Below are 54,858 nucleotides of genomic sequence, written 5' to 3'. Positions count from 1 at the left end.
TCGACTGGGTCGTGGTGCGCAACCGAGTGGGCACCCAGCGCATGGTCAACAAGGAAAAGATGCAGCGCGCCATCGAGATGCTGTCGCAGCGCATCGGCTTTCGCGTTGCCTCGGGCTTTTCTGAGCGTGTGATCTTTCGCGAGCTTTTCCCGCGCGGGCTGACCCTGCTGGATCTCAAGGATATCGGGGTGAAACAGCTCAACATTTCGAACATCGCTGCCCGTCAGGAGTTGCGCGACATGATGCGCGAACTGAACCTGCCCGGGGTCGAGATCGACTTCTAGGCCGTCGGCGCGTAGATCGTGAACAGCTCTTTGGGTTCGGGCACGCCGCGCAGCATATAGCGCCCGACCGAGATCAGGTCCTGTTCGCAGGGCTGAGCGGCGCGGGCCACGTCATCCGAGATCAAGATACGCCGGTCCAGCGACCGGTGCATGCCTGCAATACGCGCGGCCTGGTTCACCGCCGGTCCGATCACGGTGAAATCCAGCCGGCTTTCAGCACCGATATTGCCATAAAGGATCTCGCCCGAATGCAGAGCAAGGGTGAAATTGGCGACCGGCAGGCCGGCGGCGGCCCGTTCCGCGTTGAGCTCGGCCATACGCGTCTGCAGAACACCAACAGCGGCCAGCGCGGCGCGGGCGTCCTCGTCGATCTCGCCCACGTCGAACATGGCCATCAGACCGTCGCCCATGAATTTCAGGATATTGCCGCCACAACCCTGAACGACCTCGACCGCCACGGCCAGATAGTCGTTCAGCATGGCAATGATGTCCGACCCGGGAAGGCGTTCGGCCAGGCCGGTAAAGCCCTCGAGGTCGAAGTTCCAGATCACGGCGTCGATCTGCTGCAACGATCCGCGCCGGATTTCCCCCGACAACACGCGCCGACCCGCATCCCGTCCAAGATAAACGCGCAGCAGATCCTGCGCCATTTTCCGGTTCGAGGCCGATTTCAAGGCCAGCCCCAGATGCGGCAGAGCATATCGGATCAGATCCAGGTGAATGTCGTCGAACCCCTCGGCATGGTCCGTCGTCCACGACATCAGCACCCCCTCGGGCATCTGGTCCAGGGCGATCCGGTTTTCGGGCTCGACTTTCTGCAGAACCAGACCGGATGCAAAGTAGTCGGTGGCACCTTTCTGGTGCAGTTCGTTCAAAAACGGAAATCGGCTGGGTTCGTTCTGGTCTTTCAGCCTTTCACGCAGTTCCTTCGCGCCGGACTGCAGCATCGCGTAGAGCGGGCTCGAAACCCACTGATCGGGCAATTCCTCGCGGTGCTCGTAATTCTCGACGCTGCCCCCTTCGTCCCGGTACCAGTTGAAGCCGGTGCCGCCGTAAGTGGGGTGATAGGCGCTCTGGGCGGCGTGAAACCGCATCAGGGGAACGCCCGCATCCACAAGCCGCAGGCAATAGCCTTCGAGTATTTCCGACTGTTCGGCCCCTTCCAGCCCCCGGTCCAGCAACCATCCAATCAGGTCATCGGCGCGGGATTTGGGGTCGGTGGATGGCATCTTGGGGCTCCGTCTGGTCTGCACCCCACTTGGGGGCTGCGGGGCCAGATTACCAGAGGTCAGTCCATCCCGGCCAGCCGCCGCAGCATCATCCGCAACAGCGCCGCCTCGCCCGTGGTGAACATGCCCGCCAGCCGGGCGTCATAGTCGCGGGCGATGTTGCGCAGTTCCCGGTACACCGCCAGACCGGCGGGGGTCAGGGTTAGCCGCTCCATCCGTCGGTCGTTTTCGTCGCGGGTGCGCCGCAGGTATCGGCGCTGTTCCAGCTTGTGCACCGCGCGGCTGATCTTGGTCTTGTGCATCTTGGCACGTTCCCCGATCTGCTTGGCGGTCATCTCTCCGTAGTTGCCCAGGTGGAACAGAACGCGCCATTCGGTGCGCAGCATCCCATAACGGTTCTTGTAGACCTTCTGGAAATCCAACGAGCTTTCCTCGGCCGCCTGGTTGAGCAGGAAGGGCAGGAAATTTCGCAGGTCGAAGTCATCTTTTTCGGCGGAATCTGGCTGTGTCATGGTTGTTAGTTACAAAATCAACTATTATCCGACAAGCAGCAAACGGAGGAACCCCGATGAATCGTCCGACTGACCCGCACGCTCTGACCCAGGCCAGCACGCCCGTTGGCACCCACGCGGGCTATATGCCCGGCTTTGGCAATGACTTTGAAACCGAGGCGCTGCCCGGCGCGCTGCCGCAGGGCATGAACAGCCCGCAGAAATGCAACTATGGCCTTTATGGCGAACAGCTCAGCGGCACCGCCTTCACCGCCAACCCGCCCGAGCGCACCTGGTGCTATCGCATCCGGCCGTCGGTCAAGCATTCGCACCGCTATGAAAAGATCGACCTGCCCTATTGGAAAAGCGCCCCGAATGTCGATCCGGACGTGATCAGCCTGGGCCAGTACCGCTGGGACGCGGTGCCCCATTCCGACCAGCCGCTGACCTGGCTGACCGGCATGCGCACCATGACCACCGCCGGCGACGTGAACACCCAGGTCGGCATGGCCAGCCACATCTATCTGGTCACCGAATCGATGGTGGACGACTATTTCTTCTCGGCCGATTCCGAGCTGCTGGTGGTGCCACAGGAAGGCCGCCTGCGCTTTGCGACCGAGCTGGGCATCATCGACCTGGAACCCAAGGAAATCGCCATCATCCCGCGCGGGCTGGTCTACCGCGTCGAGGTGCTGGAAGGCCCCTGCCGCGGTTTCGTCTGCGAGAATTACGGCCAGAAATTCGAGCTGCCGGGCCGCGGCCCGATCGGCGCGAACTGCATGGCCAACCCGCGCGACTTCAAGGCGCCCGTGGCGGCCTTCGAAGATCGCGAGGTGCCCTCGACCGTGACGATCAAGTGGTGCGGCCAGTTCCACACCACCAAGATCGGCCACAGCTCGCTGGACGTGGTGGCCTGGCACGGCAACTACGCGCCCTACAAATACGACCTGCGCACCTACTGCCCAGTCGGGGCGATCCTGTTCGACCACCCGGATCCGTCGATCTTCACCGTGCTGACCGCGCCTTCGGGCGTGCCGGGCACGGCCAATATCGATTTCGTGCTGTTCCGCGAACGCTGGATGGTGATGGAGGACACGTTCCGCCCGCCGTGGTACCACAAGAACATCATGTCCGAGCTGATGGGCAATATCTACGGCCAGTATGACGCCAAGCCGCAGGGCTTCGTGCCGGGCGGCATGAGCCTGCACAACATGATGATCCCGCATGGCCCCGACAAAGAAGCCTTTGAAAAGGCGTCCAACGCCAATCTGGGGCCGGACAAGCTGGACAACACCATGTCCTTCATGTTCGAGACCCGCTTTCCGCAGCACCTGACCGCCTTTGCCGCGAACGAGGCGCCGCTGCAGGATGACTACATCGATTGCTGGACGGATCTGGAAAAGAAATTCGACGGCACGCCCGGCAAGAAATGACACCGGTGGCCCCACGGCCACCGCACCGCACAAGGAAACGCAATGCCTTTGATGAAATCCTGGGTGGCCTCGGCCAATGACGCGAACCACCCGTTTCCGCTGAACAACCTGCCCTATGGCGTCTTTTCGACCGCAGGGTCCGAACCGCGCTGCAGCGTGGCCATCGGGGACATGATCCTTGACGTGTCCACCGCCGAGGCCGAAGGGCTGATCACGCTGGGCGACGAGCCGCTGTTCGACCTGCCCTTCTGGAACCCGCTGATGGAACAGGGACCGGCGGTCTGGGCCGCGCTGCGCGAGCGACTGACTGCCCTGCTGGCGAAAGGGTCGAAAGAGCAGAACAAGGTCGAACCGCTGCTGGTTCCGCAGGCCGAGGCCCAACTGCACATGCCCTTTGCCGTCAGCGAATACACAGATTTCTATGCGGGCAAGCACCACGCCACCAATGTGGGCACCATGTTCCGCGGCCCGGAAAACGCGCTGCCGCCCAACTGGCTGCACATCCCCATCGGCTACAACGGACGGGCCTCGTCGGTGGTGGTTTCGGGCACCGATATCCGCCGCCCGTGGGGCCAGTTGAAATCGCCCGACCACGACCGCCCAGCCTTCCTGCCCAGCCGCCGTTTCGACATCGAGCTGGAGATGGGCGCCATCGTTGGCACCCCGTCCGACGGCCCGATCACCGTGCAGGAGGCCGACGACCACATCTTTGGCTATGTCCTGTTGAACGACTGGTCGGCGCGCGACATCCAAGCGTGGGAATACCAGCCGCTGGGCCCGTTCCAAGCCAAGGCCACCGCCACCTCGATTTCGCCCTGGATCGTGACCAAGGCCGCGCTGGACCCGTTCCGCTGCGACGCGCCCCCGCGTGAAGTCGAGTTGCTGGACCACCTCAAGGACTGCCGCCCGATGCTCTATGACATCGAGCTCGAGGTGACGATGGCGCCCGAGGGCAAACCGGCGTCCACCATCGCCCGCACCAACTACAAGGAAATGTATTATTCCTCGGCGCAGCAACTGGCGCATCACACCACCTCGGGCTGCCCGATGAACGTGGGCGACCTGCTGGGCTCGGGCACGATCTCGGGGCCGACGAAAGACAGCCGCGGCTCGCTGCTGGAACTCAGCTGGGGCGGCAAGGAGCCGATCACGCTGGACACCGGCGAAACCCGCAGCTTCATCGAGGACGGCGACACGCTGACCCTCAAAGGCGCGGCCCGGGGCGACGGCTACACGATCGGGTTCGGCGACTGCACCGGCACGGTGCTGCCTGCCCTCGAAGACCCATACGCACGATAAGGAGCGCCAAATGGCCAAGGCATTCGCGTCCCAGGGGGACATGACCGAAAAGAAGATCTCGTTCACCGAGGTGGGCGAAGGGCTTTATGCCTTCACTGCCGAAGGCGACCCGAACTCGGGCGTGATCATCGGCGATGACAGCGTGATGGTGGTCGAGGCCCAGGCCACGCCGCGCCTGGCGCAGAAGGTGATCGACTGCATCCGGTCCGTTACCGACAAGCCGATCACCCATGTGGCGCTGACCCATTACCACGCGGTCCGCGTGCTGGGCGCCAGCGCCTTCGGCGCGCAGCAGATCGTCATGTCGGACATGGCCCGCGCCATGGTCGTCGAACGCGGGAAAGAGGACTGGGACAGCGAGTTCCAGCGCTTCCCGCGCCTGTTCGAAGGGCATGAGAGCATCCCCGGCCTGACCTGGCCCACCACCACCTTCAACGACACGATGACGATCTATCTGGGCAACCGCCGGGTCGATCTGATGCATCTGGGCCGGGCGCATACGGCCGGTGACATCGTCATCCACGTGCCCGACCAGAACGTGATGTTCACCGGCGACATCGTCGAATATCACTCGGCCTGCTATTGCGGCGACGGGCATTTCAGCGACTGGGGCGATACGCTGGATCAGATCCAGTGGTTCGACGTCGACGCCATCGCGCCGGGGCGCGGCGATGCACTTGTCGGCAAGGAAATGGTGAACGCCGCCATCGAGAACACCCGCGATTTCGTCGAAAGCACCTATCGCCCGGCGGCCAAGGTGGCGGCACGCGGCGGCAGCCTGAAAGAGGCCTGGGACGCGGTGCGTGCGGAGTGCGATCCGAAATTCTCGGACTACGCCATCTATGAACACTGCCTGCCCTTCAACGTGGCCCGCGCCTATGACGAGGCGCGCGGCATCGACACCCCGCGCATCTGGACCGCCCAGCGCGACCTGGAGATGTGGGAGGCCCTGCAGGGCTGAGAAATAGCCCGGCAACTTGATCCAGATCGTGTTGCCGGCCTGAAAACGATGCAACCATGGAGGAGAGCCATCGGCGCCCCGCGCCGGTGGGCAGGGAATGTGCGCCCGGCGCACAGAACTTGGGGAGAGAGCCCATGAACAAGATTTTTGAACAGCCGCTCTATGCCTATGCCCGCAGCCCCGATCAGGATGCCCCCGCCCCGGTGCGGCATCAGGTGATCGTGATCGGTGCGGGCCCGGTCGGGCTGGCCGCCGCCATCGACCTGGCCCAGCAAGGCGTCGAAGTGGTGGTGCTGGACGACAACGACAAGGTCAGTTTCGGCAGCCGCGCCATCTGTTTCGCCCAGCGCACGCTGGAAATCGCCGACCGGCTGGGGTGTGCCCGGCCTATGGTGGACAAGGGCGTGCTGTGGAACACCGGCAAGGTGTTTTTTGACGACCGCAAGGTCTATGAATTCAACCTTCAGCCCGATGAGGGCTATGCCCATCCGGCCTTCATCAACCTTCAGCAATACTACTTTGAGCAGTTCATGGTCGAACGGGTCCGCGCGTTGCAGGCCCAGGGCGCGCCGATCGAGATCCGTGGCCGCAACAAAGTCGAGGCGATCGGTACCCATGACGACCACGTCAAACTCGAGGTGGAAACGCCCGAGGGGTCGTACACCGTCGAAGCCGACTGGCTGATCGCCTGCGACGGGGCCAATTCGCCCACCCGCCGGATGCTGGGGCTGGATTTCGTGGGCCGGGTGTTCGAGGACAACTTCCTGATCGCCGACGTGATCATGGAGGCCGATTTCCCGTCCGAGCGCTGGTTCTGGTTCGACCCGCCCTTCAACCGCGGCCAGTCGGCGCTGCTGCACAAACAGCCCGACAATGTCTGGCGCATCGACCTGCAACTGGGCTGGGAAATCGACAAGGAACGGGAAAAGCGCCCCGAAAACGTGATCCCGCGCCTCAAGGCGATGCTGGGCGAGGATGTCCAGTTCGAGCTGGAATGGGTCAGCATCTATACCTTCCAGTGCCGCCGGATGGAGAAATTCCGCCACGGCCGCGTCCTGTTTGCCGGCGACAGCGCCCATCAGGTCAGCCCCTTCGGCGCGCGCGGGGCCAATTCGGGCCTGCAGGACACCGACAACCTGTGTTGGAAGCTGAAGATGGTCCTGGACGGTACCGCGCCCGACAGCCTGCTGGACAGCTATGACGTCGAGCGCATCCATGGTGCGGACGAGAACATCCTGAACTCGACCCGCTCGACCGATTTCATCACGCCGAAATCGGAAATGTCACGCATCCTGCGTGACGCAGTTCTGGACCTGAGTGAGCACTACGAGTTCACCCGCCCGCTGGTGAACTCGGGTCGGCTGAGCGTGCCCTGCACCTATGGCGGCTCGCCGCTGAATTCGGCAGATGCGCTGGGTGGTCCGGCCGAAACGCGCCCCGGCTCGCCCTGCCCCGATGCGCCGCTGGGGGATGAATTCCTGTTGCCCAAGCTGGCGGGCAAGTTCACCCTGCTGACCATCGACGCCGACGCCCCGGAAACGATCGAGGAAGAGGGCGTGACGGTCGAGCGGCTGGCGCTGTCGGTCAAGGACGACCGGACGCTGGCGCTGAAGCGGCGGTATCTGGGCGACGCGGAAGCTGCGGTCTATCTGATCCGGCCCGACCAGCATGTGGCGGCACGGCGCGACAGCTATGAAGACAACGCGTTCCGGCATGCGATCCGCCGGGCCATCGGCAAGGAGTAGGCACAATGGATGGACTGATCCTCACCCCGAATATCGACGGCGCGGATGATTTCTATGCTGATCTGCTGGCCGCGCACGACGGTCTGGACAAGGCCGAAAGCGATGCGCTGAATGCGCGGCTGGTGCTGGTGCTGGCCAACCATATCGGCGACCGGGCCATCCTGAAACAGGCGATCGACGCGGCCAAAGCCCGATGAGCGACGTCGTCCTGTATGACTACTGGCGGTCCTCGGCCAGCTACCGGGTGCGCATCGCGCTGAACCTGGCCGGGATAGACTATCGGGCGCAGACCGTCGATCTGGTCAAGGGCGAGCAGACCGCGCCCGCGCATCTGGCGCGCAACCCGCAGGGCTTTGTGCCCGTGCTCGAGATCGACGGCGTGCAATTGACCCAGTCGCTGGCCATTCTGGACTATCTCGACCGGACGCGGGGTCTGAACCTGCTGCCGGACGAGCCGGTTGCGCGGGCCAGGGCGCAGGTGCTGGCCCATGCCATCGCCGTGGACCTGCACCCGGTCTGCAACCTGAAAGTCGCCCGCCACGCTGCGCAGTTGAGCGGCGGAAAGGGCGACATGCCCGGTGACTGGATGCGCCATTTCATCCGCCCCGGTCTGCTGGCCTTCGAGGCGATGCTGGAAGGGTTCGAACAAGCCCCCTATTGCACGGGATCGGCGCCCGGGCTGGCCGATCTCTGCCTGATCCCGCAGATGTACAACGCCCGACGCTGGCAGGTCGATCTGTCCGACATGCCACGCATTCTGGCGGTCGAGGCGGCCTGTGCCGACCACCCCGCCTTTGCAGCGGCCCACCCGGACGCCCACGCGCCGGGCTGAGCCGCGCACAGGGTCTGTGTGCCGATGCGTCTGTGCACCGGCGCCGATCGGGCCTAGCCTTGTGCCGGAAATCACCGCACGAGGCCCCCGATGCCACAGATCACCGGCTATCACGCCCATGTCTATTTCAACGCTGAAACGCAGGAGACCGCCCGCCGTGTCTGCGAAGAGGCTGCACGCCTGTTCCCCGTCCAGATGGGCCACATGCACAGCCGCAATGTCGGCCCCCACCCGCGCTGGAGTTGCCAGTTGAGTTTTGCCGCCGATGCCTTCGACAAGGTGATTCCGTGGCTGATGCTGAACCGGCAGGGGCTGACCGTGTTCACCCACCCCGAAACCGGCCCGCACCTGCCCGACCACCGCGACCGGGCGATCTGGATGGGCGAGATGCTGGAATTGGACCTGTCGATCTTTGACCGGCTGGGCGCCTAGCCCAGCGCCCGGGCCTGATCTCTGAGCTTGAATTTCTGGATTTTGCCCGTCGAAGTCTTGGGCAATGGCCCGAAAACGACCGTTCTTGGTGCCTTGAAATGGGCCATGTGATCGCGGCAGAACGCGATCAGATCGGCCTCGGTCGCATCTGCGCCCGACTTCAGCTCGACAAAGGCGCAGGGCGTCTCGCCCCATTTCTCGTCCGGCCTGGCGACCACGGCGGCCTCCATCACTGCGGGGTGCTTGTAGAGGATATCCTCGACCTCGACCGAAGAGATGTTCTCGCCCCCCGAGATGATGATGTCCTTTGACCGGTCCTTCAGCGCGATATAACCGTCGGGATGCCTCACCCCCAGATCGCCCGAGGCAAACCAGCCGCCGCGAAAGGCTTTCTGCGTGGCCTCGGGGTTCTTGAGATACCCTTTCATCACGATGTTGCCCTGCATAAAGATCTCGCCCATGGTCTCGCCATCGGCCGGAACCGGTTCGAGCGTTTCGGGATCAGCCACCATCAGCCCCGACAGGGCAACGTATTTCACCCCCTGCCGGACCTTGAGCGCGGCGCGTTCCTCGGCGGGCTTGTCGTTCCATTCGTCTTTCCACGCGCACACGACCGACGGACCGTAGGTTTCGGTCAGGCCATAGACATGAGTGACCTCGATCCCCATCCCCTCCATCGCAGCGATCACCGCGGCAGGCGGCGGGGCGCCTGCGGTCATCACCTTGATTTCATGGTCGAAATCCTTGAGATGATCGGGCGCGTTGGCCAGCATGTTCAGCACGATGGGCGCACCGCAGAAATGGGTGACCTTCTCATCCCGGAACGCCTTGTAGATCGGCTCGTCCCGCACCGCGCGCAGGCAGACCGACGTACCCGCGTTCGCGGCCATGGTCCAGGGGAAACACCAGCCGTTGCAGTGGAACATCGGCAGCGTCCACAGATAGACCGAATGCTGCGGCATGCCCCATGTCAGGATGTTCGACGTGGCGTTCAGCGCCGCACCGCGGTGGTGATAGACCACCCCCTTGGGATTGCCCGTGGTGCCCGAGGTATAGTTCAGCGTGATCGCGTCCCATTCATCGGCGGGCAGAGACCAGTCGAATTCCGGGTCGCCCTCGGCCAGCAGGTCGTCATAGGTCTGCGCGCCCAGCTTCTCGCCACCATCGAAACTCGGGTCCTCGATGTCGATCACCAGAATGTCGTGATCCACCTGCTCCAGCGCCTGCTTCACCACGCCCGAGAATTCGGGATCGACCAGCAGCACCTTGGATTCGGCGTGGTTCAGGATGAAGGCGATGATTGGCGCGTCCAGCCTTGTGTTGATGGTGTTCAACACCGCGCCTGCCATGGGCACGCCGAAATGCGCCTCGTACATTTCGGGGATGTTGGCGGCGACGATCGACACCGTATCGCCCGTGCCCACTCCACACGCAGCCAAAGCGCTGGCCAACCGGCGGCAGCGCGCATAGGTCTGCGCCCAGCTATGGCGCCGGTCGCCATAGACCACGGCCGGATAGTCAGGGTAAACGGCCGCCGTCCGCTCGATATAACTAAGCGGGGACAGGGCCGTGAAATTGGCCAGGCCTTTGTCCAGATCGCGCTGATAAATGCTGTGGGTCGCCATCCGCCTCTCCTCCCCAATTCGTCGGATTTTTCGTATTGAGCACAAAGGTTGCCGCAAAACAAACCCGTAAAAATACGCGAGGCGAATATACTGGAGCTACGCGATCGGGTAATCTGGCCCTACTGCGTACCGGGCTTTCGGGCTGATCTGCGGTATCTGGTTCATCCGCGCCTGCCGGGCATCGTGATTCCCGCGCGTCGCGTCTTACTGAAAGGACATGTCATGGACGGCACGTTCAACGAAAACGATCTTTCCCGCGTGGTCGAGGCCGACCGCGCCCATATCTGGCACCATCTGATCCAGCACAAGCCGTTTGAGACGAACGATCCGCGCATCATCGTCGAAGGCAAGGGCATGCGCGTCTGGGATCAAAAGGGCAAGGAACACCTGGATGCCGTCTCGGGCGGCGTATGGACGGTGAACGTGGGCTATGGCCGCGAATCCATCTGCAAGGCCGTCTACGACCAGCTGATGAAGCTGTGCTATTTTGCGAACTCGGCGGGCTCGATCCCCGGGGCGCTGTTTGCCGAAAAGCTGATCGAGAAGATGCCGGGCATGAGCCGGGTCTACTACACCAACTCGGGGAGCGAGGCGAACGAGAAAGCTTTCAAGATGGTCCGCCAGATCGCCCACAAGAAATACGGCGGCAAGAAGACCAAGATCCTGTATCGCGACCGCGATTATCACGGCTCGACCCTGGCGGCGATGTCGGCGGGCGGTCAGGATGAGCGCAACGCGCAATACGGCCCCTTTGCGCCGGATTTCGTGCGCGTTCCGCACTGCATGGAATACCGCAAGCACGAACTGGACGGCGCGCCCGACGAGAACTTTGGCGAATGGGCCGCCGATCAGATCGAAGCGGTAATCCTGCGCGAAGGTCCCGACACCGTAGGCGCGCTGTGCCTTGAGCCGGTGACCGCCGGCGGCGGCGTGATCGAAGCGCCTGAAGGCTACTGGCAGCGCGTGCAGGAGATCTGCAAAAAGTACAACATCCTGCTACATATCGACGAGGTCGTCTGCGGCGTTGGCCGCACGGGTACCTGGTTCGGGTACCAGCAATACGGCGTGAAACCCGATTTCGTGACCATGGCCAAAGGCGTGGCCTCGGGGTATGCCGCGATTGCCTGCATGGTGACCACCGAGGAAGTCTTTGACATGTTCAAAGACGATGCCGCGGACCCGATGAACTATTTCCGCGACATCTCGACCTTTGGCGGCTGCACCGCCGGGCCGGCGGCGGCGATCGAGAACATGCGCATCATCGAAGACGAGAACCTGCTGGGCAATTGCGCAGCGATGGGGGATCGCATGATGGGCAACCTGCAGGCACTGATGGACAAGCACAAGGTCATCGGCGACGTGCGCGGCAAGGGCCTGTTCCTGGGTGCCGAACTGGTCGCGGATCGGGCGTCCAAAGAACCGGTGGATGAAAAGCTGGCCCAAGCGGTCGTGGCCGATTGCATGGCGCAAGGGGTAATCATCGGTGTCACCAACCGCTCGGTCCCCGGCCGCAACAACACGCTATGCTTCTCTCCGGCTTTGATCGCCACGGCGGACGACATCGACCAAATCACCGATGCGGTTGATGGCGCACTGGGGCGTGTGTTCGGGTAAACCCAGCGCGGGATAAAAGACCAAGTGAAGCCGGCGTTCTTCGCGCCGGTTTCTTTTTTTAGCTCCATTTGCTCAGGCAATAGCCTTTGATTGAGTCAATCAGCGCATCCAGACCAAAGTCTAGGATTTGCGCCCGCTGATGACAAAATGAGTTAGCGAAAAGAAAAACCGGCCCCTCGCGGCCAAGGATCTCTGCTCATCCGCCCATTCCTTGGCTTCCTGATCCGGAACGAGCTTGTTGGACTCGGCAAACCTTTTCATCAGGGTGATCATCATATTGGCCAGCCCATCTGGCCGGAGTTCGTTATCGCAAATCGTGATCGGCGTGATGCTTTCCACAGTGAAACCCGCGTCTCTCAATATCGGTGGCAGTCGTGCGGGCACGTCTCTCCCGACAAAGTGCTCGTCCCAGGCTTTTATCATCTGATCCATTCTTGCCGGATCATCACTGTACCAAACCAGACTGTCGAAATGGATGTCGCCCACGACAAGCAGACCAGCCGTCCTGAGACAGCGATGGGCCTCCGCCACCGCGGCGGCAATGTCGTCTAAATACTCGTAAACCTGAACCGATACCGCCTTGTCGAGTGACGCATCCTCGACCGGAAGTTGGCCTGCCTCACCCTCCATGATCTGGACCCAGTCATATTCATGGCAGCGGTTTTTGGCGGAACTCCGCATCGCCTCACTTGGATCGATCCCCAAAACACGCCCGGTCGGACCAACCGCCCGCGCGAGCTCTGATGTCAAAAGACCGTTGCCGCATCCAACGTCCGCAATGGTATCACCCGGGGCTGGTCGCAACGCGTCAAAAGACCCTCGCCGCCGCCGGGTGACATCGGCACCTTGATACACGCTATCGAGTAGACGCGTTGTTGCTGCATCAAATTCAAGCATGGCACTCGCAAAACCAATGTTGGTCAATTCAGCACGTGCAAGCCTAGCGGTTTTTGGTCTAATTGTCTGCCTGCGCAAAAAAGCAGGCACTCAGGCATCAAAAAAAGCCGCCCCTTGTGGGGCGACATTTCTTTCGGTGTTTAGCGAATGGGGATCAGGAGGCCAGAGAGGCATGCACCCCAGCGACGACACCACCCGCTTTGTTCTGACCAAAGCGAGGATTTCATGGGAAGCCGTGTCGTCGGGATTATTCAACGGGGTCTTTCTGGATGATGTGATCATGGTGACTTATGCCGGACCGGGAAATGGCGTGGCGTTTGCGGCGCAATTGATGAAGAAGGGCCCCAAATAGCACTTCCAGCAATCAACGGATTAACCAGTAGGTTTCGTCGTCGATCTTTTCTGCTATTGGGTACTAAGCAACTTAACTACATCGCCGCATGAAACTGCAACAAACATGTAATTTGTCCCAAGGCCTGCCATGTCTGCCCTATTGTGCATCGGGGATTCACACACTCGTCTCATCGGCTCAAAGCCTGAAAACTCTCGTTTTAAGTATGGCCGCCTTTGTCCCGCCGAAGTACCCGGTTTCAAGGCGACCCACCTATTGAGCATAAAAGGCGCTACCGCTGCTGGATTTCGACAAAAGGATCATCAAAACTCGCCTTTTGTGCAAGCAAGCAAAGCAATAAAGCGCCTGAACCCTGACTTTTTAGTTTTTGGCTTCGGGCAAGTTGACGCTGAACTAAGCTGCTACTTCGTTGCCCTGCGCGATTCTATCAATTTGGAAAGCGCTCTTGAGACGCGGATTGCTAAATTGGGTTCCTATCTTGACGCCTGCAAAGATGTCGCGGATGGTCGGCCGTTTTTAATAAAGGGACTGAACACTTCGACACTGCACGAAACGGCGGCCTTGCACCGAATGGTCGCCAGAAATCTTCATCAGGAACTCGGGCTTATGAAACGGCAGGTGGTGCGGGCCCTGCGTCTGCGTAAGATCACAACCGACGTTCACCGTCAGCTCAACACTCAGCTTACCACGGCTCTGAGCGAGGCAGCTCAGGCAAGAAACTTCCCATACGTCGACTTACGTAAGACAACTGGTCTGAAGGAACGTCCAGGGCTGTCAAAACCATCGTTTTGCGCAGGAGGGACTGATATCCATCTAAGGCTGGCCCCTGAAGTTGAAAGCGGATTCGCACAGGCTATTGCCAATAAGGCCAAAGAACTGTTGGGAACGCGCCTTTCGTAACACAAAAGCCGCCCCGAACGGGACGGCCTTTCTTTCACTGTCTCTCGAAAGAGGATCAGGCAGCCAGAGCGGCCTGTGCCTTGGCGACGATCGCGCCGAACGCTTCCGGTTCGTGCACGGCCAGGTCAGCCAGGACTTTGCGGTCCACTTCGATACCGGCCAGGTTCAGGCCGTTGATGAAGCGGGAATAGGTCAGAGCTTCGTCATGCGAACGAACAGCGGCGTTGATGCGCTGGATCCACAGGGCGCGGAAGTTGCGCTTGCGGTTCTTGCGGTCGCGGGTTGCGTACTGGTTGGCCTTGTCGACGGCCTGACGGGCAACCTTGAAGGTGTTCTTGCGGCGGCCATAGTAACCTTTGGCGGCCTTGATGACCTTCTTGTGACGGGCGTGAGTTACGGTTCCACCTTTAACGCGGGACATATCGGTATCTCCTCTTAGCGGTCGTAGGGCATGTAGCCCTTGACGATCTTGGCGTCGGGGGCGGACAGGGTGGTGGTGCCACGGGCGTCGCGGATGAACTTTTTGGTCCGCTTGATCATGCCGTGCCGCTTGCCGGCCTGAGCTGACATGACCTTACCGGTCGCGGTCACCTTGAAGCGCTTCTTGGCGCTCGATTTTGTCTTCATCTTGGGCATTTCCGTCTCCTTTCAGGGTTCGGTACGAAACGCGACTCGGCATGCCACATCGGCCGGTCGCGCGATCAGATGCGCCGTTTACGCAAGTTCGGTCATGCTGGCAAGGGGTTTTTGACCCGTTCGGATGCTTTTTGCACCGGGGTCGGGAACCGGGGCAGCGGTGCCGCCCCGGTTGGTGTCATCAGTCGGCGAACTTTCGGATTTCGCCGCTTTTCAGTCGCGCGCTGTACGAGGCCAGTTCCTGACGCACCACTTTCATCAGGAAGTAGAGCGCAAAGACGTTGACCACGGCCATGGCAAAGATCGCCGCGTCCGAGAAGTCGATGACCGGACCCAGGTTGGCCGCAGCCCCGATCACCACGAAGACGCAGAAGATGATCTTGAACACCAGCTCCTTGGTGTGACCCTCGCCGAACAGGTAGGTCCAGGCCTTGAGGCCATAGTAGGACCAGCTGATCATGGTCGAGAAGGCGAACAGGATCACCGCGATGGCCAGGATGTAGGGGAACCAGCTGAAGGCGCTGCCGAAGGCGGCCGAAGTCAGGCTGACGCCCGAGTTGCCATCCACGGTTGCGATCGCCGTGCCGGCTTCGTTCAGCACGTACAGGCCGGTTGCCGGGTCGATCACCAGCTGCTGGGTGATGATGATCACCAGCGCGGTCATGGTGCAGATCACCACGGTGTCGATGAACGGCTCAAGCAGCGAAACAAAGCCTTCGGTGATCGGTTCCTTGGTGCGGACAGCCGAGTGTGCAATGGCCGCCGAGCCAACGCCTGCCTCGTTCGAGAATGCGGCGCGCTTGAAGCCCTGGATCAGAGCACCGACCATGCCGCCGGCAACACCCAGACCGGTGAAGGCACCAGCGAAGATCTGACCGAAGGCCCAGCCGATCATGTCGGCGTTCATGATGATGATGACCAGCGCAGTGGCGACATACAGGACGCCCATGAACGGCACGACCTTCTCGGTCACGCGGGCGATCGACTTCAGGCCGCCCACGATGACCATGAACACCACGGCCGCGAAGACCAGGCCGGTGATCCAACCGGGATAGTCACCGACGATACCCGCGATCTGCTGGTGCGCCTGGTTGGCCTGGAACATGTTGCCCCCGCCCAGCGCGCCAAGGATACAGAAGATCGAGAACAGGACCGCCAGGATCTTGCCGCCGGGCAGACCCAGTTCGGCAAAGCCCTTGGACATATAGTACATCGGGCCGCCCGAAACGGTGCCGTCTTCGTACTCGTTGCGGTACTTCACACCCAGCGTACATTCGGTGAATTTCGACGCCATGCCCAGAAGGCCGGCGAGGATCATCCAGAAGGTCGCACCGGGTCCGCCAATGCCGACGGCCACCGCGACGCCCGCGATGTTGCCCAGGCCGACCGTACCGGACAGCGCCGTTGCCAGCGCCTGGAAGTGGCTGACCTCGCCCGCATCGTTGGGGTCGGAATAGTCACCTTTGACCAGGCTGATCGCATGGCTGAAGAACCGCATCTGCACAAAGGCGAAATACAGCGTGAACACCGTCGCGGCCACGACCAGCCACATCACGATCCAGGGAAAGCTCGTCCCCGGAAAAGGTGCGAAGATGAAGCTGACGAAGGGGCCCGTCAGATTCGCGAAGGTCTGGTTGATCTTTTCATCCAGACCGGGGGCCTCCTGCGCAAATGCGGGGTTGGCCAGCAGGGCCGCGGCCGCACCGGACAGGCCCAGGGTTTTGATCGATTTCATGTCTGCTCCTCCCGTCAGTTCACGACTGTGACCGGAACGTCGGCGTGCATGACCAGATTCTGGGTCGAACTGCCGAAGATTCGCTTTTTGATGCCGTCAGCCGAGGATCGTCCCACGACGATCTGCGATCCGCCGTTTTCGACCGTGATCGCGTTCAGCGTTTCGGCCACATCGCCATGGCGGACAATACCGCGGGCGCTGAAGCCTGCGGCCTTCAGGGCCTCGACGGCGGGTTCCACCACGCGGCTGGTGGCAAGCGCGATCTCCTCCTCGCGCCGCTTGTGCCGCAGGGCGTTCTCCTCGGGAGTCTGGAAAGTATAGGGCGACCATTCGATGACATAGGCAACCAGCAGTTCACACGATCCAATCCGACTTGCCAGATCCTTGGCAAAGCCGACCGCGCGATCCCCGGTCTCTGTCCCGTCCAGTCCTATGACAATTTTCGTTGTCATCTCGTTCCTCCGTTTTTGTTGATTTGGCCGGGGCCCGTGCCCCCGGCAGGGCAGCCGGAACCTGGAACTCGTTTTACAAGACTGCCCTTCGGTCAAGTATCAGGAAAAATCACTAGGAAAAGGAGATTTTTTCGGTCTATTTTCAGGAAAATATGCCGCCAGACCTCAAAAACGCAGGGAAATTGCCTGATGGACAGGGATTTGGATAAGATCGATCAACGGATATTGGCCGAGCTTGAGGCCAATGGACGCCTGCCAATAGTCGAACTGGCGGCCCGAGTAAACCTGACCAACACGCCGTGTTCCGAGCGGGTGAAACGGCTGGAAAAGAGCGGGTACATCACCGGCTACAGTGCGGTGATCGACAAGGAGAGGCTGGGGCTGGGGCACTTGACGGTGGTGCAGGTTTCGCTGACGGCCACAGCCGAACATTCGCTGGATCGTTTCAACGAGGCCGTGCGACGGGTACCTGAAATCGAAACCTGCCTGATGGTCGCCGGATCATTCGACTACATGCTGACCGTGCGGACACGGGACATCGCGCATTTCCGAACGGTTTTGGGCGACAAGATCAACAAGCTTCCGGGGATACACCAGACAAGCTCTTTCACGGTGATGGAGACCGTAAAAGAACCTGTCGGCGCCAAAGCAAGACCCGGCGGACCGGGTGGCTGATCCTATTCGGGATCCGTCGAGTAGATCAGACGCTCGTCGCAGGGGGCGACGCGCAGGATGTTGGTCGAGCCTGGCACGTTGAACGGAACACCGGCGGTCACCACGATCTGATCCGAGGCGCCGGCAAACCCGCTGGCACGCGCCGCGCGCGCCGCATTGACCACGGCGCTTTTGAACCGCTCGAGCTCGGGCGTCATCACGCAGTGACAGCCCCAGCTGAGGCACAGACGCCGCGCGGTGCCCCGCAGCGACGTCATGGCGATGATCGGGACACCGGGACGCTCGCGGGCGGTGAGCAGTGCGGTGGTACCGCTTTGGGTAAAGCAGCAGATCGCCTTGATGTCGGTCTTTTCGGCAATTTCACGGGCCGCGGCCACGATACCGTCGGCAACGGTCGTTCCCTTGGTCTGGCGCGAGGCGTCGATGATCTGTTTGTAGGTTGGGTCGGCTTCGACCTCGATCGCGACCTTGTTCATGGTCTGAACGGCCTCGATCGGATACGAGCCCGCGGCCGACTCGGCGCTCAGCATGATGGCGTCGGTTCCCTCATAGATGGCGGTGGCGACGTCCGACACCTCGGCGCGGGTGGGCATCGGGCTTTCGATCATGCTTTCCAGCATCTGGGTGGCAACGATCACCGGCTTGGCGGCGGCGCGGCACTTGCGGACCAGTCGCTTTTGAATCGGAGGCACGGCCGAGACCGGGAGTTCGACCCCCAGATCGCCACGGGCGACCATGATGCCGTCCGATGCGTCGAGAATTTCGTCGAACGCCTCGACCGCGGCGGGTTTTTCGATCTTGGACAGGATGGCGGCGCGGCCGTCGGCCAGGGCGCGCGCTTCGTACACGTCCTTGGCCCGCTGCACGAAGCTTAGCGCAAGCCAGTCGACACCCAGCTGGCAAACGAACTCCAGATCGTCCCGGTCCTTCTCCGACAGGGCCGCCAGCGGCAGTACTACGTCGGGCACGTTCACACCCTTGCGGTTCGAGATGGTCCCGCCGATTTCAACTTTGCAATCCGCGAAATCGGGGCCGCATTTCTCAACCACAAGCCGGATCTTGCCGTCGTTGACCAGCAGATGCGCCCCCGCTTCCAACGCCTGAAAAATCTCGGGATGCGGCAGGCAGACCCGGCTGACATCGCCCGGAGTTTCGTCCAGATCCAGACGGAACGCGGCACCTTCGACCAACTCTTCTGCATCATTCGCAAACACACCGACCCGCAGCTTCGGGCCTTGAAGGTCAGCCAGAATGGCGATCGGACTGTCGAGATCCTTTTCGATCTGACGGATGATCCGGTGGCGCTCACGGATTTCGTCGTGGCTGCCATGGCTCATGTTCAGGCGGAAAACATCGGCGCCGGCCTCGTGCAGAGCACGGATCATATCATAGTCGTTGGACGCCGGGCCCAGCGTCGCCACGATTTTCACATTTCTCAGGCGTCGCATCGATCTTGCTCTCCTTGATGGTCGAATGTTACCGCAAACAATGGTCGGTTTGCTTATTGCGCAATTCCCTTTCCGAGGCAACTGTCCTACACCTGCGGCAAACTAGATGACAGGCTCATGACATACACTCCGTTTTATGTGCACGGGGCGGATCGCCCGTCCCGCTGGCTGATCACGTGCGACCACGCCACCAACACCGTACCGCCGCAGATCAACGGCGGCGACCTAGGCCTTCCGCGTGAGGACATGGAGCGCCACATCGCCTATGACGTAGGCGCCTACGAGGTGTCAAAACATCTGGGCGAGATCCTGAACGCGCCGGTGATCGCGGCCAATTTCTCGCGGCTGGTGATCGACCCGAACCGGGGCGAGGACGACCCGACGCTGTTGATGAAACTGTATGACGGGTCGATCATTCCAGCCAACCGTCACGCCGACGCCGCCGAACGCGAACGGCGCCTGAACCTGTGCTATCGCCCCTATCACGAGGCGCTGGCCAAGACGGCCGCGCTGCCCCACGCTGTTATCGTTTCGATGCATTCCTTCACGCGCCAGTTGCGGGGCCGCCCGCCGCGCCCCTGGCATGTCGGTATCTTGCACACCGCAGACGAGCGGTTCTCGGCCCCGCTGATCGACCGGCTGCGGGCCGAGGAGGATCTGTGCGTCGGCGTCAACGAACCTTATACCGGCGTACTGCCCGGGGATGCGATCGACCGGCACGCCACCGCTTTTGGCCGTCCCAACGCACTGATCGAGCTGCGCAACGACCTGATCGCCGATCATTCCGGGCAACGCGCCTGGGCCGAGCGGCTGGCGCCGATCCTGCAGGACGCGCTGGCCGCAAGCGGGCTGTAACGCTGGAAAATCCGCGACCAAACGACGCCTGTCCTCTTGCGCGGCGCGCGGGCGGCCCCCATTTTTCGGGGTGAAAGGAGGCCGTCATGACACCTGAAACCCTGACAGCCTTTTTCGGCTGGATGACCGTTTTGAACTTTGCGGTCCTGCTGCTGTCGACCCTGATGGTGGTGGCCCTGCAGGACCGCATCGCTGCCATTCACGGCCGCATGTTCCAGATGGAAAAGGCCGAGGTCAGAAAGGCCTATTTCAAGTATCTTGCGAACTACAAGATACTGACCCTGATCTTCTGCCTGATGCCCTGGATTGCCCTCAAGCTGGTCTGAACCGGCGCGCGTTGTGCAATGGCCTCGGGCTTGCTAGGTCTGGATCGAATCCCTTCAAACCGGAGCCCGACCATGGACCCCCAGACCGAGATCGAACTTCAGGCCGCCGCTTTCCGCCGTCTGCAGAAACACCTGATGCAGGACCGCACCGACGTTCAGAACATTGACATGATGAACTTGGCCGGGTTCTGCCGAAACTGCCTGGCACGGTGGTATCAAGAGGCGGCCAATGAAAAAGGCATCGAAATGGGCAAGGGCGAAGCCCGCGAAATTTTCTATGGCATGACCATGGATGAGTGGAAATCCAAATACCAGACCGCGGCCAGCCCCGAAAAACAGGCCGCCTTCAAGGTCGCGTTCGAAGAGAACGTGGGCAAAAAAGACTGACACCATAACGCAAAGGCCCGCCAGATCGGCGGGCCTTTGCATTCAAATCGCTGCCTTCAGGCTTTCGTCCAGATAGATCTCGCGCAGCCGCTTGGCGATCGGGCCCGGCGTGCCGTCGCCCAGCGCTACGCCGTCGATCTCGACCACCGGCATCACGAAAGCGCTGGCCGAGGTGGTGAAGGCCTCGTCGGCCTCTTTTGCTTCGTCGATCGTGAACAGGCGCTCCTCGACTTCCATCTGCGCCTCGGCTGCCATGCGCAGCACCGCCTTGCGGGTGATCCCGTGCAGAATGTCGTTTGACAGCGGGCGGGTGATGATTTTGCCGTTCTTGACGATATAGGCGTTGTTGCTGGTGCCTTCGGTGACATACCCGTCTTCGATCATCCAGGCATCATCGCACCCTGCGGCCTTGGCCATCATCTTGCCCATGGACGGGTACAGCAGTTGCACCGTCTTGATGTCGCGCCGGCCCCAGCGGATATCCTCGATCGAGATGATCTTGGCCCCTTTCTTCGCCGCCGGGTTGTCAGCCAGCCCGGGCTTGTTCTGGGTGAACAGCACAAGCGTCGGCTTGGTGTCAGCCGAGGGGAAGACGAAATCGCGGTCGCCGTCGCTGCCGCGGGTGACCTGCAGATAGACCAGCCCCTCGGTGATGCCGTTCAACTCGACCAGCTTGCGGTGGATTTCGAGCAGCTCGTCCTTGCTGCAGGGTTCGGCCATCTGCAATTCGTCCAGAGACCGCTTCAGGCGCACCGCGTGACCCTCGAAATCGATCAGCTTGCCGTCCAGCACGCTGGTTACCTCATAGACGGCATCCGCCATCAGAAAGCCTCGGTCGAAGATCGAGACCTTGGCTTCGGTCTCGGGCAGGTATTCGCCGTTCACGTAAACGGTGCGGGTCATGTCATATCCTTCTCGTCCTTGGGCTGCGCCCATTCCTCGCCTCAGCGCGTCACCCCCAGAGCGCCGCCTGCGGCGGGTGTACTCCGGCCGCGTCGAAAACCAGCGGGGTGTCGCGGTCTTCGGCCAACAGAAGCGGGCCGTCAAGGTCCGTCACCAGCGCGCCCTGCGCCACCAGTGTCGCAGGCGCCATCGCCAAAGAGCTGCCGACCATGCAACCCACCATGATGCCATAGCCCTCGGCCTGCGCCCCGCGGCGCAGTTCCAGCGCCTCGGTCAGGCCGCCGGTCTTGTCCAGCTTGATGTTGATCACGTCATATTTGCCCTTCAACCCGGGCAGGCTGGCACGATCGTGGCAGCTCTCGTCGGCGCAGACCGGCACCGGGCGCTCCAGCCCGATCAGCGCCTCGTCATCCCCGGCGGGCAGCGGCTGTTCGACCAGCGCGACGCCCAGCCGCACCAGATGCGGCGCCAGATCAGCATAGACCTCGGCCGTCCAGCCCTCGTTGGCATCCACGATGATTCTGGCGTCGGGCGCTCCAGCCCGCACGGCCTCGAGCCGAGGCATGTCGTCGGGCGTGCCCAGCTTGATCTTCAACAGCGGACGATGCGCGTTCTTCGCCGCCTGCGCCCGCATGGCGTCGGGCGTGTCCAGCGACAAGGTATAGGCGGTGATCTCGGGCTTGGGCGCGGGCAGGCCGGCCAGTTCCCAGGCGCGCTTGCCCGCCCGCTTGACCTCAAGGTCCCACAGGGCGCAATCCACCGCATTGCGCGCGGCACCGGCGGGCAGCAGGTCCATCAGCGACTGGCGCGTGAACGCGTCGGGCAGGCCGCGGATCTCGGCTTCGACCGATTCCAGCGATTCGTCATACCGGGCATAGGGCACACATTCACCCCAACCCTGATGCGCCCCATCCGTCAGGCGCACCGTCAGTACCTTGGCCTCGGTCCGCGACCCGCGCGAGATGGTGAACACCTGCGCCAGCCGGAACACATCACGAGAGACGTCGATCTGCACGCGCCCACTCCTCTGTCTTTGCAGTTTCCAGCGCCGGAGGCAGGTATCCCCGCCATCGGCGCCCCGGTTGGATCACATCGCGGCCAGCGCGTCCACCAGCTTGCCCGCGCCGAACCGGTACGGATCGGTCGCCGGTAGGCCCATCTCGGCCTCGACCTTGGCGATGTAGGCTTTCGCGTCCTCCTCGCTCAGGTGCTGTGTGTTGATCGAAACACCCGCAACCTGGCAGGCGGGGTTGGCGACGCGCGCCAAAGGCAGGGCCGTGTCGCGCAGCTGCTCCAGCGACGGCAGGGAATATTCCGGCAGACCGCGCATATGGGTGCGGGTCGGCTCGTGGCACAGAACCAGAGCATCCGGCTGACCGCCATGGATCAAAGCCATGGTCACGCCGGAATACGAGACATGGAACAGCGACCCCTGCCCCTCGATGTGATCCCAGTGATCAGGATCGTTCTCGGGCGTCAGGTACTCGACGGAACCGGCCATGAAGTCGGCCACCACGGCGTCCAGCGGAACGCCCTGCCCGGTGATCAGAATGCCGGTCTGGCCGGTGGCGCGGAAGGTCGATTTCATCCCGCGCTTGCGCATCTCGGCATCCATCGACATGGCCGTGTACATCTTGCCCGCCGAACAATCGGTGCCCACCGCCAGACAGCGCTTGCCGCTGCGCTTGCGCCCGTTGGCGATCGGGTAGCCCACCGTGGGCACGCGAACGTCATGCAGCGTGCAGCCATGGGTCTGGGCCGCGGCCACCAGATCGCCTTCGTCGCGCAGCAGGTTGTGCAGGCCCGAGGCCAGGTCATAGCCCATTTCCAGCGCGGCGATCAGGACCTCTTTCCAGGCCTGGCTGATGACGCCACCGCGGTTCGCGACACCGATGACCAGTGTCTTGGCGCCGGCGGCCTTGCCTTCGGCCAGGGTCATGTCGGTCAGACCCAGATCGGCCTTGCAGCCCTCCATCCGCAGCTGACCCACGGCGTTTTCCGGGCGCCAGTCCCGAATGCCGATCGCGACCTTGGCGGCCAGTTGGTCGGGGGCATCGCCCAAAAACAACAGATACGGTGTCTCGATCATCGCGCGCTCTCCTTTTCTTCCGCCCCAACCTATTGAAGGCCGTCAACGAGCGTTTCTCGTTTTCCTCCGACCTCCCGCACCTCGACCGGAGAATTTTGCAAGATTCCCCCGAACGGCGCAAAAAGCTTCGAAATTTTCAAAACGATGAAACTTTGACCGCCGCGTTCCGGGGGCTGCGCACAGCTTTCTGCAATAGCATTGCCGCAACTGCACAATCAGGCTTGCGCAGGGTCGCGCAATTTAATACCCAATTGCCAACTGAAATCGCAATTTCATTACTCAGCGAGGTGCCGATGAGCTTTCATATCCAACCCGCCGCCCCGGCGCGACCAAACCGCTGTCAGCTGTTCGGCCCCGGATCCAACACCAAGCTGTTCCCCAAGATGGCCGCCTCGGCCGCGGACGTGATCAACCTCGACCTCGAGGATTCGGTGGCCCCGTCCGACAAGGACACCGCCCGCGCCAACGTGATCGAGGCGCTGAACACCGTGGATTGGGGCAACAAGTACATGTCGGTGCGCATCAACGGGCTGGATACGCCCTATTGGTACCGCGATGTCGTTGACCTACTGGAACAAGCCAGCGACCGGCTGGATCAGATCATGATCCCCAAGGTAGGCTGCGCCGAGGATGTCTATGCGGTTGACGCCTTGGTCACTGCGATCGAACGCGCCAAGGGCCGCACCAAACCCATCAGCTTTGAAGTCATCATCGAATCCGCCGCCGGCATCGCCCATGTCGAGGAAATCGCGGCCTCCTCCCCGCGCCTGCAGGCGATGAGTCTGGGCGCGGCCGATTTCGCCGCCTCGATGGGGATGCAGACCACGGGAATCGGCGGCACGCAGGAAAACTACTACATGCTGCGCGAGGGCCAGAAATACTGGACGGACCCGTGGCACTGGGCACAGGCTGCCATCGTGGCCGCCTGCCGCACCCATGGGGTGCTGCCGGTCGACGGGCCGTTCGGCGACTTCTCGGACGACGAAGGCTATATCGCGCAGGCGCGCCGTTCGGCGACGCTGGGCATGGTCGGCAAATGGGCGATCCACCCCAAGCAGATCGCGCTGGCCAATCAGGTCTTCACCCCGTCGGACGAGGCGGTGGCCGAAGCGCGCGAGATCATAGCCGCGATGGAGCAAGCCAAGGCCAATGGCGAAGGCGCCACGGTCTACAAGGGGCGGTTGGTCGACATCGCCTCGATCAAACAGGCCGAGGTAATCGTGGCGCAGGCCGAACTGATCGCTGCAAACGGCTGATGGGGGCTTCAAAAAAAGGCGCTCGTTTCGAGCGCCTTTTCCTGACTTCGGTTGGCCTCAGCGGCCGAACACGTTGTTTGGTGTCCAGGTAAACTTTTCACCCTGCTTGCCGGATTTCATCATCAGGCAGGACGTTCCTAGCTTCTGGAAATAGATGATCTTCAGAGGGTACCAGCCCGCCTTTGGAACCTCGACCTCGGTGCGCTGATTGGCTTCGCACCCCTGGATCCCGGTGACACGGCCGATCTGCTGGCCACCGACATAGGCCTCGATCCCGTCATTGGACCAGGTTTCAAGCTCGTAAATGCCCGGAGAATCAAAGCGCATGTACCCGGTGATTTCAGCGGCAACATTGTAGGGGTCCGTGAATGTCAAAACCGGCTCGCCCTTGTTGGTGTCGGCATAGTCCAACCCACGCAGTGGCTTGCCCGGCTTGGCCTTGGACAACACGCTTTTGGCCTGGCTCAGATCGCGGATCTTTCTCTGAGTACCCTGCCCCACATATTTCACGTTCAACCCCGCCTTGGGATTGGGCTGCGGGTTGGCGGGCTGCAATTTCAAAGGCGCGGCAAATGCGGCACCGGCGACAATCGCCATCACGGCCGCCAGTACGCCTGTCCGAACAAAACTCATGATCGTGTCTCCCTGACATCGCGCCCTGTTCGATCTGATGCCGAGTTTCTGGCGCTTTCAGGCTGACGATATTCCGGGATACATATGCCTGCAAGGTCCTTGCGGCAGTGGGTTCAAGCTCAGGCCCTCAGGTCTTTCGGGGATCCCATGACCACGTAGGACGTGATCGAGGTGACATGGGGCAACGTGCCCAATACGTCGGTATGGAAGGTCTTGTAGGCCGACAGGTCGGCGCATTCCACCCGCAACAAGTATTCGATCGTACCGGTGATGTTGTGGCATTCGACCACTTCGGGCGCCAATTGCACCGCTTTTTCAAAACCTTCCTGGGCGGTCTTTGTATGCTCACCCAGTCCGACGCCGATATAGGCGACAAAACCGACACCCATCGCCGCAGGGTTCAAAACGGCGCGATACCCGCTGATAATGCCCGACCGCTCAAGCTCTTGAACCCGGCGCAGACAGGCTGACGGCGAAAGCCCGACACGGTCCGCCAGTTCAAGGTTGCTGATCCGGCCATTCCGGGCCAGCTCTTGCAATATTTGCTGATTCTTGAGGTCAATATTCACCATTTGTTGCAAGCTTTATGTAATCGAGCGCGAAATCGCAATTTCATTTGACCAAACCTGGGCGATCTTTGCGCCATGACTTACGACATTCTACTTGCGCTGGTCGCCTTTGCCTTTGTCTCGTCCATCACGCCGGGGCCGAACAATCTGATGCTCATGGCCTCAGGGGCAAATTTCGGGTTCCGGCGAACAATTCCCCATATGCTGGGTATCGGCCTGGGTTTCATGCTGATGGTTTTGTTGGTCGGCGCAGGGTTGGTGCAGGTGTTCGAAGCCTATCCCTTCAGCCACGTGATCCTCAAAATCGCGTCGGTGGCCTATCTGCTATTCCTCGCGTGGCGAATTGCCAATGCGGCTCCTGCCAAGGGCCCGGGACACGCCGGACGACCCATGACGTTTCTGCAGGCGGCGGCGTTTCAATGGGTGAACCCCAAAGCCTGGGCCATGGCGTTGACGGCGACGACCGCCTATGCCCCGGGCCAGACCCTGCAAGCCATTGCGCTGGTTGCCATTGTATTCGGCTGCGTGAACCTGCCATCTGTGAGCACCTGGACGGTTCTGGGCCAGCAGATGGCGCGCGTGCTGACCAACCGGCGACGCCTGACCGTTTTCAACTGGTCGATGGCGGTTCTTCTGGTGATTTCGTTGTACCCGGTGCTGTGGCCGGGCTGAAGTCGCCGGCCCGCGTACCTTTTCGCCACGCGCAGGGAAACATACCCTGACATACGGTGCCGAGTTGCATCCGGGGCGACCTCGGGTCATATAGCGGAGAACTTTCGCGTTGAGAGGCGTCATGACCCAGTATCTGGATTTCGAAAAACCGCTGGCCGAGATTGAAGGCAAAGCCGAAGAGCTGCGCGCCCTGGCCCGCGCCAACGAAGAGATGGACGTAGCGGACGAAGCCGCAGCGCTGGACGCCAAGGCGGCCAAGCTGCTGGACGAGTTGTACAAGGACCTGACGCCCTGGCGGAAATGCCAGGTAGCCCGCCACCCCCAACGTCCGCACTGCAAGGATTATGTCGAGGCCCTGTTCACCGAATTCACCCCGCTGGCTGGCGACCGCAATTTTGCAGACGATCTGGCGGTCATCGGCGGCCTGGCACGGTTCAACGACCAGCCGGTGATGGTGATCGGCCATGAAAAAGGCTCGGACACCAAATCGCGGATCGAGCGCAACTTCGGTATGGCCCGCCCCGAAGGCTATCGCAAAGCCGTACGCCTTATGGAAATGGCTGGTCGGTTTGGTCTGCCGGTGATCACCTTGGTGGATACCGCCGGCGCGTATCCAGGCAAGGGCGCCGAAGAACGCGGGCAATCCGAAGCGATCGCCCGTTCAACCGAGATGTGTCTGAAAATCGGTGTGCCGCTGGTGTCTGTCATCATCGGCGAAGGCGGCTCGGGCGGCGCGGTGGCCTTTGCCACGGCCAACCGGGTGGCGATGCTGGAGCACTCGATCTATTCGGTGATTTCGCCCGAGGGTTGCGCATCGATCCTGTGGAAAGATGCCGAAAAAATGCGCGAGGCCGCCGAGGCGCTGCGCCTGACCGCGCAGGACCTTCAAAAGCTGGGCGTCTGCGACCTGATCATCCCCGAACCCAAAGGTGGCGCACATCGCGACCGCCCGGCCACGATCGAATCCGTGGGCAAGGCGATCGCCAAGATGCTGAAGGAACTGAACGGCAAGGATGCCGCCGCGCTGATCAAGGACCGGCGTCAGAAGTTCCTGGACCTCGGATCCAAAGGCCTAGCGGCCTGATCCGTCAGCCACCCAATGAGCGCAACAAACTGACCGAGGGCACGCCCGTAACGGGCAGGCCCTTGGCTTGCTGATACGCGGTGATGGCCGCGGTGGTGTTCTTGCCGATCACCCCGTCAGCGCCTTGGGTGTCATACCCGGCAGCAGTCAGACGCTGCTGCAACTCTTTGCGATCTTCCAGCGTCAGGCCGGTTTCGTCGGGCCCGAATGACGCCTGAAAGGGTGCGCCACCGGCGATCCGATCCGACAGGTGCCCGACCCCGATCGCGTAGCTGTCCGAGTTGTTGTAGCGTTTGATCACCTGGAAATTGCGAAACACCGCTATGCGCGGCCCGGGTTTCTGCGGCTGCAGAATTGCTACCGGTGTGCCCGAATTTGCCGCTGCAGATCCGACCTCACCTCCCCAAGGCTGGCCTCGCACCCAACCCGCCCGGGACAGGTAGGCGGCTGTCGAAGCCAACGAGTCCGTCGGATCGTCGGACCAGATGTCACGTCGGCCGTCTCCGGTGAAATCCACGGCGTAGGCCAGATACGAGGTCGGGATGAATTGCGTATGCCCCATGGCACCGGCCCAGCTGCCGGTCATGTTCGCCGGCGACGTGTCACCGTTCTGAAGGATCTTCAACGCCGCAATCAACTGGCTTTCAAAGAACGCCCCGCGACGCCCGTCATAGGCCAGCGTGGAAAGGGCCGAAATCACGGGCACATCGCCCCGCCGCTGCCCATAGCGGCTTTCCAGCCCCCAGACCGCCACCACGACCTCTTTGTCCACCCCATAGCGCGACTCGATCTGCGTGAGGGTGGAGTTGTGGCGTTGCAGCATCTGCTTGCCGGTACTGATCCGCTCGTCTGACGCGGCGATGGCCAGATAGGCTTCGAGCGAGCGCTTGAACTCGACCTGGTTGCGGTCGCGTTCGATCACATCTGGTAGGTACCCGGCACCCTGAAACGCCCGGTCGATCGTCGCTTGCGAAATACCCTGCCCAGCCGCGCGCGCCTTGAAACTTGCAACCCAGGAATCCCATCCGGCATTGGGCACTGCCCGCATTCGCGACGCGGTTGTTCCGGTTGGCGCGGACCCGCCCGCGCAGGCGCTTAGGAAACCTGCACCGAGGCCCAGTGAGAATGTCCTTCGATTGATCATGGCTGAAATCTGCTCTTGTTTGTTGTTGGCAGCAGCGTAGCGCAGCAAATGGCTTGAGGCTAGCTTCGCAACCGCCGCCCGTTTGGATTTCGCACTTTGAGCAAAGGCCCGCTCAGCTGACCAGCAGGCGCAGACCCTGGGTCACATCCGATCGCACCGCCAACCGCAAACCCGGTTCGTCCCCCGCCTTCAGAGCGGCGATGATCAGCTTGTGGTAATGCGGCGGCTCGGTCCGTCGCAGGCGGCCATAAAGAGCCCGCATGGTCGGACCAAGCTGCAGCCAGACTGTTTCGGCCATCGCAAGCATGGCCGGAGCCTGCGCCCGCAGATAAAGCGTGCGGTGAAACTCGAGGTTCGTTCGGATGTAGCCGACCGCATCGCGCTTGGTCACCATTTCGGCCACGGTCATGTTGATGCTCTGCAACCGGTCGATCAGAGCCATATGCGCCCGAGGCAGCGCACGGCTGGCCAGCTCGACCTCCAGCAGGGCCCGCAGCGCGGCCAATTCTTCGATCCGGTCGTTGCTGAGTTCGGGCGTAGAGACCCGACCCGAGTTGGACAGAAACAGCGCCCCTTCGGCGGCCAGACGGCGAACGGCTTCGCGCGCCGGCGTCATGGACACACCGAACTCCTTGCCGATGCCGCGCAACGTCAGCGCCTGACCGGGCGGGATTTCTCCATGCATGATTCGAGACCGCAAGGCGCGGTATACCTGATCATGGGTCGCGATCTGGGAGTCGGAGCTGCGGGTGGTCAACATGCCCTCATGTGATCACAAATCCCCGTGACGTCAACCGGCGGGCGCATCGAACCTGTAACGGTGCAGTTCGGCCCCATTGTCGCGCAGCCAGTGCCGGGCCGCTTTGTACGGCCCAAAAAGCCGCTCGACCTGCGCCCAGAACGCCGCCGAATGGTTCATCTCGGCCAGATGCGCGACCTCATGAGCCGCGACATAGTGCAGGATTTCGGGGGGCGCCAGAATCAGCCGCCACGAAAACATCAACCCTCCCGCTGCACTGCACGACCCCCACCGCGACCGTGTATCGCGCATCGTCAGACTGGAGTAGCCCCGCCCCAGCATGGCCGCATAGTCGTCGCAGGCTTCGGTCAAGCGATCACGCGCCAGCTCTTTCAAAAAGCGGGCGAGGCGCCGCGCTTCGGCCCCTTCGGGCACCGCAACCTGATCGGCGTGCAAACTGACCCGGCGCCCCTCCGCCGGCACGATTCGCCTTGGCACACCTTCGACCGGCAGGGTTTCCCCGAAGCCGACCGACGCCGGAACGGGCCGCGCGCCCAGATGCTGGCGGATCCAGTCCTCCTTTGAGCGCGCAAAGCCGATCGCCTCGGATTCGGACACAGCCTGCGGATAAGTCAACGTAACCCGGCCATCCAACTGGGAAATCCGCAAGCTTATGCGGCGTGCCCGCGCCGATTTGCGCAAGGTCAGCGCAACGGGAGGCTGTCCGGGCAATGAATGTCGCCCCATGGTGCGATCTCCTTGGCGCAAAGGCTTTGACAGTACCCGCCGCATGTGGCAGGTGACCTGAATCGTTGATACGACTCACCTGATATCAAGGGGAATTGACATGCCCAAGGAAGAATGGGGCGTAAAGCGCGTTTGTCCGACCACTGGCAAACGGTTTTACGACCTGAACAAGGACCCGATCATCAGCCCCTACACCGGCGAGATCGTGGAATTGGAAACCGGCAAAAGCCGGATGATCGCAGCCGACGCCGAAGATGCAGCGTCGGTCAAGGCGCGCGAAGCCTCGTCCGATGACGAACTGCTGGACGATGATGACGCAGTCGATGTCGATCTGGACGATGATCTGCTTGAGGACGACGACGAAGACAACGTCTCGTTGGACGACATCACCGACGTCGCGTCGGAAGACGAAGACTCGTGATCCGGCCGGGGCGGCGCAGGCTGCCCCGCGCCCCGATGCGCCCCGTGCGCCGCGCATCTTTTTTCGCCGAATCCGATTTTTTGGTCTTGCACTCGCGCACGTCGTTTCATAAACGTCCGTCCACCGCACAGGCGGTACCGGAAAGGGGCCTTAGCTCAGTTGGGAGAGCGCTTGCATGGCATGCAAGAGGTCAGGGGTTCGACTCCCCTAGGCTCCACCAAAACCTAACAATACAACTAGATAGTATGCATTAGAGCAGTGTGACACACAGGTGTGACACAAAATGAAGCTGCATGCATATCTCTCTCTGTCCAGACACGGCATATATTACTTCCGTTGGCCAATACCCGACACGACACGAAAACACTGCACTAGACCAAACACTATACGTAGGACCCTTCGGGTGTCGTTGCGCACAAGATGCCCTAAAGAGGCTGGTACTCTGGCACGGCGTCTTGCAGTGTGCGGCGACACAATAACAAAGCACATAGAAGCATCGGGCATGAACCACGGCGAACTGCGCACAAAGGTGCATGAGCACTTCACGGAAGTACTAAAGAAGGCAAAGGCACGTAGAGATGAACTCGGTCCCTATACCGAACTAGAGAAAGAACGCATAGCTGACACCATCCGTCTTCATGAGGCGGACAACGAAGACTTCTGGGGCATGATGCAGAAGGGCTACGCAACCCAGCAGTACCAATCCTTTTGCGATGCATCTGGCGTCCCCCAGAAGCAACCTGCCAAAACCCAGTGGGCAATTCTTGATGAAATTCGGAGGGCTTGGATCGGCTTTCATGAAGCAATGCTGGAGCACAACAAGACCTTCGAGGCATACAATTTCAGCGCGCCACCCAGCACGCCTGATAGCGCCCCAGAAAGCGCCCCACGAAGCTCCGACACCGTCCCCACCAAAGCTGCTAAGAAGCCCCCAGAGACGCTTTCAAGCCCGCTACTGTCCACCCTATTTTCTGAGAGAAAAGCGGAGGCCGAGCGAACCGATCAATGGTCAGCCAAGCTGGTGAACGACTACAAGTCTTGGACAGGCTTGTTCATCGAATTGCAGGGCGACCGCCCGGTTCTAGACTATAACAAATCTGACGCGCGCGACTTTAAGAATGCCCTCATTGAGCTTCCTGCCAATAGGAACAAACTACCGCAAACGATTGGCTTACCTGCCAGAGAGGCCATACAAACCGCCAAGGGTCTCAATCTACCAACCCTATCTGTTGGCACGATTAACAAAGCCTTGGTAAGACTACAGACAACTTGGAATTGGGCGAACAAGCAGTTGGACGAAGAGGTTGCAGACATCTTTGGGCCAATGAAGATACTTGACAACAACAATGCCAGAAACCAACACGACCCATTCAGCAAAGAGCAACTGCAAACCATCTTCAACAGCCCTCTCTACACCGGATGCAAATCTAGGCGGTTTCGCACAGTGCCGGGAGATACAGACCTTTGCGACACCAGTTGGTACTGGCTTCCGCTACTCGGCCTATGGACTGGCGCACGACTGAACGAGTTGTGCCAGTTGAGCGTTAAAGACATCGACCAAGAAGATGGCATACCCCTAATCCGGGTCCACGAGGGCGACGAAGACCAACGTGTGAAGTTCGGCAAAAGCAGGATCGTTCCCATACATCCCGAGTTAGTCCGCCTTGGCTTCTTACGCTTCGTTCAATCACAACGGGACGTGGGCCGAACGCGGGTATTCCCGGAGCTAAAAGTCGGGGCCATGGGCTACCACTCAGAGCAGGCCAGCAAGGACTTTAGCCGCTATATCAAAAGCATTGGCGCAAAGACGCGCAAGACTTCGTTCCATTCCTTCCGCCACACCTTCAAAGACGCATGTCGTCATGCCGGGGTGAACCCTGACATCAATGACATCCTCTTGGGTCATGCGTTAACCGGCATGGCAGGACGCTATGGCGACGGCATTGTGCCCCTACCAGTGCTTTACGAGGCGGTGTGCAAGGTGACGCACAAGGACTTGTCGCTCCGCCACATCGCTGGCTACCAATAGGAATAAGGGCGATAGCGTTAATGAATTGGTATTCCGGTATGGAGCCAACGAGATTTTGCGACACATTTTTTCAAGGGGGCATCTAATGGTATGGCCAAACTCAATTCCCCCATAGGGTGGCGCGCGTCCTGCCTGAACAAGGCGCGCCACACTTAGTACACTTTGTTGCTTTGGAGCTTTAACGGCTACGCATCTTTTCTCGGACCGCAGCTTGTGCCCCGGTGTGCACATCCGAGCTAGCAAGGAAGTCTTCAATGGTGTACTGCTTCGACCCGGTATTGGTCTTGAGATTGGGGCTTACATGGCTCCACTCATGGAGCACGCTAAAGAAGCTTTCTTCATCAGCCTGCAGGTAATACCAGTCCTCATAGTTGTCCATTGGACCTTTTACCCGCTTATAAATCTCTACTTTTTTCATGTTCCCTCCGTTCGTTTTGGGAAACTTACTGCCGCCAAAGTTGAGTGCAAGTCGATATGCGAGCAATGTCTTTAAGAAGGTACGGCTTCTTGTGCACGTGCCGCCTTTATTACTTCTAACTGGACATCCATCGCAGACACGCCCTTCAACACCTCTCCGTTACTCGGAAGCTGCATTTGCGAGAATTTTTTTATGACTTTCTGCTCAACGGCGACGGCATCTTCGACACTCTTGAATTGGTGTGTAAAAGCGAGTTTCCAGGTTAGCCCAGTGATCTCAGGAATGATCTTGTGGTTGTAGTCGCTTAGGCGAGAATTGGGGTCGCTAGACATCCCAACCTTGACCGCTTTCTTGTTACTAAGCTCCAGGACATAAACCAGGTACGCATCCGCTTTCTCAACTATAGTGGTGTATTCACCGGGTCTAGGCGCTGGGCCAGGACGGTAGCTTCCTTTGGTGTTAGCTACCTCTGTTTCAGAAACTGTATTGAAACTGGTATGCTCCTGCAAAGCAGGCTTTTCCCAAAGTCTTTGATACTCAAGCTCAAGGGCATCCGTGTCGATCTCTCCACTAGAAACGTCATAGAACTCATTCCAGACTTGGCTATCTACCTCTCCGGCTCCGGAAAGCCCTGCCCGCTGGTCTCTGGGGTCTAAATGGCGGAAGTTAAGCACTTTGTTGTAGACCCCTCCGATTGCCCTTCCGATCAGGGCGGAGGTTTCCGCAATTGGAGAACCGGGCAGTCGTGAAAGCTTGCCTCCATACGTTTTTTGGTACGTGTGAAGTGCGGCTAAGCTTTCCGCTCTGGTCCAGGCCACGCCGGTGTGCGCCCAAAGAGAATTGATCCTTTCTAAATGCTCACCTTGGACAGAGTAGTTCGAGCTATTCGCCATCTTGAGAATAGTTAGATCACTTAAGACTGGGTCCTGCGTCAGCCATTCGCGCTGTATGATTTCCTTTTTGTTGGCAACCTCTTCGATCTGCAGCTTTATCCTCATGCCGGGTTCTTTGGCTTCAGCTGGATTTATCCAAAATTGGCTCCCTTCGCTGTCGTCAACTCGCATAGATGGCGTGTCAAGCAGGCGCCCTTTTGCGATAATGCCGGACACTGCCCCGCTCTTCCCCTTTGAGCGCCACAGGTAAACGGTGTCTCCTGGCATCATTCGCGACGCACCTTGCCTTGCTGTGAATAGAATTATTCTGATCGGTGAAGCCAAGAGGCTGTCTACGTCATAGTGATCGGGGTTGGTTTGAAATATCCAAGTGTTCATAGCGGCACTGTCTAGTAGAAGGTCAACATTCACAACCTATAATTGAATGTTTTCGGTATTGGTTTTCTCACTAGGCCCTGCCCCAGCGACACAACTGGCCCACAAGAAAAGTGTGTCTCACAGATATTGACTTCGACTTTTGAGACCGTATGTATCTCAATATCTAAGACTTTGAGAGACGGAAAAGATCATGCTTGTTGGCTATGCTAGGACTTCCACTTTGGATCAAACGGCTGGACTTGATGCTCAACTACGGGAACTGGAACTAGCCGGGTGCGAGAAGGTATTCACCGAACAGGTATCCTCAGTGGATGTGAGAGCGCGTGAGAAGCTCACAGAGGCGCTGAATTTCATCCGAGAGGGCGATCACCTAGTAGTCACCAAACTGGACCGCCTTGCACGCTCTATGGCCCACCTAATGGAAATCCGCGGTCAACTTGAGGGCGTTGGGGCGCATCTAACAGTCATGGGATTGAACCTCGACACCTCAACTGCTCAAGGCAAGCTGATGTTAAACCTATTGGGAAGCGTTGCCGAGTTTGAGCGAGAGATTATGCTGGAACGTCAGCGGGAAGGAATTGCTAAAGCAAAGGCTGCAGGTAAGTACAAGGGTCGCAAACCCACGGCAAAGGCAAAGTCGGGCGATGTGATTGCTCTTGCGAGTGAAGGGATCGGCGCTACAGAAATCTCTCGTAGGTTGGGTATAGGTCGGGCGTCCGTGTATCGCATACTTGGTGCGCGACAATAGCTTTTCTTCAAGATGTATAAAGGCTCTTAATTGGTGCGAATTGCCCAAAACAATCTATCTTCTTTTGCACTTAGGAGCACCAAATTTGTCATAATCTAACAACCTTCTGGCGCCTGCTAACAAGCGGTCGACCTTCAAAAAACCAAAGTAACAAAATGTCCATTCAAATTCCGAGCCTGGTGCGCAGCAGTACAACTTTAGGTCAACTTCGACAAAGGAATAGTTTGAATTGCTATGCTAAAATTCCTGTTGAAATCCGCTTTTTGGGCACTTGAAGCAAGTTACAATACACCTGAAAGAAAAGGCGCCAGAGGTGAACGTCGGGTGCATTCAGCACTCACATCAGTATTGAACGAAAAAGACTATCAGGTCTTGTCCGATTTAACGCTTCCCGTAGCCGGTGGCACCACTCAGATAGACCATCTCCTGATTTCTCGCTATGGCATCTTTGTTATTGAGACAAAGAATATGTCCGGTTGGATTTTTGGCAGTTCCGACCAACGAAATTGGACCCAAGTGCTAAAAGGTGGCAAGCGCCGCAGTTTTCAAAATCCACTTCGGCAGAACTATGCCCACGTGAAAGCTGTCCAAGTCATCCTGGGTATTGAGCAAAGTCTATTGTACAACTTTGTGGTGTTCACAGGCTCGGCCCAACCCAAAACGGCGATGCCAGAAAACGTCGCTTGGGGACTGCAAGACCTCGGCAGGCTAATTGCAATTGAGAAGCAGGTTGTACTTTCGGAAGCACAAGTGACCGCGTACGTCACGAAACTACGCAACACAGCCTTAGAAAACGGCAGGGAGACGCAGAAGGAACACCTGGAAAATCTGCAGAGAAAGACTGCCGCCAAGGTCAAAAGCTCGACAGACAAACCGGTTGCACGAATAGGAAGATCTTGCCCGCGATGCGGCGCCAATATGGTCGAACGAACTAATCGTAGAACGGGTAACGCCTTCTGGGGTTGCGTGGAGTTTCCCAAGTGTAGGGGCACGCGAAAAGCTGTTTAGTAGGTAGGAGAAAATGTTGTCCATTTTCGGTACAGCTAAAGCCCTCCCTCAGTTGAGCGAATAACCGAAATGATAGATTGCAAAAGCGTGATCTGTCTGCCGCGACAAGGTTGTATTTCAGATTTCACTTACCGAATGTGTGATCTGTCTGCCTCTGCAAGGTTATTCAATAGATCACAATCCGATGTAGCAACGGACATGAAAGTCTGTACATCTATAGTATATACGTACCCAGCAATTTTAGAGAATTGTAGTATCCATAATCACAGTATGTAGTTGCTGCGTTGCATAGTAGTAAATGTGTTTAACGTTATATAAATTACACAACTCATGTATATACATTGGACGTACAAAAGGATATACAGCCGATAGTATTCGACCACTTTGTATAACAACTAAATCAAACAAAATAATACACAGTAGACCAATACACAAACCGTATGGATAAGTTGGCCCGCATCAACATCATCAGTTATAGACTATGTATATAAAGTATGTAGTACCTCATATCTATTTGTTTTATAATAATTCTCATCATCTATCCCGGCAAAGTTCTGTAATTAGAGAAACAACAGCAAACGCTGTCCCACAACCAACTCTGATAGGCTGCCTCGAATACTAGGTCGCACATAGTTTGATCATCAAAAAAAAGTACCATCAGTCTTGCGAGACCTTGCTATTACCTGTGTTAGCACGATACCCAGCTTCAACATTGGACCAACCACCTACTCCAGTTCATTCCAAACTACATTATGAACAGTAGCGAATAGAACAATTGAGGCATCGAAAATTGAGCACAGATGATTGGCGGGAAAGCACCCAACAGAACATATTCGAGATGATAAAGGAACACTCGGGACCGGGCCTGTGGATCAGACGCACTACTTGGGGTCAAACCTGTGCACGCATAGTCGCAGTAGGAGACTATACTGCCCCTCCCCCATACTTTGGTAACCCATCGGTGCTAATGGATGTGTATTCATTAGATGGGGTATTGAAGGATGAACTGGCTACAGTTTCGGCCGCAGGCACATACAAGACATGGCGGAAGTGGTCCACTCCAAGCTGGGCAGGCACCGTGACGCTAAGGCCTCTAGATGACCCCAGAGCATTGGCGGCACTAGATGAACTTAACAAGAAACGGCACAAAAAACAGCCATCCGCGAGCAATCAACAGGTAGACCATACTGAACGGGTGGCCTTGGTAGTTCCTTATGCCAGAAAGGACGAGGCAAAAAGCTTAGGAGCCAGATGGTCACCTATTGATAAACACTGGTGGCTGCCAACATCAGAGATAACTGCATTGGAAAAGGCTGCAGCACTGGGCTTCCTGCCAAACCAGACGACATAACCATGCTGTAGTGGTTGCTTAAACAGAAGTGTGACACTAGTGTGAGACACACAGTACATCACCACACCGCAATAGTGTTATCTTTCAGACCATTAGGCGTTCGGCAGCGTTTCCCCTAACTGACAAAGACATTGTGTCTGTAAATACACCCTGACCTTATTGACCGTACTAGAAACCAACCGCCTCTAACGCAATTCTAAGCCTCCCAACAGGGCAACACTGGCTGAACCCTAAACTTCTGCGAGACGCCAAGTGTTAAACACTTAGCACCTCGGGTAGAAGTACCGCGACAATAACAAAGCAGAAGTGGAGCCCAAGTGCAGGGAGCGTACTACTTTTCCAGCTTACAACCTTGCCGCTTACAAGACGCTCAGTTTCACCCAGCCTGCCAATCAGTCTTCTAACGAAGAAGTAGTATACAGGAACCGTTAGAATAGCGCCGAAAACGACAACGCTGTAGTTTCCACTCCAGCGCAGAACCTGCACAACAATCCACGTAAAAATAAACCCAGCTAAACCTAATACGAACGCCCGCCCGAATGCTCTTAACATAACCAATCCCGATCGCCTTCTACTTATAGTTGCAGTTTTTGCGCTGATAGCGGTCCGCTACCCACTTTGAAAGGCCGCAATTCGCTGGCAACAGTGTTTTTGCGATTTAGCGACAATAGAACTAAGCTTTTCGAGCAACGAACTCTGCATTGAATAGCGGAGTGCCACCCATACGCTCCACTTGGCCCGACGATGTTCAGCAAATGCAGGCCGGTCGCTGCCTTCCGCACGAGTGAATGACAACAGGCTAGCTTCGGGACAACACACACGATCACTTAGGTTGGATGAGATAGTAGACTGATAGGAAGACTACACAGAAGGTGCATCACCCAAAGTATTAAACAGAAGTATCGCCAACAGCGGCGATCCTACAACGAAGATGAGCACCCAGATCAGACCAGACCGGCTTTCTTAACTGAAAATACGTTCACCCTGTTCGTCAATCACTTGCTTCGCCTTGACGATGCTGAAGCTTTCTGCCTGATCTCGGCTTTCAAAGACATCCGCCCGGATCACCAAATAGGTCTTGCGATCTCCGCCGATTGTTTTTTCGATACGGGCCGACAGTCGGTACTTGCCGCCTTCGGCCATTAGGTCGGGGAAGATGTCAAACCCTTTGTACACGACCGGCTCCGGCTCGGACTTTTTGCCGCCACCGAAGAGTTTTGAGAAGAAGGACATGGGGCGGTTCCTTTCTGCATTGCTCGGATCGGAGACTAACGCTGCTCAGGGTCGAGGTGAAGCGCATAGTGTGAGCCGATCGGCGACGCAGGACAACTTGCAACATCCTTGGGACTTTGCAGCAGTAGGAGGCGATACACCTTACCGTGCATACTACTGTAGAAGTAAGCAATATCTTGGCCACTTCGCGGCCCACACCAATACTAAACACTTAGATGCACTGACCAACAAACAGTTGCGCACACTTCGGTGTGACACTAGGGTGAGACATACTGCAAACCAGCACACTACAATAGTGTTTACTATCAGTATATTAGGCGTTCGGCGGCGTTTCCCCTAGGCTCCACCAAATCCCCTCCCATTGCATCCAGTTCGCCCCCCCTAGGCTACACCTGCGCCGATCCGATGCCCGTGGTTCTTTCCAGTATGTCCACGCCCTGCTGTTTCCAGAAATGCAAAAGGTCGATGAAAATCCAGTTCTCGGCCAGTTTCTCGCCTGCGCGGCGGTAGATGTCGATAACCCGAAACTCACCGGGCGTTTGGGTCGCGGGCATGCCCATGAACCCTCCGGTCGGAACAGCCGTGAAGTTCGGCCAGCCGAAAAACCCGCCGTAGTGACCTTCGGCCAGCCGGCAGACATGTTTGGTCTTTGACCGCTCGGCGAATGCCGCGCGGAAGGGACCGGCGTGTTGCTTGCCATACCGTTCAATCGTGTAGGTGGCGCCAATTCCCTCGGGCCCCCACCAGATCATGTCGTCATGCCAGGTGCGGCTTAGCTCTTCGCTCAGGGTCAGGCCACTTTTCCACTGGCCCAGGTCGGAAATCATGGCGTTGATCAGCGCCAGAGTCTGCTCCCCTTCTTCGGCGGGTTGATCCGTGCCAAGGATACCGTCGTGTGTCTGGGGCCCGGGCTGTACAAGATGGGCTGCGGTTTGGGGCGGAAACGGGTTCTGACCAGCCTGCACCATCAGATGCGGGATATCGAAATACATCGCGGTCTCGACGATCTTGCCGTCTTGCACTTTGTTGAACTCGCAATAGCGCAGGAATGCCATTTTGCCTGTCGGTCGAATGCCCAACCAGGAGTGGTCGAACAGACCCATCAGATGGCCCATGGAAACCACCCAGACCTCGCGCTCGTCGGTCAGCGAGTTGCACCCCGCAAAGAATATGTCCTGACGCCGCTGCATGCGTTTGAGGCTGGTTCGCAGCGGGGCCCAGAAGTTTTCCGCTACGTCGTGGACCCCCGAAATCTGACCGAACGGGTGAAAGCCGCGCCACAGCAGATTCGGCGCACAGAATCGCCCCATGACATCTGACAGCTTGTCGTTGGTGGCCAACTGCAGGTCCTCATAGAACGCCTTCACCAGATCTTTCTCTTTTTGAAAGCTCATCTGTTTTTCATTGTTTTGCAGCATCTTGCGCCTGTTATTACCTGGGGGTGAATCACTGATTTCCGGCATATTTGCATACGTATGCAAAAATGTCTTGCCAGAATTGGTAAACCAAGAATACCCTTTTGCAAACGTATGCAAAACGATTCCTTCCCGGGGGGCTTCATGGCGGAAATTCAACTGCGCAATGTCGGCAAGCGATGGGGATCGTTTGTTGGGGTTCACAACTTCGATCTGACGATTGCCGATCGCGAGTTTCTGGTTCTGCTTGGCCCGTCCGGCTGCGGCAAGACCACGACAATGCGCATGATCGCGGGTCTTGAGGACGTGACCGAGGGCGACATCCTGATCGACGGCAAGGTGGTCAACGATCTTGAGCCCAAGGACCGCGACGTGGCGATGGTGTTCCAGAGCTACGCCCTCTACCCCAACATGAATGTCTATGAAAATATCCGCTTCCCGCTGAAGGTCCGCGGGATCGACCCCGCGACCCATGACGAGAAGGTGCGCCGCGCCAGCGCCATGGTCGAGCTGGACGATTTTCTCCATCGCAAGCCGGCTGAACTGTCGGGCGGTCAGCGTCAGCGTGTCGCTCTGGCCCGCGCGATCGTGCGCGAACCGAACGTGTTCCTGATGGACGAGCCGCTGTCCAACCTCGACGCCAAGCTGCGTGTATCCACCCGCGCGCAGATCAAGAATCTCAGCCACGAACTGGCCGTCACCACGATCTATGTCACCCATGACCAGATCGAAGCGATGACCTTGGCCGACCGTGTCGTGGTGATGAAAAAGGGCATCGTGCAACAGGTCGGCAGCCCGACCGAGATTTACGACCGCCCGGCCAACACTTTCGTCGCCAGTTTCATCGGCTCGCCCGCCATGAACCTGATGGATGGTCAGGTCGAGGGCGGCGTTTTCCGGACCACGGGTGTCGAAATCCCGGGGGTGGACGTTGCTGATGGCCCGCTGACCTTGGGGTTCCGCGCCGAGGATGCGACACTGGCCGAAGGTCAGGGCCAGATCACTGCACCGATCTACACGCTCGAGCTGCTGGGTGACGCCACCATGATTTCGGTCCGGGTCGGCGGTGCACTGGTCTCGGTCAAAGCCGACAAAGCATTCCGCGCCGAAATAGGCGAGATGGTCTCGTTCTCGGTGCCGAAAGAAATCTGTCACCTGTTCGAAGCAAAGAGCGGTGCGCGGATCGGGGGCTGACCCCAACCAAAGCCCGAAAGGGCCAACCAACGGTCCGGACGTCGACGACGGACCGATCCTGACAGGGAGAAACGCATGAAACTCAAGACAATTCTGATGGCAGGCGCCATGACCATGGTGACCAGCACTGCATGGGCGGCGTGTTCGTTCGAGAACACCGTTCCGCTCAAATCACTGTCCGCCGGGTTCGAAGCCTGGAAGGCCGTCACCGACGCGATGGCCGAGTGCGGCAATTTCGGCGCATCGCTGGACCAGGAGTTCCGCGAGAAGCAGCCGGAAGCCTTCGCGGCGGATCCGGCTCTTTATCAGATCGGCGGCGTGTCGAACGCGACGCTGGTGCCGTTGCTGAACGCGGGCACCATTCGTCCGCTGGATGATCTGGTCGCGAAATATGGCCAGGACCTGCTGCCGAACCAGCTGATCAAGGTGGACGGGCAAACCATGGCCATCGCCATGATGGTGAACGCCCAGCACCTGATGTACCGCAGCGACGTTCTGGCCGATCTGGGGATCGAAGAGCCCAAGACCTATGATGATGTTCTGGCCGCTGCAGCCAAGATCAAAGAGGCCGGCGTCATGGATTACCCCATCGGCGGCACCTTCAAGACCGGCTGGAACCTGGGTCAGGAATTCGTGAACATGTATCTGGGCGAAGGCGGTGAGTTCTTTGCTGACGGCAACATGCCTGCGATCAACAACGATCAGGGCGTGAAGGCTCTGGAGACGCTCAAGGCCATGACCGAATACATGGACCCCGAGTATCTGGTGTCGGATTCCACATACGTTCAGCAGCAGTTCCAACAAGGCAAGATCGCCATGGCCAACCTGTGGGCCAGCCGCGCGGCCGCAATGAACGATGAGGCCGAAAGCCAGGTCGTCGGCAAGGTCGTCATGGCGGCCGCTCCGATGGGCTCGGGGGCTCCGGCAACCACGATCTGGTGGGACGGTATCGTTCTTGCCTCGAACATGAGCGACGAGGAAGCCGATGCCGCGTTCCGCGTGGCGCTGGAAGGCATGGATGCAGAAATGGTCGAGGCCAACAACAACGCCGCCGTCTGGCTGAACCCGGCCTACAAGCCCGGTGATCTGGCCGCAGGTGCAGCCGCTTCGGCAGAAGCCGGCGCCAAAGCCTATCCCGCATCTGGCCCGATGGGGATCATGCACACAGCGCTTGGAAATGGCCTGGCCGATTATCTGACCGGCGCCAAGGACGCACAGACCACGCTGGCAGACATCGAGGCGGACTATCTGACCGCCGCGAAAGAGGCCGGACTGGTCAACAACTGATCCTGCCGCGGGAGGGCCTCGACCCTCCCGCACCCAATCCAACGAGAACCATAAGAAAGGCAGAGCCATGAATTTCCGGACATTTGCCGCCTTTGTCGGCCCCTCTGTCTTTATGATGCTTCTCTTTATCGCTTTCCCGCTGGTCAGCGTGTTCAAGCAGAGTTTCTACGTCACCCAGCCCATCTATGAGACGGTCGAGGTCGAGACCTGCACGCCGGGCTTCCTGACCCAGACCTGCGTGACCGAGGAAAAGTCCATTCCGAGGCTGGACGAAGAGGGCGAGATCATCACGCAGACCCAGTTTGTCGGGCTGGAAAGCTATCGCAACGTGCTGGAGCCCGAACGCGCCTGGCGCGCGATCAGCGAAGGCAGCTGGAGCGTGCTGTCCACGATCAATTTCTGGAAGGCGCTGCGCTTTACGTTGACCTTTACCTTGATCACTTTGCCCTTGGTGATCGGTACCGGGCTGCTGATCGCCATCGTGATCAACAATGCTGCATCGGCAATACGTGGTCCGGTGATCTTTGTGTCGCTCCTGCCCTTCATCATCACGCCGGTCATCGGGGCCCTTTCGATCAACTGGCTGTTTCGCGGCGACGGTATCCTCACGGCCCTGCTGGAATGGTGGCTGAACCGCGACATCGCGCTGTTCGCGCAGGCCTGGACGATCGAGTTGCTGATGATGCTGTACCGCGTCTGGCACGTCGCACCCTTTGCCGCGATCGTGTTTTACGCCGGTCTTCAGACCGTGAACCAGGACAGCCTTGAAAGCGCGGTGATCGACGGCGCAAGCCGCTGGCAGCGCCTGAAATACATCGTCATCCCGCACCTGATGCCGCTGATTATCTTCGTGTCGATGATCCATCTGATGGACTCCTACCGGGTGTTCGAAGAAATCGTCGGCTTCTCAAGCCAGGGCTACGTCATCTCGCTGCAATGGCTGACCTACGACTTCCTCGTGCCGGATCAGGCGGGCAACCGTTCGATCAGTCGGGCTTCGGCCAGCGCCATGCTGACCATGGTCGGCATCGTCATCCTTCTCATCGCACCGCTGCGCCGGACATGGCGCGACCACAAAGGAGGTCACTGATATGTCCTCGCGCGCCCTTCGCCAACCGCTCGGCCTGCGCCTGTCGTCGAACCTGTTTCTGGCGTTCTGGTGCCTCGTGGCGGCCTTCCCGATCTTCTGGATCGCGGTGATGAGCTTCAAATCACCCGTGGACGCATTCGACAGCAACGCGCTGAACGTGATCTTCGGTCCAGCGACTCTTGCGACCGGGGAAGGCCTTTCCATCCTCGACATCATCCTCGGCATCGTCACCATCTGGGTCGCGGTGATTGCGACGACCAAGACACTGCCCTCGATGGTCAGAACCTACACCAAGCCGGGTCAGGCCTGGTTCGGCTGGATCATCGGTGGTTTGGCTTTGGTGCTGGGTTTTTTGTTGGTGTTTTTCCTGATCCTGCCGGCCGTTTTGAACGTGCTGAACCCACTGTTCGGCCCGCTGGGGCGGGACGTGGTTGGTCTGACGACCGAGCACTACAAGACCGTCTGGATCGACCGCGGCTTTTCCAACAACTTCAAGAACTCACTGATCGTTACCGCAGGCGTCGTGACCGTGTCGCTGACCGTGGGCACGCTGGCGGGCTATGGGTTGGCGCGGTCTGGCTCGACGCTGGCGTTCTGGATCCTGATCGTCGCGTTGGTGTTTCGCGCGCTGCCGCACTCGGTTCTGGTGGCGGGCTATCTGCCGGTCTTCATCAACTCGGCCGAATGGCTGCGCCCGATCCTGGGGGAAAACGCGCCCACGCTGTACGGCAAGCCCTTTGCCGTAATCGCGGTTCTGGTGGCGATCAACCAGCCCTTTACCATCTGGATGCTGCGGTCGTTCTTCCAGAACATCCCGGCCGAGCTGGACGAAGCCGCGCGCGTGGATGGCTGCAACCATTTCCAGGCCTTCCGTCGGGTGATCATGCCTGTGATGTGGCCGGGCGTCATCACCACCGGGCTGTTCAGCTTCTTGCTGGCCTACAACGACTTTCTGGTGACCTCGCTGCTGCTGGACGCGCAGAACCAGACCATGGTCCCGGCCATCGCCGGCATGTTCAACCGCGAAACCACCACCACCGACCAGGTCGTCGCCGTGGCCGCCGCCGTGTCGATCACCGCGCCGCTGTTCTTCCTGGTCATGATCTTCCAGCGCCAGATCGTCAGCGGTCTGACCGCCGGCGCGGTCAAAGGCTGATGAGCCGCCGGTTCCGCCATAACGCCCTGACGCGCCATCCGGCGCTGAACAGGTTGCCCAGGGATTTTCCCGGGTTTGGGGGCATGTCCCCCCGATCCCCAATCCCTGACAACCTGACAAGGACAAGACGATGAAAGGTTCCCGACCCGAACAAGCGGTTCTGACCCGCGACACTGACCTGACCAAGACCGAAGACACGCGCCGCGTGATCGAATCCATGGTCGACGGCCTGAATGACCACCGCATCAACGACATCGGCGAGTTCTTCGCCGAAGGATTCCGCTGGATGGGCAATCAGGGCTGCGGCACGAAAAACGGCCTGCAAGAGTTTCAGGACAACTGGCAGCGCCCCTTCCAGGCCGCGTTTTCCGACAAGGTCTGCATCGACGAGGCGCGGCTTTACATGGGCGAATGGGCCGCGGCCTTTGGCCGGCAGGAGGCGACCCATTCGGGCGAATTCCTGGGCATCCCGCCCACCGGCAAGCGGGTCGAGATCCGCTACATGGATTTCTGGAAAGTGGTCGACGGCAAGATCGTCGACAACTGGGTGAACGTCGATTTCGCCCATGTCGCCGCGCAGCTGGGCGTCGACCTGTTCCAGGGCCACGGCTGGGAAGCATATGACCGGGGAGAGAAAACTCCGCCCCGCCCCGACAACTGAGGATCAAGACAATGGCAATCGAGTATCTCAAACGCGGCAAGTCCGACGCAGACCGGGCCGAGGATGACGCCAAGACCCGCGCCGTGGTCGAGGCGACCCTGAAGGATATCGAAACCCGTGGCGACGCCGCGGTGCGCGAGCTGAGCGAGAAGTTTGACGACTATTCGCCCGCCTCGTTCCGCCTGTCGCAACAGGAGATCGACGACCTGATCGCTCAGCTGTCAGACCGCGAGCTGGCCGACATCAAGTTCGCGCAGGAGCAGGTGATGAACTTTGCCCGCGCGCAACGCGCCTCGATGACCGATATCGAGGTCGAGACCCTGCCGGGCGTGATCCTGGGCCACAAGAACATCCCCGTGCAGTCGGTGGGCTGCTATGTGCCCGGCGGCAAGTTCCCGATGGTGGCCTCGGCCCACATGTCCGTGGCCACGGCCAGCGTTGCGGGTGTGCCGCGCATCATCGCCTGCACCCCTCCGTTCCAAGGCAAGCCGAATCCGGCGGTGATCGCCGCCATGCATCTTGGTGGCGCGCACGAGATCTATGTCATGGGTGGCATTCAGGCGATCGGCGCGATGGCGCTGGGGACCGAAACGATCGACCCGGTGCACATGCTGGTCGGCCCCGGCAACGCCTTCGTGGCCGAGGCCAAGCGCCAGCTGTTCGGCCGCGTCGGCATCGACCTGTTCGCCGGCCCGACCGAGACCATGGTGATCGCCGACGAAACCGTCGACGCCGAGATCTGCGCCACCGACCTGCTGGGGCAGGCCGAACACGGCTACAACTCGCCCGCGGTTCTGGTCACCAATTCGCGCAAGCTGGCCGAAGAGACCCTGTCCGAGATCGACCGCCTGCTGGGCATCCTGCCGACGGCTGACACCGCGCGGGTCAGCTGGCAGGATTATGGCGAGGTGATCCTGTGCGACAGCTATGACGAGATGCTGCAGGTCGCCGACGAGATCGCCTCGGAGCATGTTCAGGTCATGACCGACCGCGATGACTGGTTCCTGGATAACATGACCTGCTATGGTGCGCTGTTCCTGGGGCCGCGCACCAACGTATCGAACGGCGACAAGGTGATCGGGACCAACCACACGCTGCCCACCAAGAAGGCTGGGCGTTACACCGGCGGTTTGTGGGTGGGCAAATTCCTGAAGACCCACAGCTATCAGAAGATCCTGACCGACGAGGCGGCAACCCTGATCGGCGAGTACGGCTCGCGCCTGTGTCTGCTGGAAGGGTTCGTGGGCCATGCCGAACAATGCAACGTGCGGGTGCGCCGCTATGGCGGCATCAACGTGCCCTATGGCGCACCGGCCCCATACCGGGATGCCGCCGAATGAGTGACAGGCATACGCATCACAAAGCGCTGATCGCGCCGCTTCGGGCGGCGATGTATGATTTCGACGAATCCGGCGTGCGGGAAGCACTCGCGCAGGTGACCGCGCCTGACGCCCTGTTCCGCCTGTGCCATCCCTTCGGTAACAGCACCGGCAGCGAGGCGTTCTACGATCTGGCCTACAAGGGCCTGCTGGATGCCTGGCCGGACCTCGAGCGGCGCGACTATATCGTGATGGCTGGGCCGGACGAGTTCGGCGCCGATTGGGTCGGCTGCGGCGGCTACTACACCGGCACTTTCACCGGTCCTTGGCTGGACATCCCGCCGACCGGTCATCAGGTGACCATGCGGTTTCACGAGTTCTACCGGTTCGAAAACGGCCGGATCGTCGAAATGCAGGCCCTGTGGGACATCCCCGAGGTGATGATGCAGGCCCGTGCCTGGCCGATGGCGCCCAGCCTGGGCCACGAATGGCATGTGCCGGGCCCGGCCACGCAGGACGGTCTGGTGCCGGGGCCCTATGACGCCGACAAGGGCCGCGCCACCTGCCAGCACATAATCGACATGCTGGAACATCTGAAAAAGCACCCCTCGCAGGGCGGCCCCGAAGTGATGGAGATGGAGCGGTTCTGGCATCCGCGCATGAACTGGTACGGGCCTTCGGGCATCGGCACCGGGCGCGGCTATGCCGGGTTCCGCAACTGGCACCAGATCCCGTTCCTGAACGGGATGCCGGATCGCGGGCAATATGTCGATGACATCACCTATCATTTCTTCGGCGATGGCGAATACGCGGCAGTGACCGGCTGGCCCAACATGATCCAGACCGTCACCCATGACGGGTGGATGGGCATCGCGCCTTCGGGCAAGCGGATCACCATGCGCAGCCTCGATTTCTGGCGGCTGGAGAACGGACGGATCCGCGAAAACTGGGTTCTGGTCGATCTTTTGGACGCCTATGCGCAGCTTGGCGTTGACGTCTTTGCCCGCCTGCGGGAATTCAACAAGGCCCGGAACCTGGGCCGCATTGAAATCCCGGATGGAATGAGCTGATGACCCAACTGCCCCGCACCCCTTCGTTCTCGCTGAGCGGCAAGACCGCGTTGGTCACCGGCGCGTCTTCGGGTATCGGATTGGGCTGTGCTGTCGCCCTGGCCGAGGCCGGGGCGCATGTGGTCTGCGCCGCGCGCGGGGCCGAGCGGTTGAACGAAGCGGTGTCCGCCCTGCAGGCGCAGGGCTGGTCGGCCGAGGGGCGGGTGCTGGATCAGGGCGACCTGACCGCGTTGCATGCGCTGTTTAACGGCCGGGTCTTTGACGTGGTGGTGAACTCGGCCGGGACCGCGCGGCACGGGCCGGCGGTCGAAACCGCGCCCGAGGATTTCGACGCGGTCACGAGTGTCAACCTGCGCTCGGCCTATTTCTTGTCGGCCTACGCGGCCAAGGCGCTAATGGCGGCCGGGCGGCCCGGTTCGATCATCCATATCTCCAGCCAGATGGGCCATGTCGGCGGCATCGACCGGGCGCTGTACTGTGCGACCAAGCACGGGCTGGAAGGCATGGTCAAGGCGATGGCGATCGAATGGGGCAAGCAGGGCGTGCGCATCAACACGGTCTGCCCGACTTTCATCCGAACCCCGCTGACGCAAGCGACCTTCGACAACCCTGAACGCGCGGCCTGGATCATGGACAAGATCAAGCTGAACCGTGTGGGCGAGGTCGAGGATATCATGGGCGCGGTCCTCTATCTTGCGTCCGACGCCTCGGGGCTGGTCACCGGCACGTCGATGCTGATCGACGGCGGATGGACGGCGGACTGATGGCGGACAAGGTCACATCGCTTCAGGTCGCGCAACTGGCCGGCGTCAGCCAGTCGGCGGTCAGTCGGGTGTTCACCCCCGGCGCCTCGGTCAGCAAGAAGACCGAGGAAAAGGTACGCAAGGCGGCGGCCGAATTGGGCTATCGTCCCAACGTGCTGGCGCGGGCGATGGTGTCGGGCAAAAGCCGGATCATCGGCCTGGTGGTCGGCTATCTGGACAACTACTTCTATCCCGAAGCGTTGGAGAAACTGTCCAACCGCCTGCAGGAGCATGGCTATCACGTGCTCATCTTCATGGCCTCGCGCTCGGCGGGGAACATCGACGACGTGATGGAGGAAATCCTGGATTATCAGGTGGACGGGGTCATTCTGGCCTCGGTGCCGATGTCGTCGGATATCGCTACCCGTTGCCAGCAAGCGGGCGTTCCGGTGGTGCTGTTCAACCGAAGCCAGGATCTTGAGGGTATCACCACCGTCACCTCGGACAACTATGCCGGCGGCCGCAAGGTGGCCGAGTTCCTGCTGGCGGGCGGGCACCAACGCATCGCCTATATCGCGGGTTGGCAGGGTGCCTCGACCCAACGCGACCGCGAGGCTGGTTTCCTTGCCGCACTGCGCGACGCCGGGGGCGATCTTTTTGCACATGGGATCGGCGAGTTTCACACCGAAAATGCCCGTGCGGCGGCCCGAACCATGTTCGACGTGGCACCCGAACGCCGACCTGACGCTGTATTCGTCGCCAACGATCATATGGCTTTGGCGGTCATGGATGTTCTGCGCTTTGAGCTGGGCCTGCGCATCCCCGAAGACGTCTCGGTCGTGGGGTATGACGATGTGCCCCCCGCCGGATGGCCCGCATACAATCTGACGACGATCCGGCAGCGGGCGAACCTGATGGTCGCGGAAACCGTTGCCGCGCTGCTGGATCACATCGAAGAGCCCAAGACTTCTGAACCCCGCAAGGTGGCAATTGACGGACCGCTGATCGTACGAACCTCGGCCCGGTTGCCCAAGGGATGGAACCCGAAAAGGACGAACACATGAAGGGATTTGACCCCAAATTCCGGGATTTTCCCGACTATATCATCGGCATCACCAAGGAAATCTGGGAAGATCGCGGGATCGCCACGCTGCATGAATATTACAGCGACGACATCGTTGTCCGTTCACCGGGTTCAGTCGTGCTGGGCAATCAAAACGTCATTGGCGCGACGATGGCGACCCTGGCCGAGTTTCCCGACCGGCAGCTTCTGGGCGAAGACGTGATCTGGTCGGGCACGCCCGAAGAGGGCATGCTGAGCTCCCACCGCATTATCTCGACCGCCACGCACCTTGCCGAAGGTGTCTATGGCAAACCAACCGGAACCAAGCTGCGGTACCGGATTCTGGCCGATTGCCATGCGATCGACAATCAGATCAACGATGAATGGCTGATCCGCGATCAGGGGGCTATCGTGCGCCAGATGGGCTGGGACCCCAAGGAATACGCAGCCGATCTGATCGCTCGCGAGGGCGGGCCGGAAAACTGCGTGAAACCTCTGACGCCCGAGATCGACCAGCCCGGCCCTTACAAGGGTCGAGGCAACGACAATGAATGGGGCCAGCGCTATGCCGATATTCTGACCCGGATCATGAACGCCGACATGGGAGCGATCGGGGCTGAATACGACCGTGCGGTGCAGTCGGAATATGTCGGCGGGGTCACCGGACACGGTTGGGACCCGGTCGACCGGTTCTGGATGGGATTGCGGGCCAGCTTCCCCAACGCCGAGTTCCGCATCGAGCACCAGATCGGCCGCGACGATCCCAACATGCCACCCCGTGCCGCACTGCGCTGGAGCCTGTGGGGCAAGAATGACGGCTGGGGGGTGTTTGGAGCCCCCACCGGAGCGCAGGTCTATGTTCTGGGCATCAGCCATGCCGAATTCGGTGAACTGATCAGTGGCCAGCCCAAGCTGCGCCGCGAATACACCCTGTTTGATGAAACCTCGGTCTGGAAGCAGATCCTTCTGCAGGGCACAGAGGTCTGAATGCTCGCTCCGGTCGAATATCGTGTTCTGGCCTGTGGCCTGCGCGAGACCGGTGCAAGCCGGCGCTTTCACCTATTCCGGCAAAGCCTTCGAGCGCGCCGCCTGAATTTGCGGCCTCCGGGAACGTGATCGAGCATCTGCCGACCATTCCCTCAAACGCATAATCCGGAACCAGTACCATGACACAATCAACCATCGCATCACGCATCGTCCGTTATGGAGAGCTCAAGCCGTGCAAGACGGCCTTCATTGATGCCCACACGCCGGGCAGCGATCAGAAAGAGAACTTTACCATCATCGGCGGCGGTGTTTCGGAGTCGCCGGATCAGCACGTTCATATTACCGACAAGATCGGCTTCAATATCGGGGCCGCCGGCCAGCCGCCCAAATGCCGCAACTCGCTGCACAGCCATACGACGGCCGAGGTCTTTTTTGTCGCCAAGGGCCGCTGGCGGTTTTTCTGGGGTCGCTACGGCACGGCGGGCGAGTTCATTGCCGAGGAAGGTGACATCTTCAACATTCCTACCGGCATTTTCCGCGGGTTCGAGAACGTGGGCGACGACTACGGGATGATCATGTCCATTCTGGGCGGTGACGATGCCGGCGGCGGCGTAACCTGGGCACCTCAGGTCATTGAAGACGCCCGTGCGCATGGATTGATGCTGGGTGACAACGGCGTACTCTACGACAGCAAGAAGGGTCAGGACCTTCCGCACAACGTCCGGCCTATGCCCTTGCTGACCGAGGAGCAGCTGAAATCCTATCCCGAAGTGCCGGTCGAAGCCGTGATTGGAAAATACGTGGCACGCTACTGGGACCTGATGGCGCTGGCGGCCGACAAACCCGCCAAGGTGATCGGTGAAAACGGTCTGATCAAGGACAAGCCCGGCTTTGAGGTCGACTTCCTGACCCGTGGCTCTGGTGTTCAAGACCCCACCAAATCGGCCAAGCCCGTCGTGCTGATGCCGGCAAGCGGCCATTGGCGGGTCACTGTCGAGGATGTCGAAACCACGATTTCGGGCGGGGATACTGTACTGGTGCTGCCCGGCGAAGCCTATACCATCACTCCATCCATGACCGGAACGGCCGGGTTGTATCGCATCACCGCGACCGACGATCCTGCTGGCGCAACCTGGACCGGCGACTGATCAAGAAAGGACCCCGCATGACAAAGATACTCACCACCCATGTGGGGTCTCTGCCCCGATCCCAGGAAGTTGTCGACTTCATCTTTGCGCGCGAGCGGAATGAGCCCTATGACGCCGCTGCGTTCGACAGTTGCATGACCAAGGCCGTGTCTGAAACGGTTCGGCGTCAGGTCGAGGCCGGTGTGGACATCGTCAGCGACGGAGAGACCTCAAAAATCTCGTATGCGACATACGTAAAGGACCGCTACACAGGTTTCTCGGGGGACAGTCCACGGAATGCCCCCGCGGACCTGAAGATGTTTCCCAGCTTTTTGCAACGTCTTGCCAACGAAGGGGGCACACCCCAATACGCCCGGCCGCAATGCACGGGCGACGTTCGCTCGAAAGGCCAGGACGAACTGAACAAGGATATCCGCAACCTCAAGCAGGCAATGGCTGAGTACGGAGTCGAACATGGCTTCATGAACGCCGCCTCGCCCGGGGTGATTTCTTTGTTTCTGCAGAACGCCCACTACCCCAGCCGCGAGGCCTATCTGGCCGCACTCGCCGATGCGATGAAGCAGGAATATGAAACGATCGTCGCAGAGGGACTGGATCTTCAGCTGGACTGCCCCGATCTGGCCCTGTCCCGGCACATGCTGTTCGCTGATCTGTCCGATGCCGAATTCATCGCGATCGCCGAGATGCATGTCGAAGCCCTGAACCACGCGCTGCAGAATGTCCCGCAAGATCGGGTCCGGGTGCATATCTGCTGGGGCAACTACGAAGGCCCGCATTGCTGCGACATTGCGATGGATCAGGTGTTCACAACCCTGATGGCAACCAAATCCCGCTATGTTCTGTTCGAAACATCGAACCCGCGCCACGCCCATGAGTGGACCGTTTTCCGAGATCGCAAGAGCGAAATCCCGGACGACAAGATCCTTGTGCCCGGCGTCGTAGACACGACAACGAATTTCATCGAACACCCCGAGCTGGTGCGGCAACGCATCGAGCGGTTCACCAACATCGTTGGGGCGGAACGGGTCATCGCCGGGAGTGACTGTGGGTTTGGCACTTTTGCCGGCTTCGGCGCGGTCGACCCCGACATCGCCTATGCCAAGCTGGCCTCCCTGGCCGAAGGTGCAAGATTGGCATCGGCATGACGCCCCTGGTTCTTCTTCCCGGAATGATGTGCGATGCCCGACTGTTCGGGCCGCAAATCGAGGCCCTGTCCGGACGGGTGCCGTTGATGACCCACCCGCTGAGCGTCCAAGACAGCGTCGAGGCAATGGCCGCCGATGTACTGAGCCATGCACCGCCGGTATTTGCCCTTGCGGGACTTTCCATGGGCGGGATCGTTGCCATGGAAGTTCTGCGCCAGGCGCCAGAACGTGTGGACCGGCTGGCCCTTCTGGACACGAACCCTCTGGCCGAAGCAGACGAGGTCAAAACCCGGCGCGGTCCGCAGATGGAGGCCGTGCGCCAAGGTGGATTGCGGCAGGTAATGCGTGACGAGTTGAAGCCGAACTATCTGGCCGATGGCCCTCGGCAGGGCGCAATTCTTGACCTTTGCATGGCCATGGCAGCCGATCTGGGCCCCGAGGTCTTTCTTCGCCAGTCCATCGCACTCATGGGCCGCCCGGATCAAACGGACACCTTGTCCGCATTTCAAGGTCCAAGCCTCGTTCTATGCGGCGAGGATGACAGACTATGTCCGTTGGAGCGGCACGAACTGATGCACAAGCTTCTCGGAAACAGCACGCTGGAGGTCGTAATCGGTGCGGGGCACCTGCCCACCCTCGAGCGACCCCAGGAAACCACAGCGGCGTTGCGCCGTTGGTTGGAGGTTCCATGACACCGTCCCTACTTGCCTTGCTACGCAAGGTCGACACACCCACAGTCTGCAACGCCATCGAGATGGCACATGGCAAGCGCGGGTTTGACCAATTCACGCGTGGTACGATGTTCTGCTCGGCCCCGTCCGAGGGCGCAATCGTCGGATTTGCCCGTACAGCCAAGATCGCTGCGGTGCAGCCGCCCTCCGAAGCGCCAGAAGTCATCAGGCAGCGGCGAATGGACTATTACAGATACATGGCCGAGGCCCCGGCTCCCTCTGTTGCAGTGGTTGAGGATGTCGATTTCCCCTCTTGCATCGGCGCCTATTGGGGCGAAATCAATACGTCTTTGCACAAAGGGTTCGGAATGGCCGGCGCACTCACCAACGGGGTCATGCGGGACCTTGGTGACATGCAGCAAGGATTCCCGGTCATCGCCGGCTCTATCGGGCCCAGCCATGGTTTCGTTCACGTCCGAGAAATCGACACGCCTGTTTCGATCTTCGGCCTGACGGTCAATCCATCGGATCTTATCCATGCGGACCGGCATGGTGCTGTTGTCGTACCTGCTGATCTGATTGATCGGATCGAACACGCCATTCTGAAACTCTTTGAAACCGAACGAATAATTCTGAATGCGGCTTCTGAACCCGGCTTCAACTTCGAGAAATTTGAAGTCGCTTGGGCCGCATTTGAAAAAGCGCGCGTGTAAGGGTGTACGCAGTCTGACTGATCCCTGACGTGGATCGGCAGTTCGTTTGTCGGTCGTAGCCTACGTCTTGGGAGATCCGATCGCGCATTTTGCGTGTTTCTTTCCTTTTGTATGCCTTTTGTATGTCGGCGATTGTTGGGTTGGCGCGAAACGGGCGGTGGAGAACGAGCAAAGCCGCCCTTGGGCGGCTCGTTCGGTATTTTGATTTTGTGGATTTGGTTGCGGGAGCAGGATTTGAACCTGCGACCTTCAGGTTATGAGCCTGACGAGCTA

59 protein-coding genes, 1 tRNA gene and 1 pseudogene (1 of these 61 only partly in view) are annotated in these 54,858 nt (G+C 59.7%); 40 read left to right on the top strand and 21 right to left on the bottom strand.

The genetic code is table 11. The features are described from left to right. Window positions 1-284, top strand: the 3' end of a protein-coding gene (locus tag GOW72_RS17795; RefSeq protein WP_093965175.1) for a division plane positioning ATPase MipZ. Its footprint begins 526 nt before the window's first position; the window shows 284 of its 810 coding nt (coding positions 527-810); its start codon lies beyond the left edge, outside the window; its stop codon occupies window positions 282-284. On the opposite strand, the gene GOW72_RS17790 is transcribed toward GOW72_RS17795, so the two are convergent. Beyond that, on the bottom strand, window positions 281-1,513 hold the full coding sequence (locus tag GOW72_RS17790; RefSeq protein WP_170343374.1) for an adenylate/guanylate cyclase domain-containing protein: 1,233 nt from the start codon (window positions 1,511-1,513) through the stop codon (window positions 281-283). The two genes, GOW72_RS17795 and GOW72_RS17790, sit on opposite strands and share 4 nt — an antisense overlap. Before the next feature lie 59 nt (window positions 1,514-1,572). Beyond that, window positions 1,573-2,025 (bottom strand): MarR family winged helix-turn-helix transcriptional regulator, encoded by a 453-nt coding sequence (locus GOW72_RS17785; protein ID WP_170367877.1) that lies wholly within the window; start codon window positions 2,023-2,025, stop codon window positions 1,573-1,575. 56 nt (window positions 2,026-2,081) lie between these two features. On the opposite strand from GOW72_RS17785, the gene hmgA reads away from it, so the two are divergent. The 7 genes from hmgA to GOW72_RS17750 all read left to right on the top strand — a co-directional run bounded on the left by hmgA (window position 2,082) and on the right by GOW72_RS17750 (window position 8,706). Beyond that, window positions 2,082-3,437 carry a homogentisate 1,2-dioxygenase gene (gene hmgA, locus GOW72_RS17780; protein WP_170367875.1) on the top strand — a complete coding sequence of 452 codons (1,356 nt, stop codon included), beginning with the start codon at window positions 2,082-2,084 and terminating at the stop codon, window positions 3,435-3,437. A 42-nt stretch (window positions 3,438-3,479) separates the two neighbouring features. Next, window positions 3,480-4,736 carry a fumarylacetoacetase gene (gene fahA / locus GOW72_RS17775; protein WP_170367874.1) on the top strand — a complete coding sequence of 419 codons (1,257 nt, stop codon included), beginning with the start codon at window positions 3,480-3,482 and terminating at the stop codon, window positions 4,734-4,736. A 10-nt stretch (window positions 4,737-4,746) separates the two neighbouring features. Then, window positions 4,747-5,697: an MBL fold metallo-hydrolase gene (locus tag GOW72_RS17770; protein WP_170343371.1), complete on the top strand. Its 951-nt coding sequence runs from the start codon at window positions 4,747-4,749 to the stop codon at window positions 5,695-5,697. A gap of 134 nt (window positions 5,698-5,831) precedes the next feature. After that, window positions 5,832-7,442: an FAD-dependent oxidoreductase gene (locus GOW72_RS17765; RefSeq protein WP_170367872.1), complete on the top strand. Its 1,611-nt coding sequence runs from the start codon at window positions 5,832-5,834 to the stop codon at window positions 7,440-7,442. Window positions 7,443-7,447: 5 nt separating this feature from the next. After that, window positions 7,448-7,639: a DUF2783 domain-containing protein gene (locus GOW72_RS17760; RefSeq protein ID WP_170367870.1), complete on the top strand. Its 192-nt coding sequence runs from the start codon at window positions 7,448-7,450 to the stop codon at window positions 7,637-7,639. Further along, window positions 7,636-8,274 (top strand): maleylacetoacetate isomerase, encoded by a 639-nt coding sequence (maiA, locus tag GOW72_RS17755; RefSeq protein ID WP_170367868.1) that lies wholly within the window; start codon window positions 7,636-7,638, stop codon window positions 8,272-8,274. Before GOW72_RS17760 ends, maiA begins: the two co-directional genes overlap by 4 nt. Before the next feature lie 90 nt (window positions 8,275-8,364). Continuing rightward, complete coding sequence (locus GOW72_RS17750; RefSeq protein ID WP_170367866.1) at window positions 8,365-8,706, top strand: DOPA 4,5-dioxygenase family protein; 342 nt, start codon at window positions 8,365-8,367, stop codon at window positions 8,704-8,706. On the opposite strand, the gene GOW72_RS17745 is transcribed toward GOW72_RS17750, so the two are convergent. Beyond that, complete coding sequence (locus GOW72_RS17745) at window positions 8,703-10,331, bottom strand: acyl-CoA synthetase (protein WP_170367864.1); 1,629 nt, start codon at window positions 10,329-10,331, stop codon at window positions 8,703-8,705. The genes GOW72_RS17750 and GOW72_RS17745 overlap by 4 nt on opposite strands. Window positions 10,332-10,553: 222 nt before the next feature. On the opposite strand from GOW72_RS17745, the gene GOW72_RS17740 reads away from it, so the two are divergent. Next, window positions 10,554-11,945 carry an aminotransferase family protein gene (locus tag GOW72_RS17740; RefSeq protein ID WP_170367862.1) on the top strand — a complete coding sequence of 464 codons (1,392 nt, stop codon included), beginning with the start codon at window positions 10,554-10,556 and terminating at the stop codon, window positions 11,943-11,945. A 120-nt stretch (window positions 11,946-12,065) separates the two neighbouring features. Here the strand turns inward: GOW72_RS17740 and GOW72_RS17735 are convergent, their stop codons facing one another. Continuing rightward, entirely contained in the window at window positions 12,066-12,842 is a 777-nt protein-coding gene (locus GOW72_RS17735; protein WP_170367860.1) for a methyltransferase domain-containing protein, read from the bottom strand. Between GOW72_RS17735 and GOW72_RS17730 the strand changes: the two genes are divergently transcribed. Both GOW72_RS17730 and GOW72_RS17725 read left to right on the top strand, forming a co-directional pair. Beyond that, a complete protein-coding gene (locus tag GOW72_RS17730) occupies window positions 12,841-13,194 on the top strand; it encodes a hypothetical protein (protein WP_170367858.1) in 354 nt (117 codons plus the stop codon). The genes GOW72_RS17735 and GOW72_RS17730 overlap by 2 nt on opposite strands. A gap of 129 nt (window positions 13,195-13,323) precedes the next feature. Further along, window positions 13,324-14,094, top strand: a complete 771-nt coding sequence (locus GOW72_RS17725; protein ID WP_170367856.1) for an SGNH/GDSL hydrolase family protein — start codon at window positions 13,324-13,326, stop codon at window positions 14,092-14,094. A gap of 55 nt (window positions 14,095-14,149) precedes the next feature. Here GOW72_RS17725 and rplT read toward each other — a convergent pair whose 3' ends face one another. The 4 genes from rplT to GOW72_RS17705 form a co-directional block, all read right to left on the bottom strand. Further along, window positions 14,150-14,515, bottom strand: a complete 366-nt coding sequence (rplT, locus tag GOW72_RS17720; protein ID WP_093965154.1) for a 50S ribosomal protein L20 — start codon at window positions 14,513-14,515, stop codon at window positions 14,150-14,152. A gap of 14 nt (window positions 14,516-14,529) precedes the next feature. Beyond that, on the bottom strand, window positions 14,530-14,730 hold the full coding sequence (rpmI, locus tag GOW72_RS17715) for a 50S ribosomal protein L35 (RefSeq protein ID WP_039523697.1): 201 nt from the start codon (window positions 14,728-14,730) through the stop codon (window positions 14,530-14,532). Between the two features lie 181 nt (window positions 14,731-14,911). Next, the gene (locus GOW72_RS17710) at window positions 14,912-16,465 is read right to left on the bottom strand and encodes an alanine/glycine:cation symporter family protein (RefSeq protein WP_170367854.1); all 1,554 of its coding nucleotides are present in this window, start codon (window positions 16,463-16,465) and stop codon (window positions 14,912-14,914) included. A gap of 14 nt (window positions 16,466-16,479) precedes the next feature. After that, entirely contained in the window at window positions 16,480-16,917 is a 438-nt protein-coding gene (locus tag GOW72_RS17705) for a universal stress protein (protein WP_093965150.1), read from the bottom strand. Window positions 16,918-17,106: 189 nt separating this feature from the next. Between GOW72_RS17705 and GOW72_RS17700 the strand changes: the two genes are divergently transcribed. Further along, window positions 17,107-17,592 (top strand): Lrp/AsnC family transcriptional regulator, encoded by a 486-nt coding sequence (locus GOW72_RS17700; protein WP_093965149.1) that lies wholly within the window; start codon window positions 17,107-17,109, stop codon window positions 17,590-17,592. A gap of 2 nt (window positions 17,593-17,594) precedes the next feature. Here the strand turns inward: GOW72_RS17700 and pyk are convergent, their stop codons facing one another. Beyond that, window positions 17,595-19,040: a pyruvate kinase gene (pyk, locus tag GOW72_RS17695; RefSeq protein ID WP_170361425.1), complete on the bottom strand. Its 1,446-nt coding sequence runs from the start codon at window positions 19,038-19,040 to the stop codon at window positions 17,595-17,597. 117 nt (window positions 19,041-19,157) lie between these two features. Here pyk and GOW72_RS17690 point away from each other — a divergent pair, with 117 nt between their 5' ends. From GOW72_RS17690 to GOW72_RS17680, 3 genes are all read left to right on the top strand, one after another. Next, window positions 19,158-19,895, top strand: coding sequence for an N-formylglutamate amidohydrolase (locus GOW72_RS17690; protein WP_170367851.1), 738 nt, complete (start codon window positions 19,158-19,160; stop codon window positions 19,893-19,895). A gap of 86 nt (window positions 19,896-19,981) precedes the next feature. Continuing rightward, entirely contained in the window at window positions 19,982-20,221 is a 240-nt protein-coding gene (locus GOW72_RS17685; protein WP_005981131.1) for a DUF6868 family protein, read from the top strand. A 72-nt stretch (window positions 20,222-20,293) separates the two neighbouring features. Beyond that, window positions 20,294-20,608 carry a DUF1244 domain-containing protein gene (locus tag GOW72_RS17680; protein WP_170367849.1) on the top strand — a complete coding sequence of 105 codons (315 nt, stop codon included), beginning with the start codon at window positions 20,294-20,296 and terminating at the stop codon, window positions 20,606-20,608. A 42-nt stretch (window positions 20,609-20,650) separates the two neighbouring features. On the opposite strand, the gene GOW72_RS17675 is transcribed toward GOW72_RS17680, so the two are convergent. The 3 genes from GOW72_RS17675 to dgcN all read right to left on the bottom strand — a co-directional run bounded on the left by GOW72_RS17675 (window position 20,651) and on the right by dgcN (window position 23,600). After that, window positions 20,651-21,511, bottom strand: a complete 861-nt coding sequence (locus GOW72_RS17675; RefSeq protein ID WP_170367847.1) for a D-amino-acid transaminase — start codon at window positions 21,509-21,511, stop codon at window positions 20,651-20,653. Between the two features lie 49 nt (window positions 21,512-21,560). Further along, window positions 21,561-22,526 carry an N-acetyl-D-Glu racemase DgcA gene (gene dgcA / locus GOW72_RS17670; RefSeq protein WP_170367845.1) on the bottom strand — a complete coding sequence of 322 codons (966 nt, stop codon included), beginning with the start codon at window positions 22,524-22,526 and terminating at the stop codon, window positions 21,561-21,563. Between the two features lie 72 nt (window positions 22,527-22,598). Next, window positions 22,599-23,600, bottom strand: a complete 1,002-nt coding sequence (gene dgcN, locus GOW72_RS17665) for an N-acetyltransferase DgcN (protein ID WP_170367843.1) — start codon at window positions 23,598-23,600, stop codon at window positions 22,599-22,601. Between the two features lie 293 nt (window positions 23,601-23,893). On the opposite strand from dgcN, the gene GOW72_RS17660 reads away from it, so the two are divergent. Continuing rightward, on the top strand, window positions 23,894-24,856 hold the full coding sequence (locus GOW72_RS17660; protein ID WP_170367841.1) for an L-malyl-CoA/beta-methylmalyl-CoA lyase: 963 nt from the start codon (window positions 23,894-23,896) through the stop codon (window positions 24,854-24,856). Window positions 24,857-24,913: 57 nt separating this feature from the next. On the opposite strand, the gene GOW72_RS17655 is transcribed toward GOW72_RS17660, so the two are convergent. After that, window positions 24,914-25,489 (bottom strand): PA14 domain-containing protein, encoded by a 576-nt coding sequence (locus GOW72_RS17655; protein WP_170366169.1) that lies wholly within the window; start codon window positions 25,487-25,489, stop codon window positions 24,914-24,916. Window positions 25,490-25,608: 119 nt separating this feature from the next. After that, window positions 25,609-26,061, bottom strand: coding sequence for an Lrp/AsnC family transcriptional regulator (locus GOW72_RS17650; protein ID WP_170367839.1), 453 nt, complete (start codon window positions 26,059-26,061; stop codon window positions 25,609-25,611). 72 nt (window positions 26,062-26,133) lie between these two features. Here GOW72_RS17650 and GOW72_RS17645 point away from each other — a divergent pair, with 72 nt between their 5' ends. Both GOW72_RS17645 and GOW72_RS17640 read left to right on the top strand, forming a co-directional pair. Next, complete coding sequence (locus GOW72_RS17645) at window positions 26,134-26,730, top strand: LysE family translocator (protein WP_170367837.1); 597 nt, start codon at window positions 26,134-26,136, stop codon at window positions 26,728-26,730. 121 nt (window positions 26,731-26,851) lie between these two features. Then, the gene (locus GOW72_RS17640) at window positions 26,852-27,814 is read left to right on the top strand and encodes an acetyl-CoA carboxylase carboxyltransferase subunit alpha (RefSeq protein ID WP_170367835.1); all 963 of its coding nucleotides are present in this window, start codon (window positions 26,852-26,854) and stop codon (window positions 27,812-27,814) included. Between the two features lie 4 nt (window positions 27,815-27,818). On the opposite strand, the gene GOW72_RS17635 is transcribed toward GOW72_RS17640, so the two are convergent. From GOW72_RS17635 to GOW72_RS17625, 3 genes are all read right to left on the bottom strand, one after another. Then, window positions 27,819-28,958 (bottom strand): lytic murein transglycosylase, encoded by a 1,140-nt coding sequence (locus GOW72_RS17635; RefSeq protein ID WP_170367833.1) that lies wholly within the window; start codon window positions 28,956-28,958, stop codon window positions 27,819-27,821. Between the two features lie 112 nt (window positions 28,959-29,070). Beyond that, window positions 29,071-29,718 carry a GntR family transcriptional regulator gene (locus tag GOW72_RS17630; RefSeq protein ID WP_093965127.1) on the bottom strand — a complete coding sequence of 216 codons (648 nt, stop codon included), beginning with the start codon at window positions 29,716-29,718 and terminating at the stop codon, window positions 29,071-29,073. 30 nt (window positions 29,719-29,748) lie between these two features. Next, the gene (locus GOW72_RS17625; RefSeq protein ID WP_244952479.1) at window positions 29,749-30,444 is read right to left on the bottom strand and encodes a M48 family metallopeptidase; all 696 of its coding nucleotides are present in this window, start codon (window positions 30,442-30,444) and stop codon (window positions 29,749-29,751) included. A 100-nt stretch (window positions 30,445-30,544) separates the two neighbouring features. Here GOW72_RS17625 and GOW72_RS17620 point away from each other — a divergent pair, with 100 nt between their 5' ends. The 4 genes and pseudogenes from GOW72_RS17620 to GOW72_RS17610 all read left to right on the top strand — a co-directional run bounded on the left by GOW72_RS17620 (window position 30,545) and on the right by GOW72_RS17610 (window position 32,894). Then, window positions 30,545-30,865, top strand: a complete 321-nt coding sequence (locus GOW72_RS17620) for a TIGR02300 family protein (RefSeq protein ID WP_170342794.1) — start codon at window positions 30,545-30,547, stop codon at window positions 30,863-30,865. 144 nt (window positions 30,866-31,009) lie between these two features. After that, a tRNA-Ala gene (locus GOW72_RS17615) sits at window positions 31,010-31,085 on the top strand. A gap of 63 nt (window positions 31,086-31,148) precedes the next feature. Continuing rightward, window positions 31,149-31,316 (top strand): annotated as a pseudogene (locus tag GOW72_RS19140) (DUF6538 domain-containing protein); the annotation flags it as partial. A gap of 51 nt (window positions 31,317-31,367) precedes the next feature. Continuing rightward, window positions 31,368-32,894 (top strand): site-specific integrase, encoded by a 1,527-nt coding sequence (locus GOW72_RS17610; protein ID WP_170367829.1) that lies wholly within the window; start codon window positions 31,368-31,370, stop codon window positions 32,892-32,894. Between the two features lie 178 nt (window positions 32,895-33,072). Here GOW72_RS17610 and GOW72_RS17605 read toward each other — a convergent pair whose 3' ends face one another. Then, window positions 33,073-33,312: a hypothetical protein gene (locus tag GOW72_RS17605; RefSeq protein WP_170367828.1), complete on the bottom strand. Its 240-nt coding sequence runs from the start codon at window positions 33,310-33,312 to the stop codon at window positions 33,073-33,075. Between the two features lie 71 nt (window positions 33,313-33,383). Then, the gene (locus tag GOW72_RS17600) at window positions 33,384-34,583 is read right to left on the bottom strand and encodes an EVE domain-containing protein (RefSeq protein ID WP_170367825.1); all 1,200 of its coding nucleotides are present in this window, start codon (window positions 34,581-34,583) and stop codon (window positions 33,384-33,386) included. A gap of 190 nt (window positions 34,584-34,773) precedes the next feature. On the opposite strand from GOW72_RS17600, the gene GOW72_RS17595 reads away from it, so the two are divergent. The 3 genes from GOW72_RS17595 (at window position 34,774) to GOW72_RS17585 (ending at window position 37,690) form a co-directional block, all read left to right on the top strand. Continuing rightward, window positions 34,774-35,331, top strand: coding sequence for a recombinase family protein (locus tag GOW72_RS17595; protein ID WP_170367824.1), 558 nt, complete (start codon window positions 34,774-34,776; stop codon window positions 35,329-35,331). Between the two features lie 234 nt (window positions 35,332-35,565). Then, window positions 35,566-36,339, top strand: coding sequence for a nuclease-related domain-containing protein (locus tag GOW72_RS17590; RefSeq protein ID WP_170367822.1), 774 nt, complete (start codon window positions 35,566-35,568; stop codon window positions 36,337-36,339). 967 nt (window positions 36,340-37,306) lie between these two features. Beyond that, window positions 37,307-37,690 carry a DUF5710 domain-containing protein gene (locus GOW72_RS17585; RefSeq protein ID WP_170367820.1) on the top strand — a complete coding sequence of 128 codons (384 nt, stop codon included), beginning with the start codon at window positions 37,307-37,309 and terminating at the stop codon, window positions 37,688-37,690. A gap of 963 nt (window positions 37,691-38,653) precedes the next feature. On the opposite strand, the gene GOW72_RS17580 is transcribed toward GOW72_RS17585, so the two are convergent. Together GOW72_RS17580 and GOW72_RS17575 are read right to left on the bottom strand one after the other, a co-directional pair. Next, entirely contained in the window at window positions 38,654-38,923 is a 270-nt protein-coding gene (locus tag GOW72_RS17580; RefSeq protein WP_170367818.1) for an HlyU family transcriptional regulator, read from the bottom strand. Between the two features lie 386 nt (window positions 38,924-39,309). After that, window positions 39,310-40,317: an ester cyclase gene (locus tag GOW72_RS17575; protein WP_170367816.1), complete on the bottom strand. Its 1,008-nt coding sequence runs from the start codon at window positions 40,315-40,317 to the stop codon at window positions 39,310-39,312. Window positions 40,318-40,482: 165 nt separating this feature from the next. On the opposite strand from GOW72_RS17575, the gene GOW72_RS17570 reads away from it, so the two are divergent. The 15 genes from GOW72_RS17570 to GOW72_RS18905 form a co-directional block, all read left to right on the top strand. Then, on the top strand, window positions 40,483-41,532 hold the full coding sequence (locus tag GOW72_RS17570; RefSeq protein ID WP_170367814.1) for an ABC transporter ATP-binding protein: 1,050 nt from the start codon (window positions 40,483-40,485) through the stop codon (window positions 41,530-41,532). 75 nt (window positions 41,533-41,607) lie between these two features. Continuing rightward, window positions 41,608-42,819 carry an ABC transporter substrate-binding protein gene (locus tag GOW72_RS17565; protein WP_170367812.1) on the top strand — a complete coding sequence of 404 codons (1,212 nt, stop codon included), beginning with the start codon at window positions 41,608-41,610 and terminating at the stop codon, window positions 42,817-42,819. 115 nt (window positions 42,820-42,934) lie between these two features. Next, window positions 42,935-43,909 (top strand): carbohydrate ABC transporter permease, encoded by a 975-nt coding sequence (locus GOW72_RS17560; RefSeq protein WP_244952478.1) that lies wholly within the window; start codon window positions 42,935-42,937, stop codon window positions 43,907-43,909. A gap of 1 nt (window position 43,910) precedes the next feature. Then, window positions 43,911-45,065 (top strand): carbohydrate ABC transporter permease, encoded by a 1,155-nt coding sequence (locus tag GOW72_RS17555; RefSeq protein WP_170367810.1) that lies wholly within the window; start codon window positions 43,911-43,913, stop codon window positions 45,063-45,065. A gap of 130 nt (window positions 45,066-45,195) precedes the next feature. Beyond that, the gene (locus GOW72_RS17550) at window positions 45,196-45,726 is read left to right on the top strand and encodes an ester cyclase (protein WP_170343348.1); all 531 of its coding nucleotides are present in this window, start codon (window positions 45,196-45,198) and stop codon (window positions 45,724-45,726) included. An 11-nt stretch (window positions 45,727-45,737) separates the two neighbouring features. Continuing rightward, window positions 45,738-47,066, top strand: a complete 1,329-nt coding sequence (gene hisD, locus GOW72_RS17545; protein WP_170367808.1) for a histidinol dehydrogenase — start codon at window positions 45,738-45,740, stop codon at window positions 47,064-47,066. Further along, window positions 47,063-48,115: an ester cyclase gene (locus tag GOW72_RS17540; protein ID WP_170367806.1), complete on the top strand. Its 1,053-nt coding sequence runs from the start codon at window positions 47,063-47,065 to the stop codon at window positions 48,113-48,115. Before hisD ends, GOW72_RS17540 begins: the two co-directional genes overlap by 4 nt. After that, entirely contained in the window at window positions 48,115-48,879 is a 765-nt protein-coding gene (locus GOW72_RS17535) for an SDR family NAD(P)-dependent oxidoreductase (protein WP_170367804.1), read from the top strand. The genes GOW72_RS17540 and GOW72_RS17535 overlap by 1 nt, the downstream gene beginning before the upstream one ends. After that, window positions 48,864-49,922: a LacI family DNA-binding transcriptional regulator gene (locus tag GOW72_RS17530; RefSeq protein WP_244952477.1), complete on the top strand. Its 1,059-nt coding sequence runs from the start codon at window positions 48,864-48,866 to the stop codon at window positions 49,920-49,922. The genes GOW72_RS17535 and GOW72_RS17530 overlap by 16 nt, the downstream gene beginning before the upstream one ends. Next, on the top strand, window positions 49,919-50,908 hold the full coding sequence (locus tag GOW72_RS17525; protein ID WP_170367802.1) for a nuclear transport factor 2 family protein: 990 nt from the start codon (window positions 49,919-49,921) through the stop codon (window positions 50,906-50,908). Before GOW72_RS17530 ends, GOW72_RS17525 begins: the two co-directional genes overlap by 4 nt. A 179-nt stretch (window positions 50,909-51,087) precedes the next feature. Beyond that, on the top strand, window positions 51,088-52,056 hold the full coding sequence (locus GOW72_RS17520; protein ID WP_170366140.1) for a cupin domain-containing protein: 969 nt from the start codon (window positions 51,088-51,090) through the stop codon (window positions 52,054-52,056). Window positions 52,057-52,073: 17 nt separating this feature from the next. Further along, entirely contained in the window at window positions 52,074-53,201 is a 1,128-nt protein-coding gene (locus GOW72_RS17515) for a cobalamin-independent methionine synthase II family protein (RefSeq protein ID WP_170366138.1), read from the top strand. Next, window positions 53,198-53,893, top strand: coding sequence for an alpha/beta fold hydrolase (locus GOW72_RS17510; protein WP_170367800.1), 696 nt, complete (start codon window positions 53,198-53,200; stop codon window positions 53,891-53,893). Before GOW72_RS17515 ends, GOW72_RS17510 begins: the two co-directional genes overlap by 4 nt. Beyond that, window positions 53,890-54,585 (top strand): RraA family protein, encoded by a 696-nt coding sequence (locus tag GOW72_RS17505; protein ID WP_170367798.1) that lies wholly within the window; start codon window positions 53,890-53,892, stop codon window positions 54,583-54,585. The genes GOW72_RS17510 and GOW72_RS17505 overlap by 4 nt, the downstream gene beginning before the upstream one ends. Window positions 54,586-54,678: 93 nt before the next feature. Beyond that, a partial coding sequence (locus GOW72_RS18905) for a hypothetical protein (protein WP_217358191.1) occupies window positions 54,679-54,858 on the top strand: 180 nt, incomplete at its 3' end.

The sequence above is a fragment of the Ruegeria arenilitoris genome (assembly GCF_013032855.1).
Classification (GTDB): domain Bacteria; phylum Pseudomonadota; class Alphaproteobacteria; order Rhodobacterales; family Rhodobacteraceae; genus Ruegeria; species Ruegeria arenilitoris.
Note: the sequence above shows the minus strand (reverse complement) of the source record. Positions and strands in the feature narration are given on the sequence as shown.

Bases quoted from the DNA above. Each gene is read 5' to 3' on its own strand.
- GOW72_RS17585 (WP_170367820.1), top strand. From the start codon at position 37,307: ATGGATGTGTATTCATTAGATGGGGTATTGAAGGATGAACTGGCTACA.
- GOW72_RS17550 (WP_170343348.1), top strand. From the start codon at position 45,196: ATGAAAGGTTCCCGACCCGAACAAGCGGTTCTGACCCGCGACACTGAC.
- GOW72_RS17555 (WP_170367810.1), top strand. From the start codon at position 43,911: ATGTCCTCGCGCGCCCTTCGCCAACCGCTCGGCCTGCGCCTGTCGTCG.
- GOW72_RS17535 (WP_170367804.1), top strand. From the start codon at position 48,115: ATGACCCAACTGCCCCGCACCCCTTCGTTCTCGCTGAGCGGCAAGACC.
- GOW72_RS17640 (WP_170367835.1), top strand. From the start codon at position 26,852: ATGACCCAGTATCTGGATTTCGAAAAACCGCTGGCCGAGATTGAAGGC.
- GOW72_RS17515 (WP_170366138.1), top strand. From the start codon at position 52,074: ATGACAAAGATACTCACCACCCATGTGGGGTCTCTGCCCCGATCCCAG.
- GOW72_RS17675 (WP_170367847.1), bottom strand. From the start codon at position 21,511: ATGACCCGCACCGTTTACGTGAACGGCGAATACCTGCCCGAGACCGAA.
- fahA (WP_170367874.1), top strand. From the start codon at position 3,480: ATGCCTTTGATGAAATCCTGGGTGGCCTCGGCCAATGACGCGAACCAC.
- GOW72_RS17570 (WP_170367814.1), top strand. From the start codon at position 40,483: ATGGCGGAAATTCAACTGCGCAATGTCGGCAAGCGATGGGGATCGTTT.
- GOW72_RS17565 (WP_170367812.1), top strand. From the start codon at position 41,608: ATGAAACTCAAGACAATTCTGATGGCAGGCGCCATGACCATGGTGACC.
- GOW72_RS17590 (WP_170367822.1), top strand. From the start codon at position 35,566: ATGCTAAAATTCCTGTTGAAATCCGCTTTTTGGGCACTTGAAGCAAGT.
- GOW72_RS17705 (WP_093965150.1), bottom strand. From the start codon at position 16,917: ATGACAACGAAAATTGTCATAGGACTGGACGGGACAGAGACCGGGGAT.
- hisD (WP_170367808.1), top strand. From the start codon at position 45,738: ATGGCAATCGAGTATCTCAAACGCGGCAAGTCCGACGCAGACCGGGCC.
- GOW72_RS17510 (WP_170367800.1), top strand. From the start codon at position 53,198: ATGACGCCCCTGGTTCTTCTTCCCGGAATGATGTGCGATGCCCGACTG.
- GOW72_RS17560 (WP_244952478.1), top strand. From the start codon at position 42,935: ATGCTTCTCTTTATCGCTTTCCCGCTGGTCAGCGTGTTCAAGCAGAGT.
- GOW72_RS17505 (WP_170367798.1), top strand. From the start codon at position 53,890: ATGACACCGTCCCTACTTGCCTTGCTACGCAAGGTCGACACACCCACA.
- GOW72_RS17645 (WP_170367837.1), top strand. From the start codon at position 26,134: ATGACTTACGACATTCTACTTGCGCTGGTCGCCTTTGCCTTTGTCTCG.
- GOW72_RS17630 (WP_093965127.1), bottom strand. From the start codon at position 29,718: ATGTTGACCACCCGCAGCTCCGACTCCCAGATCGCGACCCATGATCAG.
- GOW72_RS17540 (WP_170367806.1), top strand. From the start codon at position 47,063: ATGAGTGACAGGCATACGCATCACAAAGCGCTGATCGCGCCGCTTCGG.
- rplT (WP_093965154.1), bottom strand. From the start codon at position 14,515: ATGTCCCGCGTTAAAGGTGGAACCGTAACTCACGCCCGTCACAAGAAG.
- GOW72_RS17575 (WP_170367816.1), bottom strand. From the start codon at position 40,317: ATGAGCTTTCAAAAAGAGAAAGATCTGGTGAAGGCGTTCTATGAGGAC.
- GOW72_RS17735 (WP_170367860.1), bottom strand. From the start codon at position 12,842: ATGCTTGAATTTGATGCAGCAACAACGCGTCTACTCGATAGCGTGTAT.
- GOW72_RS17770 (WP_170343371.1), top strand. From the start codon at position 4,747: ATGGCCAAGGCATTCGCGTCCCAGGGGGACATGACCGAAAAGAAGATC.
- GOW72_RS17765 (WP_170367872.1), top strand. From the start codon at position 5,832: ATGAACAAGATTTTTGAACAGCCGCTCTATGCCTATGCCCGCAGCCCC.
- GOW72_RS17725 (WP_170367856.1), top strand. From the start codon at position 13,324: ATGTCTGCCCTATTGTGCATCGGGGATTCACACACTCGTCTCATCGGC.
- GOW72_RS17680 (WP_170367849.1), top strand. From the start codon at position 20,294: ATGGACCCCCAGACCGAGATCGAACTTCAGGCCGCCGCTTTCCGCCGT.
- GOW72_RS17785 (WP_170367877.1), bottom strand. From the start codon at position 2,025: ATGACACAGCCAGATTCCGCCGAAAAAGATGACTTCGACCTGCGAAAT.
- GOW72_RS17730 (WP_170367858.1), top strand. From the start codon at position 12,841: ATGGCACTCGCAAAACCAATGTTGGTCAATTCAGCACGTGCAAGCCTA.
- GOW72_RS17700 (WP_093965149.1), top strand. From the start codon at position 17,107: ATGGACAGGGATTTGGATAAGATCGATCAACGGATATTGGCCGAGCTT.
- GOW72_RS17635 (WP_170367833.1), bottom strand. From the start codon at position 28,958: ATGATCAATCGAAGGACATTCTCACTGGGCCTCGGTGCAGGTTTCCTA.
- GOW72_RS17600 (WP_170367825.1), bottom strand. From the start codon at position 34,583: ATGAACACTTGGATATTTCAAACCAACCCCGATCACTATGACGTAGAC.
- GOW72_RS17685 (WP_005981131.1), top strand. From the start codon at position 19,982: ATGACACCTGAAACCCTGACAGCCTTTTTCGGCTGGATGACCGTTTTG.
- GOW72_RS17650 (WP_170367839.1), bottom strand. From the start codon at position 26,061: ATGGTGAATATTGACCTCAAGAATCAGCAAATATTGCAAGAGCTGGCC.
- GOW72_RS17790 (WP_170343374.1), bottom strand. From the start codon at position 1,513: ATGCCATCCACCGACCCCAAATCCCGCGCCGATGACCTGATTGGATGG.
- GOW72_RS17655 (WP_170366169.1), bottom strand. From the start codon at position 25,489: ATGAGTTTTGTTCGGACAGGCGTACTGGCGGCCGTGATGGCGATTGTC.
- dgcN (WP_170367843.1), bottom strand. From the start codon at position 23,600: ATGATCGAGACACCGTATCTGTTGTTTTTGGGCGATGCCCCCGACCAA.
- hmgA (WP_170367875.1), top strand. From the start codon at position 2,082: ATGAATCGTCCGACTGACCCGCACGCTCTGACCCAGGCCAGCACGCCC.
- GOW72_RS17745 (WP_170367864.1), bottom strand. From the start codon at position 10,331: ATGGCGACCCACAGCATTTATCAGCGCGATCTGGACAAAGGCCTGGCC.
- GOW72_RS17520 (WP_170366140.1), top strand. From the start codon at position 51,088: ATGACACAATCAACCATCGCATCACGCATCGTCCGTTATGGAGAGCTC.
- GOW72_RS17605 (WP_170367828.1), bottom strand. From the start codon at position 33,312: ATGAAAAAAGTAGAGATTTATAAGCGGGTAAAAGGTCCAATGGACAAC.
- GOW72_RS17530 (WP_244952477.1), top strand. From the start codon at position 48,864: ATGGACGGCGGACTGATGGCGGACAAGGTCACATCGCTTCAGGTCGCG.
- GOW72_RS17620 (WP_170342794.1), top strand. From the start codon at position 30,545: ATGCCCAAGGAAGAATGGGGCGTAAAGCGCGTTTGTCCGACCACTGGC.
- maiA (WP_170367868.1), top strand. From the start codon at position 7,636: ATGAGCGACGTCGTCCTGTATGACTACTGGCGGTCCTCGGCCAGCTAC.
- GOW72_RS17525 (WP_170367802.1), top strand. From the start codon at position 49,919: ATGAAGGGATTTGACCCCAAATTCCGGGATTTTCCCGACTATATCATC.
- GOW72_RS17580 (WP_170367818.1), bottom strand. From the start codon at position 38,923: ATGTCCTTCTTCTCAAAACTCTTCGGTGGCGGCAAAAAGTCCGAGCCG.
- GOW72_RS17595 (WP_170367824.1), top strand. From the start codon at position 34,774: ATGCTTGTTGGCTATGCTAGGACTTCCACTTTGGATCAAACGGCTGGA.
- pyk (WP_170361425.1), bottom strand. From the start codon at position 19,040: ATGCGACGCCTGAGAAATGTGAAAATCGTGGCGACGCTGGGCCCGGCG.
- GOW72_RS17760 (WP_170367870.1), top strand. From the start codon at position 7,448: ATGGATGGACTGATCCTCACCCCGAATATCGACGGCGCGGATGATTTC.
- GOW72_RS17690 (WP_170367851.1), top strand. From the start codon at position 19,158: ATGACATACACTCCGTTTTATGTGCACGGGGCGGATCGCCCGTCCCGC.
- GOW72_RS17710 (WP_170367854.1), bottom strand. From the start codon at position 16,465: ATGAAATCGATCAAAACCCTGGGCCTGTCCGGTGCGGCCGCGGCCCTG.
- GOW72_RS17750 (WP_170367866.1), top strand. From the start codon at position 8,365: ATGCCACAGATCACCGGCTATCACGCCCATGTCTATTTCAACGCTGAA.
- rpmI (WP_039523697.1), bottom strand. From the start codon at position 14,730: ATGCCCAAGATGAAGACAAAATCGAGCGCCAAGAAGCGCTTCAAGGTG.
- GOW72_RS17625 (WP_244952479.1), bottom strand. From the start codon at position 30,444: ATGGGGCGACATTCATTGCCCGGACAGCCTCCCGTTGCGCTGACCTTG.
- GOW72_RS17740 (WP_170367862.1), top strand. From the start codon at position 10,554: ATGGACGGCACGTTCAACGAAAACGATCTTTCCCGCGTGGTCGAGGCC.
- GOW72_RS17610 (WP_170367829.1), top strand. From the start codon at position 31,368: ATGAACCACGGCGAACTGCGCACAAAGGTGCATGAGCACTTCACGGAA.
- GOW72_RS17660 (WP_170367841.1), top strand. From the start codon at position 23,894: ATGAGCTTTCATATCCAACCCGCCGCCCCGGCGCGACCAAACCGCTGT.